48 protein-coding genes are annotated in these 44970 nt (G+C 43.5%); 32 read left to right on the plus strand and 16 right to left on the minus strand.

Annotated elements, in window-relative coordinates; all coding sequences use genetic code 11:
• Positions 1 to 421 precede the first annotated feature (421 nt).
• The 5 genes from RCH61_RS07255 (at position 422) to RCH61_RS07275 (ending at position 3109) form a co-directional block, all read left to right on the plus strand.
• The gene (locus tag RCH61_RS07255) at positions 422 to 622 is read left to right on the plus strand and encodes a cold-shock protein (protein WP_178006775.1); all 201 of its coding nucleotides are present in this window, start codon (positions 422 to 424) and stop codon (positions 620 to 622) included.
• A gap of 20 nt (positions 623 to 642) precedes the next feature.
• The gene (locus tag RCH61_RS07260; protein WP_178006773.1) at positions 643 to 1239 is read left to right on the plus strand and encodes a hypothetical protein; all 597 of its coding nucleotides are present in this window, start codon (positions 643 to 645) and stop codon (positions 1237 to 1239) included.
• A 19-nt stretch (positions 1240 to 1258) separates the two neighbouring features.
• Positions 1259 to 1921, plus strand: a complete 663-nt coding sequence (locus tag RCH61_RS07265; RefSeq protein ID WP_178006771.1) for a hypothetical protein — start codon at positions 1259 to 1261, stop codon at positions 1919 to 1921.
• Positions 1922 to 2036: 115 nt separating this feature from the next.
• A complete protein-coding gene (locus RCH61_RS07270; protein ID WP_178006770.1) occupies positions 2037 to 2969 on the plus strand; it encodes a sigma-70 family RNA polymerase sigma factor in 933 nt (310 codons plus the stop codon).
• Positions 2966 to 3109, plus strand: coding sequence for a hypothetical protein (locus RCH61_RS07275; RefSeq protein WP_178006768.1), 144 nt, complete (start codon positions 2966 to 2968; stop codon positions 3107 to 3109). Before RCH61_RS07270 ends, RCH61_RS07275 begins: the two co-directional genes overlap by 4 nt.
• A gap of 334 nt (positions 3110 to 3443) precedes the next feature.
• Here the strand turns inward: RCH61_RS07275 and RCH61_RS07280 are convergent, their stop codons facing one another.
• From RCH61_RS07280 to RCH61_RS07290, 3 genes are all read right to left on the minus strand, one after another.
• Positions 3444 to 4100, minus strand: coding sequence for a YoaK family protein (locus RCH61_RS07280; RefSeq protein WP_178006766.1), 657 nt, complete (start codon positions 4098 to 4100; stop codon positions 3444 to 3446).
• Between the two features lie 69 nt (positions 4101 to 4169).
• On the minus strand, positions 4170 to 5519 hold the full coding sequence (locus RCH61_RS07285; RefSeq protein ID WP_178006764.1) for an MATE family efflux transporter: 1350 nt from the start codon (positions 5517 to 5519) through the stop codon (positions 4170 to 4172).
• A gap of 73 nt (positions 5520 to 5592) precedes the next feature.
• Complete coding sequence (locus tag RCH61_RS07290; RefSeq protein WP_178006762.1) at positions 5593 to 6153, minus strand: manganese efflux pump MntP; 561 nt, start codon at positions 6151 to 6153, stop codon at positions 5593 to 5595.
• Between the two features lie 375 nt (positions 6154 to 6528).
• Between RCH61_RS07290 and RCH61_RS07295 the strand changes: the two genes are divergently transcribed.
• From RCH61_RS07295 to RCH61_RS07335, 9 genes are all read left to right on the plus strand, one after another.
• Complete coding sequence (locus RCH61_RS07295) at positions 6529 to 7206, plus strand: response regulator transcription factor (RefSeq protein WP_178006760.1); 678 nt, start codon at positions 6529 to 6531, stop codon at positions 7204 to 7206.
• A gap of 16 nt (positions 7207 to 7222) precedes the next feature.
• Entirely contained in the window at positions 7223 to 8704 is a 1482-nt protein-coding gene (locus RCH61_RS07300; RefSeq protein ID WP_178006758.1) for a HAMP domain-containing sensor histidine kinase, read from the plus strand.
• Between the two features lie 185 nt (positions 8705 to 8889).
• A complete protein-coding gene (locus tag RCH61_RS07305) occupies positions 8890 to 10290 on the plus strand; it encodes an alanine/glycine:cation symporter family protein (protein ID WP_178006756.1) in 1401 nt (466 codons plus the stop codon).
• 47 nt (positions 10291 to 10337) lie between these two features.
• Entirely contained in the window at positions 10338 to 10943 is a 606-nt protein-coding gene (gene hisH, locus RCH61_RS07310) for an imidazole glycerol phosphate synthase subunit HisH (protein WP_178006754.1), read from the plus strand.
• A 10-nt stretch (positions 10944 to 10953) separates the two neighbouring features.
• Positions 10954 to 11715 (plus strand): imidazole glycerol phosphate synthase subunit HisF, encoded by a 762-nt coding sequence (hisF, locus tag RCH61_RS07315; protein WP_306480318.1) that lies wholly within the window; start codon positions 10954 to 10956, stop codon positions 11713 to 11715.
• Between the two features lie 92 nt (positions 11716 to 11807).
• Complete coding sequence (locus RCH61_RS07320) at positions 11808 to 12476, plus strand: uracil-DNA glycosylase (RefSeq protein WP_306480319.1); 669 nt, start codon at positions 11808 to 11810, stop codon at positions 12474 to 12476.
• A 211-nt stretch (positions 12477 to 12687) separates the two neighbouring features.
• The gene (locus tag RCH61_RS07325; RefSeq protein WP_442920449.1) at positions 12688 to 13446 is read left to right on the plus strand and encodes an ABC transporter ATP-binding protein; all 759 of its coding nucleotides are present in this window, start codon (positions 12688 to 12690) and stop codon (positions 13444 to 13446) included.
• The gene (locus RCH61_RS07330; protein ID WP_306480320.1) at positions 13433 to 15040 is read left to right on the plus strand and encodes a COG1361 S-layer family protein; all 1608 of its coding nucleotides are present in this window, start codon (positions 13433 to 13435) and stop codon (positions 15038 to 15040) included. The genes RCH61_RS07325 and RCH61_RS07330 overlap by 14 nt, the downstream gene beginning before the upstream one ends.
• Positions 15006 to 16427 carry an ABC transporter permease gene (locus tag RCH61_RS07335; RefSeq protein ID WP_178007024.1) on the plus strand — a complete coding sequence of 474 codons (1422 nt, stop codon included), beginning with the start codon at positions 15006 to 15008 and terminating at the stop codon, positions 16425 to 16427. The genes RCH61_RS07330 and RCH61_RS07335 overlap by 35 nt, the downstream gene beginning before the upstream one ends.
• Before the next feature lie 45 nt (positions 16428 to 16472).
• On the opposite strand, the gene RCH61_RS07340 is transcribed toward RCH61_RS07335, so the two are convergent.
• Positions 16473 to 16736: a hypothetical protein gene (locus RCH61_RS07340; protein WP_178007022.1), complete on the minus strand. Its 264-nt coding sequence runs from the start codon at positions 16734 to 16736 to the stop codon at positions 16473 to 16475.
• A 192-nt stretch (positions 16737 to 16928) separates the two neighbouring features.
• On the opposite strand from RCH61_RS07340, the gene RCH61_RS07345 reads away from it, so the two are divergent.
• The 7 genes from RCH61_RS07345 (at position 16929) to hflX (ending at position 23513) form a co-directional block, all read left to right on the plus strand.
• On the plus strand, positions 16929 to 17393 hold the full coding sequence (locus RCH61_RS07345; RefSeq protein WP_306480321.1) for a hypothetical protein: 465 nt from the start codon (positions 16929 to 16931) through the stop codon (positions 17391 to 17393).
• Complete coding sequence (locus tag RCH61_RS07350) at positions 17390 to 18445, plus strand: PTS transporter subunit IIC (RefSeq protein WP_178006777.1); 1056 nt, start codon at positions 17390 to 17392, stop codon at positions 18443 to 18445. Before RCH61_RS07345 ends, RCH61_RS07350 begins: the two co-directional genes overlap by 4 nt.
• A 90-nt stretch (positions 18446 to 18535) precedes the next feature.
• Positions 18536 to 19252 carry a GTP pyrophosphokinase gene (locus RCH61_RS07355; RefSeq protein ID WP_178006779.1) on the plus strand — a complete coding sequence of 239 codons (717 nt, stop codon included), beginning with the start codon at positions 18536 to 18538 and terminating at the stop codon, positions 19250 to 19252.
• Between the two features lie 102 nt (positions 19253 to 19354).
• Complete coding sequence (locus RCH61_RS07360) at positions 19355 to 19717, plus strand: ArsR/SmtB family transcription factor (protein ID WP_178006781.1); 363 nt, start codon at positions 19355 to 19357, stop codon at positions 19715 to 19717.
• A 96-nt stretch (positions 19718 to 19813) separates the two neighbouring features.
• Entirely contained in the window at positions 19814 to 21676 is a 1863-nt protein-coding gene (locus tag RCH61_RS07365; protein WP_178006783.1) for a heavy metal translocating P-type ATPase, read from the plus strand.
• A gap of 6 nt (positions 21677 to 21682) precedes the next feature.
• Positions 21683 to 22240 (plus strand): tetratricopeptide repeat protein, encoded by a 558-nt coding sequence (locus RCH61_RS07370; protein WP_178006785.1) that lies wholly within the window; start codon positions 21683 to 21685, stop codon positions 22238 to 22240.
• A gap of 37 nt (positions 22241 to 22277) precedes the next feature.
• Positions 22278 to 23513 carry a GTPase HflX gene (gene hflX, locus RCH61_RS07375; RefSeq protein WP_178006787.1) on the plus strand — a complete coding sequence of 412 codons (1236 nt, stop codon included), beginning with the start codon at positions 22278 to 22280 and terminating at the stop codon, positions 23511 to 23513.
• Between the two features lie 55 nt (positions 23514 to 23568).
• On the opposite strand, the gene ymfI is transcribed toward hflX, so the two are convergent.
• Positions 23569 to 24300, minus strand: a complete 732-nt coding sequence (gene ymfI, locus RCH61_RS07380; RefSeq protein WP_178006789.1) for an elongation factor P 5-aminopentanone reductase — start codon at positions 24298 to 24300, stop codon at positions 23569 to 23571.
• Between the two features lie 167 nt (positions 24301 to 24467).
• Here ymfI and RCH61_RS07385 point away from each other — a divergent pair, with 167 nt between their 5' ends.
• The 4 genes from RCH61_RS07385 to RCH61_RS07400 all read left to right on the plus strand — a co-directional run bounded on the left by RCH61_RS07385 (position 24468) and on the right by RCH61_RS07400 (position 29387).
• A complete protein-coding gene (locus RCH61_RS07385) occupies positions 24468 to 25046 on the plus strand; it encodes an HD domain-containing protein (protein WP_178006791.1) in 579 nt (192 codons plus the stop codon).
• Between the two features lie 395 nt (positions 25047 to 25441).
• On the plus strand, positions 25442 to 26350 hold the full coding sequence (gene pfkB / locus RCH61_RS07390; protein WP_178006793.1) for a 1-phosphofructokinase: 909 nt from the start codon (positions 25442 to 25444) through the stop codon (positions 26348 to 26350).
• Between the two features lie 181 nt (positions 26351 to 26531).
• Positions 26532 to 28445 carry a PTS fructose transporter subunit IIABC gene (locus RCH61_RS07395; RefSeq protein WP_178006795.1) on the plus strand — a complete coding sequence of 638 codons (1914 nt, stop codon included), beginning with the start codon at positions 26532 to 26534 and terminating at the stop codon, positions 28443 to 28445.
• A gap of 186 nt (positions 28446 to 28631) precedes the next feature.
• Entirely contained in the window at positions 28632 to 29387 is a 756-nt protein-coding gene (locus tag RCH61_RS07400; RefSeq protein ID WP_178006797.1) for a DeoR/GlpR family DNA-binding transcription regulator, read from the plus strand.
• 92 nt (positions 29388 to 29479) lie between these two features.
• Here the strand turns inward: RCH61_RS07400 and trhA are convergent, their stop codons facing one another.
• The 4 genes from trhA to RCH61_RS07420 all read right to left on the minus strand — a co-directional run bounded on the left by trhA (position 29480) and on the right by RCH61_RS07420 (position 33555).
• Positions 29480 to 30289 (minus strand): PAQR family membrane homeostasis protein TrhA, encoded by an 810-nt coding sequence (gene trhA / locus RCH61_RS07405; protein WP_178006799.1) that lies wholly within the window; start codon positions 30287 to 30289, stop codon positions 29480 to 29482.
• 212 nt (positions 30290 to 30501) lie between these two features.
• Entirely contained in the window at positions 30502 to 31431 is a 930-nt protein-coding gene (gene arcC, locus RCH61_RS07410) for a carbamate kinase (RefSeq protein ID WP_178006802.1), read from the minus strand.
• 125 nt (positions 31432 to 31556) lie between these two features.
• Positions 31557 to 33131: a DUF975 family protein gene (locus RCH61_RS07415; RefSeq protein WP_178006803.1), complete on the minus strand. Its 1575-nt coding sequence runs from the start codon at positions 33129 to 33131 to the stop codon at positions 31557 to 31559.
• A gap of 49 nt (positions 33132 to 33180) precedes the next feature.
• Positions 33181 to 33555 carry a DUF3783 domain-containing protein gene (locus RCH61_RS07420; RefSeq protein WP_178006805.1) on the minus strand — a complete coding sequence of 125 codons (375 nt, stop codon included), beginning with the start codon at positions 33553 to 33555 and terminating at the stop codon, positions 33181 to 33183.
• Between the two features lie 144 nt (positions 33556 to 33699).
• Here RCH61_RS07420 and RCH61_RS07425 point away from each other — a divergent pair, with 144 nt between their 5' ends.
• From RCH61_RS07425 to truA, 3 genes are all read left to right on the plus strand, one after another.
• Positions 33700 to 33954 carry a PRC-barrel domain-containing protein gene (locus RCH61_RS07425; protein WP_178006811.1) on the plus strand — a complete coding sequence of 85 codons (255 nt, stop codon included), beginning with the start codon at positions 33700 to 33702 and terminating at the stop codon, positions 33952 to 33954.
• A gap of 84 nt (positions 33955 to 34038) precedes the next feature.
• Entirely contained in the window at positions 34039 to 34488 is a 450-nt protein-coding gene (gene nrdR / locus RCH61_RS07430) for a transcriptional regulator NrdR (protein WP_178006807.1), read from the plus strand.
• 8 nt (positions 34489 to 34496) lie between these two features.
• On the plus strand, positions 34497 to 35276 hold the full coding sequence (gene truA, locus RCH61_RS07435; RefSeq protein WP_178006809.1) for a tRNA pseudouridine(38-40) synthase TruA: 780 nt from the start codon (positions 34497 to 34499) through the stop codon (positions 35274 to 35276).
• A 151-nt stretch (positions 35277 to 35427) separates the two neighbouring features.
• Here truA and RCH61_RS07440 read toward each other — a convergent pair whose 3' ends face one another.
• The 7 genes from RCH61_RS07440 to RCH61_RS07470 all read right to left on the minus strand — a co-directional run bounded on the left by RCH61_RS07440 (position 35428) and on the right by RCH61_RS07470 (position 41676).
• Positions 35428 to 35904: a hypothetical protein gene (locus RCH61_RS07440; protein WP_306480322.1), complete on the minus strand. Its 477-nt coding sequence runs from the start codon at positions 35902 to 35904 to the stop codon at positions 35428 to 35430.
• A 528-nt stretch (positions 35905 to 36432) separates the two neighbouring features.
• Positions 36433 to 37626, minus strand: a complete 1194-nt coding sequence (locus tag RCH61_RS07445) for a site-specific integrase (protein ID WP_306480323.1) — start codon at positions 37624 to 37626, stop codon at positions 36433 to 36435.
• Positions 37627 to 37705: 79 nt separating this feature from the next.
• Positions 37706 to 37909, minus strand: a complete 204-nt coding sequence (locus RCH61_RS07450; protein WP_009905235.1) for an excisionase — start codon at positions 37907 to 37909, stop codon at positions 37706 to 37708.
• Between the two features lie 418 nt (positions 37910 to 38327).
• Positions 38328 to 38585, minus strand: a complete 258-nt coding sequence (locus tag RCH61_RS07455) for a helix-turn-helix domain-containing protein (protein WP_006858660.1) — start codon at positions 38583 to 38585, stop codon at positions 38328 to 38330.
• Positions 38566 to 39006 (minus strand): RNA polymerase sigma factor, encoded by a 441-nt coding sequence (locus tag RCH61_RS07460; protein ID WP_306480324.1) that lies wholly within the window; start codon positions 39004 to 39006, stop codon positions 38566 to 38568. Before RCH61_RS07460 ends, RCH61_RS07455 begins: the two co-directional genes overlap by 20 nt.
• Positions 39007 to 39482: 476 nt before the next feature.
• On the minus strand, positions 39483 to 40823 hold the full coding sequence (locus tag RCH61_RS07465) for an MATE family efflux transporter (RefSeq protein WP_306480325.1): 1341 nt from the start codon (positions 40821 to 40823) through the stop codon (positions 39483 to 39485).
• The gene (locus RCH61_RS07470) at positions 40816 to 41676 is read right to left on the minus strand and encodes a helix-turn-helix domain-containing protein (RefSeq protein ID WP_306480326.1); all 861 of its coding nucleotides are present in this window, start codon (positions 41674 to 41676) and stop codon (positions 40816 to 40818) included. Before RCH61_RS07470 ends, RCH61_RS07465 begins: the two co-directional genes overlap by 8 nt.
• A gap of 231 nt (positions 41677 to 41907) precedes the next feature.
• On the opposite strand from RCH61_RS07470, the gene RCH61_RS07475 reads away from it, so the two are divergent.
• The 4 genes from RCH61_RS07475 (at position 41908) to RCH61_RS09945 (ending at position 44818) form a co-directional block, all read left to right on the plus strand.
• Positions 41908 to 42267, plus strand: a complete 360-nt coding sequence (locus RCH61_RS07475; protein ID WP_442920450.1) for a helix-turn-helix domain-containing protein — start codon at positions 41908 to 41910, stop codon at positions 42265 to 42267.
• Between the two features lie 242 nt (positions 42268 to 42509).
• Positions 42510 to 42839, plus strand: coding sequence for a plasmid mobilization protein (locus tag RCH61_RS07480; protein ID WP_025578758.1), 330 nt, complete (start codon positions 42510 to 42512; stop codon positions 42837 to 42839).
• Positions 42800 to 44149, plus strand: coding sequence for a relaxase/mobilization nuclease domain-containing protein (locus RCH61_RS07485; protein WP_306480328.1), 1350 nt, complete (start codon positions 42800 to 42802; stop codon positions 44147 to 44149). The genes RCH61_RS07480 and RCH61_RS07485 overlap by 40 nt, the downstream gene beginning before the upstream one ends.
• A gap of 60 nt (positions 44150 to 44209) precedes the next feature.
• Complete coding sequence (locus RCH61_RS09945; RefSeq protein ID WP_442920451.1) at positions 44210 to 44818, plus strand: helix-turn-helix domain-containing protein; 609 nt, start codon at positions 44210 to 44212, stop codon at positions 44816 to 44818.
• Positions 44819 to 44970 lie beyond the last annotated feature (152 nt).

Here is a 44970-nt window from a genome sequence, read left to right on the forward strand (position 1 = left end):
GTATAGCATACAGTCCTTGGAGAGGGACTATAAACACTACTACTTTATAATACGAAGGATATGAATATCCGGTGATCGGACATATGGTTGGATTAAATGGAAAGATACAGGGGGAGAGAAAACGACTGTTGTACATGGCTGGATATTAAATTGGGACAAAACATGCTATTTCAACAAAAAGATAAATCAAAAAGAAAGTTGCCAACGATTACTTGACAGTAACCAAATGAGAATAGTTAAAAGAACGGATGGAAAATATTTGGAGGACATGGTATAATTGCAATAAGTAAATAATTAAAGTACCCCAACGGAAGTTGGAAGCCATAAGGCGTGGGAATGACTTACAGACAAGAGTGTCTAAGAGTTGATCTTACGCCTTTTTTGCTTGCGTGGGAAGAGGTAAGAAAGGAGTAGTGCAAGTATGCAGCATGGAGTGGTGAAGTGGTTTGATCCAGTCAAGGGGTACGGCTTTATTGCCGGAGACGCTGGGGCGGATATCTTCGTACATCAGAGCGATATTCTGATGAAAGGATTCCGCAATTTGGAAGTTGGCCAGAGAGTCAGCTATCAGGTTGAACCGACGGACAAAGGCAACAAGGCAATCAATGTAGTAGTGGAGTAATTGAAAAGGAGAGATAAAAAATGGGACAAAGCAAATATAGAAAACAGTTGAATAAAGTACTGGTAAATTATGTTGACAGAGCGCAGCCATTGCTTGAAAAGTACGAAGAGCAATATAGTGGGCCTAAAAATAATTATCAGCAGGAACAGGCGAAAAAACTCATGGAGAAGATTGAGGATTCAAAAGGATTGGCTTTGGAGGAATTGGAAGAGGTGTATCATTCGTATCTTGAGAGATTGGATAAGAAAGCGAAATCAATTACCGGGGCGGATATTGACAAGTCGGATATTATTTTGCTTGAAAGTGAGTTATACACCTTGAATCAAGAGGAATTTGATGTTTTGCAGGATAAATATGAAGGTAACAGATCTATGGAGCGTATACTTTCTGGATATGCAAGCAAGAGGGGGAAAGCAGACAGCGAAAATTCAACAGATCCGCTCGGAAAAATATTGGTTTGCCGTTTTATGAGCGATGAAGAAAAAAGAAGGCTTGCCAGCAAATTGTATAAAGAATGTAAAAGCTGGATCGCTAATGATAATGGTTTTGGAATTGCTGACTATGTGCTTAGTATGGCGGGCGATATGTTCGGCGCAGCAGATAAGTTGAGAGAGTAAAAGGAGAAAGGACAATAGTATGAGTAAGATTAACACAAAGGCAGTAAGAGAACAGGCGGTTAATATGATGGGAGATTTAAAGAATCTTGTATCACTTTATATGGAAAATGACCAAGAAGTAGCAGGAATAGAGGGGAATATTATTTGGTCAAGAGAGCATAAGGACGCTCAGATCAAGGGGATTAAGGAACGATTGGCGGCAAGTGCAAGGAAAGAATTTGATAATCTGCAGGGGCATTTCGAGGCTATGGTGAAAGTTATGCGGGAGAATGATAATATCTATGATTTCTCTGATCCGGAATTCTCTTCCTGTATTGCTTTATTATCTGCAGCAGAAAATCAGTTGCCTTATGAGACAATCGTAGGAATTGCTGGGAAATTTCTTGGAAATCGCCAGGCACTTCTTGCACTTGTAGAGGTGGCAAAGGGAGCTAATAAGGACACCTTGAATGAAATGGTGTTCAACACAGAAACAGAGGCAGAAAGACTGCAGAATAGACTAATAGCATTAGATATCAATTTTCCGGAGAGTATTCTAATGATTCCAGAGTTTAAAGGCGATATTCTTAAAATCGCAGAAGCCTGCGGCGAAGAGCTGACAGAATCAGATAAGGATCTCGGAGCAAGTTACCAAGAAATCGTAACGATGCAGGTGCGGGCAGCGATGGGATTGCAAAACTAATTTCGTTATAGAAATGATGGCAGCGCGATAAGGCGTAGTCTAATAATTTGATAAAGATACCCCGGGCGATTTTTCCCTTGCGTCTGGGGTGTTTTTTGGTAAAGGCGGTGTGGACATGGAAGAGAACAGCAAAACAAACGAAACACTTGTGAACCTGATTCGATCGGGCACAGATCGGGCGGAAAATCTTCTGCAGCTTTGGAAACAGAATAAAGCTTTTATAGCAACACTTGCCCGGAAGTATTCCGGCGGGGCAGAGATGGAGGACTTGGAGCAAGAGGGATTTCTAGGTCTGTATGAAGCGATTCCACACTATGACGAGGGGCGCGGGATGTCATTTATTGGTTATGCAGCATTTTACATACAGAAGAATTTGCGGGCATGTGTGGAGAATAACCGCCCGGTGAAGTTGTCACGATCGGCAGCAGATGAAGCGCTACAATACAAGAAACTTGTCCGAGAATACACGAAGTACCACGGCTGTTCCCCTTCTGATCGCGAGCTGTGCGCGTTTTTACATGTTGATCAAGATAAACTAGCCTTGATAAGAAAAGCAACGGAAACAGGCCACATCAGAAGTTTGAGCGAGGAGCTGACGGGAATGGATGGAGATATCTGTCTAGGTGATACCATTGCATCAGATGAGGACTTAGAGAGGGATGCGATCCGGCGTATAGATCACGAACGCATGAGGCGTGAACTGTGGCTTGCCGTGGATCAGCTCCCGGATAGGTTACCTGCTGCCATTCGTTTAAGATATGAGAGCGGGTTGACTTATAAGGAAATGGGGGAACGCTTGGGCGTCGATATGAATCAGGCGCGGAGTCTGGAGCAAAAAGCTTTTAAGAAGTTGCGCATACCGTCCAGAGCGAAGAGATTTAGAGCATATCATGAGGAATACCTGAGCGCGTCACAGATCCATCATGTAGGTGTACGGTGGTTCAATGAGACATGGACGAGTGAAGTGGAAAGAGATGCTATTAGATGGACGGAAAAAGAAAGGGGAGTGTTAAAATGGATAGAGGAAGAAAAGGCGGCAATGAGATGAAGAATCATGAAGGGCATTACGATCCGACAGCGGGAAAGGCGATCAGGCGGGCGGCTCGTCATAAAAGAAGCGGCGCAAAATTGAACCGCTTGACCTACCGGATCGGGGAAGTTCAGGTTTTTTCGGTGATACTGAAATGATACTGAAAATGTGTATACAAAGCAAAAATGTGATATACTATGCAAAATTTCAAGTGTAGAAATAGTGAAAAACCGGATATATAATAGATAAAAACAGACGTACTAACTCCTGTCATCCGCAGTCATAAGGTCGCAATTCTTGATAAATCAGGGATTGCGGCTTTTTTATATGAAATAGAACCTCCTGTGCCATTATAAAAGCAGATTTATAAAACTACAGATAATTAGCACAGGAGGTCATGATAATGGGTGGAAATAGTTTAATTCATGCGATTGGAGTCAGTGTTCTTATAAATAAGTCATTAGAGTTAAAAAGGGTGCGTTGTTTTAAAAATTATTTATGTTCTCTGTTGACAAACATCATAAGGAATGCGGCAAATAAAAGTGCTGAGCATACGAGGATCGCTTTCTCATGGAAAAATTTGATCACGAAGTTTCCGAGGACGGCTCCTGTTATAAAGCAGAGGATAATGCCGTAGAACAGGAATGTTCCGTATAATGACTTCCGGTCATGGGTGCGGAGGAAACGGTGGAGATTCTCAGTTCCGCTTCGCAGGTTTCCGATACACATCGTTGTAGCGACGCCTCTTCCTCGGATCTTCCTGAAACTTTCGACTTGAATGCCGCAGGCGAAGGAAGTGAGTGTGTTTGCCAAAAGATTCATAGAGTGGGGAAAGAATGCAACGCTTATTAAGATTATGGCTTCAAACAGGACAGAAAGCTGTCTCCAGTGAAGGTGGGTATTAAGACAGCGCACTGTATCTGCAAGGAAAATACCGAGTGCAAAGGCAAGTACAGGGAAAAGATAATTCAGCATGGCAGAATAATTCCCTTCTGCGAGATTTACGCCAAAGAGAAGCATATTTCCGGTTTGGGCGTTGGCAAATACGTTTCCTCGCTCGATATAAGAATAGGCATCCATAAACCCGCCGGATAAGGCAAGAACGATACCTATACGGATTGTTTCAGACATTTGCAAAGAGTGTTTCATGGGAGACTCTCCTTTCAGTAAATGAAATGTTTTGTGAAGGGATGTTGATTATATAAACGGAGCATTCCGTCAAAAAGGCGAGAATGCTCCGTTTTGGTATTTCTTTAATAAGAAGAATGCGGCAATCGAGGCGCACAGTTCTCCGACGGGAAATGCGATCCATACTCCTGCGGGACCGAGAAAACGGGAGAGGAGAAAACTGAGTGGGATCGTCACGGCAAATTGGCGGAGAAGGGAGATGATCAGAGAATTGCGTCCATTTCCCATTGCTTCAAATACGCCGGAATAGATCAGTCCGATCGAAGAGATCAAAAATCCAAGACTGATGATGCGAAGCGCAGTGATTCCGGCAGTCATTAAAGCAGTATCCGCGTCAAACAGGGCAAGGATCTGCTTTGGAAGGACTAAGGCGAGAACAGTTCCTATGAGCATCAGTCCGGCAGCGGTAAGAAGGCTGTATCGAATGGTTGATTTTACACGGGAATTTTCGCCGGCGCCATAATTATAGCCGATGATCGGACGCATTCCCTGAACGATTCCGTTTGCGGGCATATAGATGAAAGTCTGAAGTTTGAAGTAAACGCCCAAAACTGCAACATAAACATCAGAAAATGCGGTCAGAATACTGTTTAATATGCTGATCAGAATCGAGGGGAGGAGCATCATGACAGTGGATGGAACTCCTACGCTGTAAATTTGCCGGATGATCGCTTTGTCAAATACAAGGTATCGTGGATGAATGTGTACGGCGTAGCTCTTTCTCTTATAGACAATGATATATAAAAGAAAAGCGCTGATCTGTCCGATGACTGTGGCAATCGCGGCTCCGGCAACTCCGAGAGCCGGAAAACCAAGTAACCCGAAGATCAGAATCGGATCAAGGATGATGTTGATGACACATCCTGCGATAAGAAGGTACATTGTGATTTTCATTTCTCCGATTCCCTGAAAAATCTTTTCGAATGCAATTTGAAAAAGCGAACCGAAGGACAGACAAAGTACGATACGGGTATACGCCGATGCATCGGTCAATATTTTCGGATTATGTGTGAAAAGTTTTAAAAACGGTTCGGAGATTGTCAGTCCTGCAATAATAAAAAAGATGCAGTGAAAGAAGGTGAGCGCAATTCCGAGGGTTGCCGCCCGATCTGCTTTCTCGTGATTTCCGGCTCCCAAATGAATGGAGATGGCAGAGCTGATGCCGACGCCGATTCCGACTGCCGCAGATAAGATCGCGTTTTGAAGCGGGTAGGCGAGTGAGACAGCTGTCAGAGCGTCTGTGCCGAGTCGGGAAACGTAGATACTGTCTACAATATTATAAAGAGACTGAATGAGCATGGACAGCATCATAGGCACAGACATGGAGATTAGAAGTGAAAAGACAGGTTTTGTCTGCATAAATGTATTTTTCTTTTCCATAATAATATATTTCTCCCTGATGTGACGATTTTTGTAGTATCGCGTGATGAGATCTGGATCTTCTGATACCGGATTAAAAGAAGCCGAGATGTTCAAGCAGGATTTTTACTCCGAGAAGGATCAGGATGATGCCGCCTGCGATCTCGGCTTTTGATTTGTATTTTGTTCCGAATATGTTTCCGATTTTTACGCCTGCTGCTGCAATAACGAACGTCACTATTCCGATAAATGAAACCGCTGCCATGATATGTACATTTAAAAAGGCAAACGTGATTCCTACGGCCAGAGCATCGATGCTTGTTGCCACAGCTAAAGGAAGCATTGTCTTGAAATCCAGCAGATCATTGGAAGAGTCTTCGTCATCGGAGAACGCCTCCCGGATCATATTGATTCCGATTAAGGAAAGTAAAATGAAGGCGATCCAGTGATCGACAGCGGTAATACTGTCCTTGAACCGGATGCCGAGAAAATAGCCGGCGGCAGGCATCAGCGCTTGAAATCCCCCGAACCACAGTCCGACAACGGCGATTTTTTTCGGGGTGATTTTCGACATTGCGAGTCCTTTACAGACAGCGACCGCGAATGCGTCCATTGAAAGGCCGACAGCTAAGAGAAACAGTTCTGTAAGTCCCATGTCAAAATCTCCTTAAAGTAAAAATATTGTATTTATTTCGCATAAAATGTCCTTTTTACAAACTTTAAAAATAATAGCACTAAAAGGTATGTTTTTCAAGTGAAACGTAAGGGAAAACCGGCAGTTATGTGTAAGGGGAAATTGGCAGTTATGCATAAGAGGAAAACAAAAGGCGCACAGGGGAAAAGGAAGGCGGGAAAGGGGGAATATTGGAAAAAAAGAGGGAAATTCACAAGATTGACATATTTCTGTGATAGTCTGAAAGTACCCGAAATGCAGCGTGTTTTTCAGAGAGAGGATTTTTGGAAAAAGGATTGCATTTTTTGGGAAAAGCAGGAAATGTTTTGAGAAATGTTATTATGAGAGGTGTGTATTGTGGAAAATATAAAAGTGCTTGTTGTAGATGATGAGAGCAGGATGCGCAAGCTTGTGAAAGATTTTCTTGCACGGGAAGGGTATGTTGTACTTGAGGCAGGGGACGGTATGGAAGCAATGGACGTTTTTTATGCAGATAAGGACATTGCTCTTGTGATACTGGATGTAATGATGCCCAAAATGGACGGATGGCAGGTGTGCAGAGAGATCAGAGAAACTTCGAAAGTACCGATCATTATGCTGACGGCAAGATCAGAAGAGCGGGATGAACTGCAAGGCTTTCAACTTGGTGTGGACGAGTATATATCCAAACCTTTCAGTCCGAAGATCCTTGTGGCGAGGGTCAACGCGATCTTAAGAAGAACACTGGGAGGCACGGCAGACGATATCGTAGCTGCAGGTGATATTACAATCGATAAGGCGGCGCATATCGTGAAGATAAACGATAAGGTGATCGATTTAAGTTATAAGGAGTTTGAACTGCTGTCATATTTTGTGGAAAATCAGGGGATTGCCCTTTCAAGAGAAAAAATATTGAACAATGTGTGGAACTATGATTATTTTGGTGACGCAAGAACGATCGATACCCATGTGAAAAAACTTCGCAGTAAATTAGGCGATAAAGGAGAGTATATTAAGACGATATGGGGAATGGGATATAAGTTTGAAGTTGGCTGACCGGAGGAATGCAGATATGATAAAATATTCGATCAGACGTCAGATGGCGGCAATTTTCATCGGATTGTTCAGCCTTATTTTAGGGTTGGTCCTTATTATAAATAATGCATTTTTGGGGAACTATTATCTTTCTCATAAAGCGGATGATCTGATCCGCACCTATAATGACGTCAATACAAAATTAGAATCCGGAAGCTTGGAAGATTCCGATGCGGTCAGAGATATTCTGACGCGGATCGAGAGAGCAAACGTTGATCTTGTTGTGGTGGATGCAGGAGGAAATGCGATTCTTGCCACACTTGGAGATGACGATCCCCGTTTGAAAGAAATGTTCAGCGGTCTGTTCGGAATGGAGGGCGTTAATAACGCCAATGTGCTCAGGAGAACGGAAAATTATACAATTTACAGAGACAGAAACAGTAAAGTACAAAAAGATGTCGAATATCTGAAGATGTGGGGAAGATTTTCGGACGGTTCATGGTTTATCATGCAGTGTCCGTATGCAAGTATTACGGAAAGCGCGTCTCTTGCCAATCGTTTCTTGATTTATCTGGGATGTATTGGAATGCTGCTTGGAGGTCTGCTCGTCTGGATGCTTTCGCGCAGCATTACAAAACCGATCATGGAACTTACATGTCTGTCGCAAGAGATGGCAAATCTGAATTTTGACGCCAAATATACAGGCGGCGGTCAGGATGAGATCGGCGTTCTTGGAAATAACTTCAATAAAATGTCGGAGCGATTGGAAAAAACAGTATCTGAACTGAAACAGGCCAATAATCGGCTTCAGAAAGATATTGAACAGAAGGAGAAGATCGAGGATATGAGAAATGAGTTCCTCGGCAATGTTTCTCATGAATTAAAGACTCCGATCGCGCTTATTCAGGGATATGCGGAAGGCTTAAAAGAAGGGATCAACGACGATTCGGAAAGTCGTGAATTTTACTGCGATGTGATTATGGACGAGGCGGCAAAAATGAATCTTATGGTGAAAAACCTTCTGACGTTGAATCAACTGGAGTTTGGGGCTGATGAAGTACAGTTTGAGCGGTTTGATATTGTCCGGCTTGTGAAAGGTGTTATTGCAAGCTGTGAGATTCTCGTTCAGCAGGCAGGGGCAACGGTAGATTTTATTTCGGACGAAAGTATCTGCGTCTGGGCAGATGAGTTTAAGACCGAGCAGGTAGTGCGGAATTATCTTACGAACGCGATCCATCATGCGGGCAATGAGAAGAGGATTGAGGTGCGGATCGCCGATATGGATGGAAAAGTTCGTATAACGGTGTTTAACAGCGGAAATCCGATTCCGGAAGAAGATATTCCGAAGTTGTGGGATAAGTTCTATAAAGTAGATAAAGCGCATACAAGAGAATATGGCGGTAATGGGATCGGTCTTTCTATTGTGAAAGCGATCATGGAATCTTTCCATCAAAATTATGGCGTAGAAAACTTTGATAACGGGGTTGCTTTTTGGTTTGAATTAGATGCAAAAGCATAAAATTGATATGGAATCCTGTAAGTTCAATGCTTTACGTTAGCGCGTAAATGTGCTAAAATGCAACTAATAGTTCAGGAATGGTTGCGTTAGAGGGCATACGGCATGCCGGCTGTCAGCGGTCGGCATATCGTATGCCCTTTTCGCAGAGAAAAACAGTGGGAAAGAGAGAAGAGGAGGAGCCGGATATGTATGATAGGATCTACGGGGTGATTCAGTCAGTAGATGATTTTGTGTGGGGCTGGGGAATGATCGCGCTTTTGTTGGGAACACATTTATTCCTTACCGTACGGACAGGATTTATTCAGAGGAAGACGATCACAAAAGGAATTCCGCTTTCGGTAGCAAAAGAAGAAGGGGCGGATGGAGAAGTCAGCCAGTTCGGGGCGCTTACAACGGCGCTTGCATCGACGATCGGGACTGGCAATATTATCGGTGTTGGAACAGCGATTGCCTTAGGCGGTCCGGGAGCGGTATTTTGGTGCTGGATCACAGGCGTTTTTGGGATTGCAACGAAATATGCAGAATCGCTTATAGCAGTAAAATACAGAGTGAAAACAGAAGACGGACGAATGCAGGGCGGTGCAATGTATGCTTTGGAGCGGGGGCTGAATATGAGATGGCTCGGTTTAGTGTTTGCGTTTTTAGCAGGATTTGCTTCCTTTGGAATCGGTTGTGCCACTCAGGTAAATGCAATCGCGGAAGTATGCAATAAGAATCTGGGGATCGATCCGCTTGTTGTGGGCGTGATCGTAGCAGGAATGACAGCCGTTGTTATTTTCGGAGGAATTAAAAGTATTGCAAAAGTATGTGAGAAACTTGTTCCGTTCATGGCGGCCTTTTATGTGATCGGATGTGTGATCATATTGCTTATCAATTACGATTATATCATTCCGGCAGTTACAACGATCTGTCGGCTTGCTTTTACAAAAGGTGCGGCAGCAGGCGGACTGGTTGGCGGCGGAATCCGGTACGCAATCCAGTACGGAGTCGCAAGAGGACTTTTCTCAAACGAATCGGGCTTAGGTTCGGCACCGATTGCAGCGGCAGCGGCAAAGACAAAGAATCCGGTTCGTCAGGCGCTTGTCTCTTCTACAGGAACTTTTTGGGATACGGTTGTTGTCTGCCTGATGACAGGACTTGTGCTTGTGACAACAATTATGAAAAATCCGGCGATCAATGTAGATGAAGCTGTAAACGGAGGAGAGCTGACGACGATGGCGTTCGGTCAGATCCCGTTTTTCGGCTCTTTGATCCTTGTTGTCGGGATCATATCATTTGCCTATTCTACAATCTTAGGCTGGGCATATTACGGGGAAAGATGTGTGGAATATTTCGCGGGAAAGGCAGGTCTTCTGCCGTATCGGATCCTTTATGTGGCGGTGCTGCTTGCAGCTCCGGTGCTTGCTCTTGATCTTGTGTGGAAGGTTGCTGATATTTTAAACGCGCTGATGGCGATCCCGAACCTGATCGCAGTGCTGCTTCTCTCTCCGATGATCGTAAAGGAGACAAAGAAATATATTAAGGATCTGGACGCGGCAGATCATACACCGGTTCCTGTTGTAAAAACAGGAAAGCAAAAATCATAGAAATGAACGTAGAATAAAAGAAAAGAGCAGAGTAGGAGAAAAAGACAATGATCGCAATTATCGATTATGATGCAGGAAATATTAAAAGTGTGGAAAAAGCGCTCTTAAGTCTTGGGCAGGATGTAACGGTTACCTCTGACAGGGAAGTGATATTAGGAGCGGATAAGATTGTTTTGCCCGGTGTGGGAGCTTTTGGAGATGCAATGGAAAATTTAAGAAAAAGAGAGCTTGATCGGGTAATCCGTGAGGCGGTAAAGCTTCAGATCCCGTTTCTAGGGATCTGTCTTGGTCTTCAAGTTTTATTTGAAAAAAGCGAAGAAGCGCCGGGAGTGGAAGGTCTTGGTATTTTGAAAGGGAAAATATGCAGGATTCCGAAAACAGAAGGATTGAAGATTCCTCATATGGGATGGAATTCATTGCACCTGGAAAACGAGGGAAGGCTCTTTAAGGGGATCTCAGAGAATCCGTATGTTTATTTTGTGCATTCTTATTATTTAATGGCAGAAGATGAAAAGATCGTGAGAGCTTCTGCAGAATATGGAACGCATATTCATGCGTCGGTGGAGCAGGGCAATGTGTTTGCGTGTCAGTTCCATCCTGAAAAGAGCAGTAAAGTAGGGCTTCAGATACTGAAAAATTTCGTGGAATTATAAGGAGAATGAGATGTTTACAAAGAGAATTATTCCTTGTTTGGATGTGAAAGACGGACGAGTTGTAAAAGGGGTCAACTTTGTAGATCTGAAAGATGCCGGAGATCCGGTGGAGATCGCGAAAGCTTACGATGCGGCGGGAGCGGATGAACTTGTATTTCTTGATATTACGGCGTCCTCTGATCAGAGGGGGACGGTGGTTGATATGGTGCGGAAAGTAGCGGAATGTGTGTTTATCCCGTTTACTGTCGGCGGAGGCATCCGTACGGTAGACGATTTTCGGGCGCTGTTAAGGGAAGGCGCGGATAAGATCTCGATTAATTCTTCGGCGATTAATACGCCGGAACTGATTCGTGACGCCGCGGATAAATTCGGCAGTCAATGTGTTGTCGTGGCAATCGATGCGAAGAAGCGACAGGACGGATCGGGGTGGAATATTTATAAAAACGGCGGGCGCGTCGATGTGGGAATCGACGCCGTAGAATGGGCGCAGAAAGTGGAACGTCTTGGAGCGGGAGAAATTCTACTTACGAGTATGGACTGTGACGGAACGAAGGCTGGTTATGATCTGGAGTTGACAAAGGCAATCGCAGAAAGTGTGTCAATCCCGGTTATCGCGTCAGGAGGAGCCGGAAAACTGGAACATTTTAAGGATGCCCTTACAGAAGGAAAGGCGGATGCGGCTCTGGCGGCATCATTGTTTCACTATAAAGAGCTGGAGATCAGGCAGGTAAAAGAATATCTTGCTGGAGAGGGCGTTTCTGTAAGACTTTGATCTTAGGGAAGATTTAGAGAAAGATAAAAAAGACATTAGAAAAACTGTATCAAAAAGCAGGAAAGATAAGAACGGCAGAAAGGGTGAAGAAAATGTCAGGCATAAGCGGGGACTGGTATGAAGCACTGAAAGGCGAGTTTGCAAAACCGTATTACAGGAAATTATTTCAGACGGTAAATGAAGAATACAGAACACAATTAATTTTTCCGCCTGCGGAGGATTTATTTAATGCATTTCATCTGACTCCGTTAAAGTCGGTGAAAGTAGTAATACTCGGACAAGATCCTTATCATAATAACGGACAGGCGCATGGACTTTGTTTTTCGGTGAAAAAAGGGGTGGATGTCCCTCCTTCTCTTGTTAATATTTATAAGGAACTGCACGATGATCTCGGCTGTGCTGTTCCGAATCACGGGTGTCTTACAAAGTGGGCGCAGCAAGGAGTTCTTATGCTCAATACTGTGCTGACTGTCCGGGCGCATCAGGCAAATTCGCACAGAGGAATTGGCTGGGAAGAGTTTACAGATGCGGCGATCATGGCGTTAAATACGCAGAACCGTCCGATTGTATTTATTCTTTGGGGCGCTCCGGCACAGAGAAAAAAGTCAATGCTGAATAATCCGCAGCATTTGATATTGACAGCGCCGCACCCGAGTCCTTTGTCGGCGTACCGCGGATTTTTCGGAAGCAGACCTTTTAGCAAGACAAATGAATTTTTAAAGTCACACGGTGAAACGCCGATTGACTGGCAGATTGAATAGAGACCTGAAAGAAAGATCGGAGAACGTTTCCGGTCTTTTTTTGCAATGACGACGAGCCAAAAGCCGGGATTGACCGAGACCTGGGTGACCGCTTACAATCCCGAAATGAGCCTTTTGGCACTTCCGGTAATTGCAGGAGTGTGATTTTAAGAAATTATTCATAAAATACATAGCGAAATCTAACAAAACATATGATACGATACAAACAACAATGCAGTATTGCTTGAAAGAAACAAACAGACAGAAGGAGGAGACTGTGAGGGAGATTATCAGGGTGAAAAATCTGTATAAACTGTACCGCGTCGGGGATTCCGTTGTCCGCGCGCTGGACGGTGTGGATTTTTCGATATGTGAAGGGGAGTTTTGCGCGATCGTCGGAACGTCCGGTTCCGGGAAGTCAACGCTTCTTAATATGCTTGCAGGATTGGAAAAACCGACACGGGGAGAAGTGATCGTGGCAGGTCAGCATATCGAGCAGATGAAAGAAAATGAACTTGTAAAGTTTCGCAGGGAAAATGTTGGATTTATTTTCCAGTCTTTCCATTTGATGGGGACGATGAATGCGTTGGAAAATGTGGCGCTTCCTCTTACGTTTCGGGGAGAACCGCGGAAGGAACGTATGAAAAAGGCGGACCGTATGCTGGATCTTGTAAGTTTGGAAAAACATAAAAAGCATCTGCCTAATCAGTTATCAGGCGGGCAGCAGCAAAGAGTCAGCGTGGCAAGGGCGCTTGTGAATGATCCGAAAATTATTTTTGCCGACGAACCTACCGGAGCGCTGGATTCGCATACTTCTGAAGATGTGATGAGGCTGATGCAAAAGCTTGTAAGAGAGCAGAAAAGAACGCTTGTTATGGTTACTCATGACCGGAGTCAGGCAGAATATGCAGACCGTGTCTTGGAGATTATTGACGGGAAGATCGTACATATTACAGAAAACAGGAGGAAACAGGAAGATGAGAAGTCATAGAGGGATGATTTTAAAACGGATCGGCATCGGAATTTTATGTATGGTGTTTGTGTTATCGATGCTTGCGCCGCTTGTGGCATTTGCGGAGGAAAATTCTGCCGGGGCGAAGAAAGAATTTGCCTATATACAGATCAGTATAGGAGATGAGCAGGAGGCGCCTGTGTTTAAGGCAGGACAAAAGGTATCTGAGCTGAGGATCAATGTGAAAAACAGCGGAAACGTAGACGCGCAGAACGTTCGGATCGAGCCGAATATCGAGAATGCGTCTGATTGGCCGTTTGAGATGGATCAGTTGAATTATTTGAAAAATCTGTCTGTGATCAAGAGCGGAGAGCAGACTGCGGCAGTATGGGGAAGTAAGGAAAAACCGCTTGTTGTAAGAGAAGATGTGACCGGAAAGTCCTATAAGCTGGAATTTAAGATCACCTACGACGACGGAGAAAAATTATATGAGACAGAGAAATATGTATTCGTAAAGACAACTGCGAAAGAGAAGCCGTCAGAAGGAACAGGCAGCAACGGGGACAATGGCGGAAACGGATCGTTGACAGGCGGTAATGGGACAGATACAAACCCGTCAGGCGGAGACGCCGGGGCGGATGTTTTCGGCGGAGTATACACAAGCGATCCGGTTATGACAGGCGGTTCATCAGGTGGTGCAGATGCGGGGAGCAGTTCAGTTCCAAGAGTGATCGTAACCGGATTTGAGACAGAACCGGCGGAAGTTCATGCAGGAAGTAATTTTAAACTGATCGTTCATTTGAAGAATACTTCATCCAGAACGGCTGTCTCAAATATGCTTTTTGATATGCAGGCGCCGTCTTCAGGATCGGAAGGCGCGGCGGAAGCTCCGGCATTTCTTCCGGCGTCAGGGTCAAGTTCTATTTATCTTGACGGGATTGCGGCAGGAGGAACAAGCGATATATCGATCGATCTGAATGCTCGAGCAGATCTTGTGAAGAAGCCGTACAGTATCAGTATGTCTATGAAATACGAAGACAGCAGCGCGGCGCAGTATGAAGCACAGTCGAGTCTCGCGATTCCGGTAGTACAGGAAGCGCGGTTTGAGTTCAGCAAGATTGAGATTGCACCGGAAGCGGTTGCAGTCGGCGAGGAAGCGAATATTTCCTGCAGTCTGTATAATCTTGGAAGAGTAAAGATGTACAATGTGAAAGCCCGGTTTGAAGGAGAGATGATCGAATCAGACGAACAGTTTATCGGCAATCTTGATTCCGGCGCTACAGGAATGATCGACGCCATTGTGACGGCAGTGAATGAGACAACGGATAATACGGAATGTAAATTGATTTTGACTTATGAAGATGACGCGGGCAATGTATCGACAGCTGAGGAGAAGTTTGAACTGATCGTTATGCCGATGTCAGATTCCGGCGATATGGATGCTATGATGAATATTCCGGAAGAACAGGGCGGACTTTCAATCGGCTGGATCTTAGCTGCTGCGGTTATTGTGATTATTGCTGCGGCTGTGGCGGTGACCTTTATTATGAAGCGGAAAAAGGCAAAACGACTGGAAGCAGAAGAGGAGGAATTGTTTGATGAGGTGGAGCGATCTGCTGAGGATGAGCATTAGCAGTCTGCGGCGCAGAAAATTAAGGACGTTTCTTACGATCCTCGGCGTTGTGATCGGAACGGCATCCATCGTAGTTATGATCTCGCTCGGTTTGGGACTTCAGCAGTCGATGTACGAGGAAGTGGAGCAAAGCGGAGGAACGACAAGTATTACAGTGACAGGGAAAGATTCCGGAGGAATGATGTACGGATATTCGGGAATGTCTTCTGATGAGGAGTCGCAGAAATATATTACCGATGATGTGATCAAAGAGCTGAAAAACATAGATCATGTAAAGAGTGCGGAGCCGGTTTTGAGTGTCTCGGCGATCGCGCTTAAAGGAAAGTATGAAGGCTATCTTGAACTGACAGGAATGACTCCCGAAGGTCTGAAGGCTCTGAATCTGGAATTGGAAGAAGGCGGGAAACTGCCGGATCCGAACAGCGCGCAGTTAGAACTTGTGTATGGCAATACGGTTATTACGAATTTTTATGATAAAGCATCGGGCAGCGGATATTGGGATTCAGGAGAACTTCCTGATATTGATCTGAACAAAGACTCGGTTTTTCTGATCCTCGATCAGGACGGATATTATCAGTCGCAAGGCGCTGCCGCTGATTTTGGAGGCGGAGATGTGCAAAGCGGAGGGGAAGGCGGAACCGCGTCGGCAAAAACGCCTCCGAAAAAACATGTTGTGTCTGCCAGCGGTGTATTAAAAGGCGGACCGGATACATATACGGTTAATTCGTATATGACATTTTGTGATATCGATAAGCTGAGAACGTATCTTGAAAAGGAATTTCGGGGAAGGGCAATCCCGGGACAGCCGACGACAAAGAGCGGAAAGCCTTACAGTAAGTTTGTTTATTCGTCGGCAAGGGTACAGGCGGACGATATGGAAAACGTAGAACTCGTTTCGGATATGATTCGTGCAATGGGATATAATGTGTCGTCGAATATCGAATATATTGACAGTATGAAAAAACAGTTTGCAATGGTACAGGCGGTACTTGGAGGAATCGGTGCAGTTTCCCTTTTCGTTGCGGCAATCGGAATCGCAAATACGATGATGATGTCTATTTATGAGCGGACGAAGGAGATCGGCGTTATGAAAGTAATCGGATGCAGTCTTGGGAATATCCGCCAGATGTTCCTTTTGGAAGCGGCATTTATCGGGCTTGCAGGCGGTGTGATCGGCAATCTTTTGAGTTTTCTTATGTCGGCAGCCATTAATGTACTTGTGCAGGGAAGTGAAATGGGGATGTTGGCAGGAAGGATCTCGTATATTCCGCCGTGGCTGGTTTTGATCTCACTTGGATTTGCGATGCTTGTCGGAACGGCAGCAGGATATTTCCCTGCGAGAAGGGCGATGAAGTTAAGTCCTCTTGCGGCAATCAGAAATGAGTAAGAATCGGTGAAGGGGAGCTGTTTATAAAATGGAGGTGATCGGGGATTATTCCTCGATCACCTCTATTTCTAAATAATCAAAATCAATGCTGTCTACAAAATTATCCTGATAAAACCGCGCCTTTGCATGACGCTTAAAATCTGCGATCGTTGTGTCAAGCCAAATCGGCTTGCTCAGATCAAATTCATAACAGATTTCATCTAATGCGTTGAAGATCTTGTGTGTGCGTGTGTCTTCTGTCTCATCACAGATGACGGTATCGCGCAGCAGTCGGTTTTCTTTGAATTCTTTTCCCCATAAACGAAACATAAAGAAGCTCCTTTCAAAGTTTATGATGTTTATCATACAAAAATCCCGTTGCTTGTGCAAGTCCTTTTTGATATATTAGTATCAGTTCAGCCGTACGGAAAGCGGGGAGAGAAAAGGACTCCTTTGTGCAGCGTAGGAGGAACGGGAAAAAGTAAGAGTTGTATATTTTAATTTTTGTAAAGGAGTAAGAAGATGATCAGAGTATGTACAATAAACGATAAAGAACTGCTGGCAAAATATTTGCAGGAAGAACCGTATGGGAAAGCTGTTTTTTCTGCGATCGAACAATTTGGATTTGATGAGAAATTTCAGACAGTGTATCTTGATGCGGAAAAACATCCTTCTGATTCTGCGGAAGAGAAAGCGGAAGAAGAAACTGTAAAAGGTGTTTACTTATGGTTTCATAGGAATTTGATTTTATACAGCAAAGATAACACGGTGGATATTGATTTCCTTGAACAGATGATTTTTATGGCGGCGCCGGATTGCGTTGCCGGAAGAAAAGATAATGTTAATATCGTGAGCTGGCTTTTGACAGATTATGCGTTCGAACAGTCAGACGGAATCCCGGAACTGACCGATCAAGACGGCGTTTTGGCAGAATGTTTTGCTCCGTGTGAAGCGTATGAAGGCGAGTGGGGGTATCTTAAAAAATGAAAAAACTTTTAGATCGAATCTTTATTGACGGCTTAGGCGGAATGGCGCAGGGGCTGTTTGCCACGTTGATCATCGGAACGATCATACAGCAGATCGGGCTGTTTATGGGCGGCGGTGCAGGCGATCTTATCTATCAGATAGGAAAGGTTGCGGCGGGACTGACCGGAGCCGGGATCGGAGTCGGTGTGGCGCGGAAACTGGAAGCAGGACATTTAGTGATCGTTTCGTCCGCGGTCGTGGGAATGGTTGGTGCGTTTGCAGGAAAACTTTTGGCAGGACAGCTGCTGATAGACGGCAATCTTGTTCTTGCAGGACCAGGAGAACCGTTAGGGGCATTTATTGCAGCATATCTGGCGATTGAGATCGGAATTTTGATCTCAGGGAAAACGAAACTGGATATTATACTGACGCCTCTTGTATGTATCGGAACGGGATCGGCAGTTGGTTTATTTGTCGGTCCTCCGATCTCTGAATTTATGGCGTGGCTTGGTTCTTTGATTAACTGGGGAACAGAACAGCAGCCGTTTTTAATGGGGATCATCGTGTCGGTCTTAATGGGAATGATTTTAACACTTCCGATCAGTTCTGCGGCGCTGGGCGTTATTTTGAATCTTTCGGGACTGGCGGCAGGCGCGGCGACGATCGGATGCTGCTGTAATATGATCGGTTTTGCAGTAGCCAGCTGGAGAGAAAATAAGTTCAGCGGATTTCTTGCGCAGGGAATCGGAACGTCGATGCTGCAAGTTCCTAATATTGTAAGACACCCGCTCATTTGGCTTCCGGCTATTTTGTCAAGCGCTGTTTTAGGTCCGATCGGGACAATGGTTCTGCATATGACAAATAATGCGACCGGTTCCGGTATGGGAACAGCAGGGCTTGTCGGACCGCTTATGACTTGGCAGGTGATGACACAAAGTGAAGCAGGAGTGATCGTACTTGGGAAGATCATTTTGATCCAGTTTGTCCTTCCGGCAGTCGTGACACTTCTTATTTCTGAATTTATGCGGAAGAAGAAATGGATCCATCAGGGCGATATGAAGCTTGAGCTGTAAATGAAGTCTTAAAAATCCGTGAAATCTGTGACATGCCATAGGAATTATGGTAGAATAAAAAGGTAAAATAACGAGCGGAGGCTGTCTGAAATGACGAGTGAACAACAAGTGGAAGCAGCGCTGAAAAGCTATGAAGATGTTGATAGCTGGAAGACCATTATTTTTCTGTATAATGCGGCGCTGAAGGAAGTAGGAACAAAGCTGGAGATTTTGAATGATGAATTTCAGCATGTCCATCAATACAATCCGATCGAGCACATAAAAACACGGATCAAGACACCGGAAAGCATTGTAAAAAAATTGAGAAGATACGGTCATGAAACGTCCATTGAGAATATGGTGCGTTATATCAATGACATCGCAGGAGTGCGCCTTATCTGTTCCTTTACGTCCGATATTTACCGCTTAGCGGAGATGATCGGCAATCAAAGTGATCTGAAAGTTCTTTCAATCAAAGATTATATTAAAAATCCAAAGGAGAGCGGCTATAAGAGTTATCATATGCTCGTATCTGTGCCGATCTTTCTTTCCGACAGCGTAGTAGATACGAAGGTGGAGATTCAGATTCGAACGATCGCGATGGATTTTTGGGCGAGTCTGGAGCATAAAATTTATTATAAATTTGAGGGGAACGCGCCGGATTACATAAGCAGAGATTTAAAAGAATGTGCGAAAATGGTGTCAGAACTGGATGATAAGATGCTTTCTCTGAACGAAGCGATTCAGACATGTATGATTAACAGTTCAAGAAAAGAAAATATGGAAGATGTGTTTAACAATGTGATTGGAGACAGAAGAAAACAGTAGCGGAAAATCTTAAGGAATCTTAAGTTTTGAGCTTTAGAGGCAAAAGATATTGATGCTTTTGCCTCTTTTCGTTATACTGTATATTTGGAGGGCAAGAATAAGATGGAGGAGAAAATAGAAGTAGAACACTGTGATTTTATACATGTGCATGAAGAAGTAGTAAAAAAGATGAAAAGCCAGATCCCTGAGGACAGAGAATTGAACGATCTTGCAGGATTTTTCAAGGTGTTTGGCGATGTAACGCGGCTGAAGCTGCTAAGTGTGTTATTCTATTCCGAGATGTGCGTGTGTGATCTGGCAAAGACTCTGAATATGACACAGTCTGCAATCTCCCATCAGCTTCGGATTTTAAAACAGATGAAACTGGTGAAAAACAGGCGGGAAGGGAAGACGGTATTTTATTCTCTTGCAGACGGACATATAAAGACGATCATCAATCAGGGAATGGAACATATACGCGAATAAAGCGAAGAGAAAAAAGGATGTGCGGACGGGGGGATATTTCGCACATGGCTGTAATAAGTTATAAAGGAAAAAGTTGACGGAAAAGGAAAAAAAGGAATGGCGAGAGAAACGAAGAAAAGAGAATTTGAGATCGGTATTGGACTTGGTTTGTACTTGCTTTCACTTGTTCTGAGCGCGCAGATAAAAATGAATCCGCGTGTGGAACAGGTTTTGTTTTTGCTGCCTTATATCGTAGTATCGATCAGTATATACAGGGAACAGATAGAAAAATTTTTGAAAAAGCAGTTTTTAGACGAAAATCTGCTGATGATCATAGCGACCGCAGGGGCGTTTCTTGTAGGACGGCATAAAGAAGCTGTCGCGGCAATGCTTTTTTATCAGGTCGGAAAACTTGTAGAAGAGATCTCTTTAAATAAGACAAAGAAATCAATCGCAAAGTTTATCGATATCCGGCCGGAATATGCGAATCTGAAGGTCGGAAAAACGGAGAAGATCGTTCCTCCGCAGGAATTGGAAGTGAGACAGACGATCGTTCTGCATCCCGGGGATAAGATTCCGGTAGATGCAGTCGTGACAAGCGGAACCGGAACAGTTGATATGAAGGCGCTGACAGGAGAATCGGATCCGGTGACTGTCCGCATTGGGGATAAGCTGTTCAGCGGGGGCATTAATCTGAACAGCGTATTGGAAGCCCGGGTTGTAAAGCTGTACAACGATTCCACTGCAGCAAAGATTATGCGGCTCGTGGAAAATGCAAATGAAAAGAAAGCGGAGAGCGTTCATTTTGCAGACAAATTTACAAAGTATTATACGCCGATCGTGATCTTGATTGCTCTGCTGACCGTGATCCTTCCTCCTATGATGTTTGTAGAAGCAAAGGAAGAGTGGATTTACAGAGGATTGATTATTCTTGTGGCTGCGTGTCCGTGCGGATTAATGGTATCGATACCGCTTGCTTTTCTGGGCGGGATCGGTTCGGCATCAAAGCAGGGCGTTCTGATCAAGAGCGGTACGGTTTTGGAGGATTTGATCCAGGCAGATACATATGTATTTGATAAAACGGGAACACTGACAGAAGGTGTGTTCCATGTAAAGGAGATCGTTCCTTATAAATTCGAAAAAGAGAGGCTTTTGGAGATCGCGGCTTTGGCGGAAAGCTATTCGAAGCATCCGGTTGCCCTGTCTCTTATGGAGGCGTACGGAAACGAGCCGGACAGTACGCGGATCAAAGATATCGAGGAAGAGCCGGGATATGGAGTTCATGCTTTTGTTGACGGGATGGAAGTATATGCCGGAAACACAAGACTGATGAATCGGGAAGGAATTTTCTATCAGCAGACAGAGGAAGAAGGAACTGCTGTTCATGTGGCGGTTGACGGAAACTATGCAGGATATATCCTGATCGCAGACAGAGTCCGCAGTGATGCCGGAAAACTGATGCGCTGGATGAGAAAGAAGAGTCTTGCGACGGTCATGTTTACAGGTGACAGTGAACGGGCGGCAGAGCAGGTGGCAGCAGAACTGAAAATCGACAGTGTCTATTCAGAATTGCTGCCGGAAGATAAGGTACGGCTTCTGGAAGAGTTTCGCGACGATCAGATGGAAAATGAGAAATTAGTGTTTGTAGGCGATGGAATGAATGATGCTCCGGTTTTGGCGCTTGCGGACGTCGGAATTGCTATGGGAGGTTTGGGCGCAGATGCAGCACTTGAGGCGGCAGACGTGATCCTTATGGAAGATGAACCGTCGAAGATTATTAATGCCGTGCGGATTGCAAAAGGAACAATTCGTTCTGTGCGGGAAAATATGCTGTTTGCGATCGGCATGAAAGTATTTTTGATTATACTTGCATTTTTCGGACTTGTGACAATGCAAAGCGCGATTGCGGCAGATATGGTTGTAATGATAATTAATATTTTGAATTCATTTTGGATGATGCAGTATCCTGAATGGGGGTGAGAAACAGTGGAGATTAGAAAAGGGATTGCAGCTGCGGTTTTCTGTCTTGCCTTTCCGGTAATGGTGTCCGGCTGTGCGAACAGCGCTAAGGCCGGAACGGAAGCGCTGGAAAAAGGAGATTACAAGGAAGCTCAGGCGCAATTTGAAAAAGTGACGGAAAATAAAGATGCAAAGAAAGCAGCAGAAGGTTATCGGGGACTTGGAATGACGTATTATGAGCAGGAAGAGTATGACTCAGCCCTTGACGCATTTCAAAAGGCTGTGGACGGAGGCGCAGCGCAGACAACTCAGATTTATAATCTGATGGGGATCTGTGCCATGCAGACAGAAGATTATGAAGCGGCGCTTGAATATATTCAGACAGGACTTGCAATGTCTGATACAGCCGATGGAGAACAAAAAGATTCTGCCGAACTGATTCGGGAGATGAAATATAATGAAGTTGTTTGTCTTGAAAATCTGGCGGATTGGGAAAGTGCGAAGGAAAAAGCGGATGAGTATTTGTCAAAATATCCTGATGATGAGGCGATGGAACGAGAAGCAGAATTTTTAAAGACACGATAGCGGGACAAACCGATCAATGTAAATTCGGAGAAAGAATATGTATGAAATGGAACAGATTGACGAGAGAGTCGTTCTCGTCGGAGTCGATACAGGAGATGAAGAAGCGGCGAATCGGTCGCTTGATGAGCTTGCAGAATTGGCAAAAACTGCGAAAGCAGTCGTTGTCGGCAGATTGATCCAGCCAAGAGAGAGCGCTCATCCCGGAACATATATAGGAAAAGGAAAACTGATGGAACTCAAAGATCTTATTTGGGAGACGGATGCAACGGGAATTATCTGTGATGATGAGCTTACAAGTGCACAGTTGGGAAATCTGGAAGAAGAACTCTCATGTAAGATCATAGACAGAACGCTGTTGATTCTTGATATTTTTGCAGCCCGGGCTGTGTCTGGAGAAGGAAAGATCCAGGTGGAACTGGCACAGCTTCGATACAGGGCATCGCGATTATCAGGGCTGGGAAGATCGCTGTCGCGTCTTGGCGGAGGAATTGGTACAAGAGGACCCGGAGAAAAGAAGCTGGAGATGGACCGGCGCTTGATCAGGGAGCGGATCAGCAGATTAAAAAAAGAGCTGAAAGAGGTAGAGAAGCATCGGGAATTAATCAGGACGCAGAGAAAACAGTCAGGATTGAAAGTGGCGGCTTTGGTAGGATATACATCGGCAGGGAAGAGCAGTATTGAAAATGCGCTGACAAATGCCGGAATAATGGAAGACGCTATGTTGTTCTCTACGTTGGATACAACGACTCGTTCCCTTGTTCTTGACAATACACAGGAAATTTTGGTTACAGATACAGTTGGGTTTATTAAAAAACTTCCGCATCATCTGGTAGAAGCATTTAAAAGTACTTTGGAAGAAGCAAAATATGCAGACATTATCATCCATGTAGTGGACGCGTCAAATCCGCAGATGGACGAACAGATGCATGTAGTCTATGAGACGCTGCGTCAGCTTGGCGCTTCCGATCATCCGGTGATCACGCTTTTTAATAAGCAGGATCTGGTGGAAACAACGGAACGGCAGAGAGATTTTCAGGCGGAATATTCCATTCCGACTTCGGCAAAAACAGGAGAGGGACTTGAGGAATTAAAAAAAGCTCTTCTTGAGATCGTCCGAAGAGATCAGATTTATGTAGAAAGGCTGTATGATTTTTCGGAAGCGTCAAAAATCCAGCTTATTCGAAGCCGTGGACAGCTTTTGTCCGAAAATTATGTTCCGGAAGGCATCGAAGTGAAAGCATATGTTCCGAAAGATGTGTACGGAAAATTATAAAAGTATAAAGTCAAAGCAAAAAGTTCGCTCTGGTTGAAAATCAGAGCGAACTTTTTTATAAAAAGCCTCCGTCGATCCCGATAATCTGTGCGGTGAGATAGGAAGGGCTTTCGGCGAGGGTTAAGGCTAATTTTGCCACTTCTTCACAAGTCCCAAACCGTCCGGCCGGGATCTCGTCACAAAGCATTTCCCGTTCTTCTTCGCTTAAGCGGGCGTTCATGACTGTATCGATGACGCCGCAGGCGATAGCGTTTACTGTGATATTACTTGGGGCGAGCTCTTTGGCAAGCGCTTTTGTCAGACCGTGAAGTCCTGATTTGGAGGCAGAATAAGCCACTTCGCAGGAAGCGCCTGCTGTGCCCCACATAGAAGAGATATTGATGATCCGGCCTGATTTTTCAGATACCATATGGGGGATTGCTTCCCGGCAGCAGTAAAAGGCAGAAGACAGATTTGTATCGATCAAATGTCTCCATTCGTTGTCAGAAAGATCGCTTAATAATCCGAAATGGGCAATTCCGGCGTTATTGATAAGAACGTCAATCCCACCGCAGATTTCCCGGATTTTGCAGAAAATATCGCGTACAACGTCAGGGTCGCTCACATCGCCGGGAAGAGAGGTGCAGGAACCTCCGAGAGAAAGGATCTCCTGTTTTGTTTCTGTTAGCTGTTCAACAGAGCTTTTACAGTTTATAAATACGTGGTAACCGTTCTTTGCAAAGGCAGCGGCGCAGGCGCGTCCGATTCCTCTGGAAGAACCGGTAATAAGGGCATATTTTTTCTTCATAAAATTCAGTCTCTTTTCAAAATAGATTGTTTTGGGTTTCTTTTTGTTGTCTAGTATATCAGGGAAATTCAAAGGATGCAATTCTCTCGTTGTACTTACAATAGGATTGTGTTAAAATTTATCCGTAAATATTAAATTGTGTGAAAATAAGAGTACGGGGGTTTAGTATGATAAGCGAGGCAATCGAATTTGCGGAAAAGGCACACGAGGGACAGTTGAGGAAAGGAACGAAGCGGCCGTATATCGTCCATCCGATCGAAGTATCAGAGATCGTATCAGAGATGACGGATGATGAGGAAGTGATCTGTGCGGCTGTACTGCATGATACGATTGAAGATTGCAGAGGAATTACGAAGGATGTATTGAAACTTCGTTTCGGAAACCGCGTTGCACAGCTTGTTGCACAGGAAAGCGAAGACAAGTCTCTTAGCTGGAAAGAGAGAAAGAGCGCGACGATTGCCAGATTAAAAGATGCGCCGAGAGAGGTGCAGATCATCGGCCTTGCTGATAAACTTTCGAATATGCGGGATATAGACCGTGATTATCCGGTTGTCGGAGAAGCGTTGTGGGAACGGTTTCGAATGAAAAGCAAAGGGGCGCTGGAATGGTATTATAAAGGAGTCCGTGATGCGCTGAAAGCAGATTTTGCGGAAGAGAAAGCCTACAAAGAATACTGTAGTTTGATTGAGAAGAATTTCGGACCGGGACCGGCGGATCTGTCGTGGGATCAGGCGGAATCCTGCTGACGAAATTATAGAACCGAAGAGAAAAGACTGAACAGGATGACAGATGAAAAATCTGCATTTTGTTTAGTCTTTTTAATTATATGAGCAGGAGAATTATTTGGCGGTCATGCCCGGTGAGGCAAAGGCGCGATCTGTTTACAGGTCATTACAGCGTGAAGGATTATGAAATCCATTTTTGTTGAAAAATGGATATAAATGTGACATCGATCAAAATCAGTCTTAAAGTACAGCGTAAAAAGTCAAAATAAATAATATTTGTGCAAATTAGACCAAAATAAAAAAGAAATTATGTGAAATATTATGATTGAATTTGACTGAATATGATTGTATAATGATATCACAAAAACAAAACAGCAATAAATAAAAGGAAAATAAAAAGAAAAGGGGGAATTGGAATGATCTATACAGTGACATTTAACCCATCTTTGGATTATATCGTTTCTGTGAATGATTTTCAGCTCGGTCTTACGAACCGGACAGATTCGGAATTGATCCTTCCGGGTGGAAAAGGAATCAATGTATCGACAATTCTTATGAATCTTGGAATCGATAATACAGCGCTTGGATTTGCTGCCGGATTCACAGGAGAAGAGATCATTCGGGAAGTAGAAGCAATGGGGATCCATTCTGATTTTATTAAGATCGACAGCGGAATTTCACGGATCAATCTGAAGCTGAAAAATATTGACGGCACAGAGATTAACGGAACAGGACCGGTGATCAGTGAAGAGAAAATTGAGGAACTTTTGGAGAAACTTGATGTTCTCGAAGAGGGAGATATTCTCGTTCTTGCAGGAAGCATTCCTGCATCTATGCCGGATGATATGTACAGCAGGATTATGGAACGTCTTCAAGATAAAAATGTTACATTTATTGTAGATGCAACGAAAGAACTGCTGGTCAACGTATTGAAGTATCATCCGTTTTTGATCAAGCCGAATAATCACGAATTGGGCGATCTGTTCAATGTGAAACTGACGACGAGAGAAGAAGTTATTCCGTATGGCAAGAAGCTTCAGGAGCAGGGCGCAAGAAACGTTCTGATCTCTATGGCAGGAGAAGGAGCGGTGCTTGTGGCGGAAGACGGAAGCGTATATGAGGCTCCGGCGCCGAAAGGAACGCTGGTAAATGCAGTAGGAGCAGGAGACTCGATGGTTGCAGGATTTACTGCCGGCTGGATCGAAAAGAAAGATTATAGACATGCATTTTATATGGGTGTGTCGGCAGGCAGCGCAAGCGCGTTTTCCGAATATTTGGCAACAAAAGAAGAGATCATGGATCTGTATGAAAAAGTTGCAAAATAAACAGAAGAACAGAGCGGGTAAGTTCATTGAGGGAAATTACCGAAAATCCTGTGGTTGGCAGGATGAAAATCAAAATTGAGGGAATTTAACGGGAGATAGTAAGAAAGAACGCTTTAGAACGAGAAAAGAAACGCCTGAAAAAAGCGGATGAAAGGGCGAATAAAAGAAGGAGGTTTAGAGAATGAGGATCACAGATTTACTTGACAAAAGGAGTATTTCTCTTACAGAGGCTCCAAAGACGAAAAGCGAAGCGCTTGACCGGATTATTGATCTTATGGTTGAAAGCGGAAAAATCAATGATCGTGAAGCGTACAGGGAGCAGGTATACGCGAGAGAGGAAGAAAGCACTACAGGAATCGGAGAAGGAATTGCTATTCCTCACGGAAAATGCGATGCAGTGACAAAACCGGGACTTGCGGCGATGGTAGTAAAAGACGGAGTGGAATTTGATGCGTTAGACGGACAGCCGGTTACATTGATGTTTTTGATCGCGGCGCCGAACACGAAAGATAATGTACATTTGGATGTGCTGAGCAAGCTGTCAGTGCTGATGATGGATGAGCAGTTTGCAGATGCGCTGAGACATGCGAAGAGCGCTGATGAATTCCTTGAGATCATTGACCGGGCAGACTCCGAGCAGGGCGACATTGATGAGCGTCTTGCAGATATGAACGAAGGGGCGGCGAGCGGATTTAAAATCCTTGCGGTTACTTCTTGCCCGACCGGAATCGCGCATACTTATATGGCGGCTGAAGGGATTGAAAAAGCGGCAAAGGCGAAGGATTGTTTCGTAAAGATCGAGACAAGAGGTTCGGGCGGAGCAAAAAATGTTCTCACCGAGAAGGAGATCAATGAAGCGGACTGCATCATTGTAGCGGCTGACGCGCAGGTTCCGATGGATCGCTTTGACGGAAAGAAAGTCATTATCTGTCAGGTGTCCGATGGCATCAGCAAAGCTGCGCAGCTTATTGATCAGGCAATGTCAGGCAATGTTCCGGTATATCACAGCGGAAACGAAACAACATCTCCGGCGGCGTCTTCATCAGGAAAATCGGGAGGAATCGGACATAAGATTTATACACAGCTTATGAACGGAGTTTCTCATATGCTTCCGTTTGTAGTTGGCGGAGGAATCTTGATCGCGATCGCATTTTTGATCGATGGTTTGAGTATTGATCTTAGTTCTCTTCCGGCAGATGAAAGAGCGGCGTTTGGTACGATCACTCCGGCGGCGGCTTTGTTTAAACAGATCGGCGGCGTTGCGTTTGGATTTATGCTTCCGGTACTTGCAGGATATATCGCAATGGCGATCGGAGATCGTCCGGCGCTTGCAGTTGGATTTGTAGGCGGAATGATCGCGGCAGGCGGAAAATCCGGATTTTTAGGAGCGCTTGTAGCAGGATTTGCAGCAGGATATATTATTTTAGGTCTGAAGAAAGTGTGCAGTAAGCTTCCGGAGGCAGTCGAGAAAATCTCACCTGTACTATTGTATCCGGTATTTGGTATCCTGATTATGGGATTGTTGATGACATTTGCGGTTGAACCGGTTATGGGCGGAATCAATACAGCTTTGAACGCAGGACTTTCCAGCATGAGTGGAACAAGTAAGATCCTTCTTGGAATGATCGTCGGAGGAATGATGTCGATCGATATGGGTGGTCCATTTAATAAGGCGGCATATGTATTTGGTACTGCATCTATTGCGGCAGGAAATTATGACATCATGGCGGCAGTTATGGTCGGCGGAATGACAGCGCCGTGTGCGATCGCACTTGCGACAATGCTCTTTAAAAACAAGTTTACGAAGGAGCAAAGGGATGCAGGTCCGACAAACTTTATCATGGGTCTTGCCTTTATCACAGAAGGAGCGATCCCGTTCGCGGCATCTGATCCGCTGCATGTGCTTCCGGCTTGTATCGCAGGCTCGGCTGTTGCAGGAGCGCTTTCGATGGCATTTAACTGTACGCTGATGGCTCCGCACGGCGGAATCTTCGTATTCCCGGTTGTAGGAAATCCGCTTCAGTATTTGATCGCACTTGTAGCAGGAACAGTTGTATCGGCGCTGCTTCTCGGAATATTGAAAAAGAAAGTTTGAAAAAGCAGCAGGAAAAGCAGGAAAAATAAAATATTTGAAGCATATAAAGTAAAAAGATGATAGAATAGTGTCATATGGTAAATGAATGCGAGGGCCATCAAGAGATATAGATTGAAAGATGACCCTCGTATTAGAAAAAAGAGAAAGAACATATAGTATCAGTTTATTATATGCAAAGAGGGTATTATGTTAACAGAGCAAAGGTTTGAACGGATATTGGAACGCCTGAAAGCCAAAAAGAGTATTACGGTAGCTGAAATTACAGAAAGCCTCGGAGTCTCGGAATCGACTGCAAGACGGGACATTACAGCGCTGGATAAGGCGGGAAAGCTGACGAAGGTATTCGGAGGAGCGGTTGCTGTAGATCATACCTATGAGATGAGAGAACCGACAGTGGCACAAAAAGTGAACGTCAAAAAAGAAGAGAAGATTCGGATCGCACAATATGCAGCAGATCTGATCGAAGATGATGATTTTGTCTATCTTGATGCAGGGACATCCGTCGGTTATATGGTAGAATTTTTGGCGGGGAAGAAAGCGTCATTTGTGACGAATGCAGTGGCTCATGCGCAAAAACTTGCGTCGCAGGGAAATCATGTTTTGCTTATAGGGGGCGAATTGAAAAGCTCCACAGAAGCAGTGATCGGAGCGCAGGCAATGGAGATGCTGCAGAAATATCATTTTACAAAAGGATTTTTCGGAACGAACGGCATTACGAGAAAAGAAGGATTTACGACGCCTGATGCCGGAGAAGCGCAAGTGAAGCGCGCGGCGGTAAAGCAGTGCCGGCAGGCGTACATCCTTGCGGACAGTACAAAATTCGGAAACATAAGTGCAGTAACATTCGCATCCTTTTGTGAGGGCGTGATACTTACGGAGGAAACGTTGGAAGGATATAAAGAAGGTGAAAAGCTGATTGTGTGCAGGGAAAAACCTGTTTAGCGCCGTTTAGTAAGAAAAAGAAAATCAACAGACATCGAAGCAAAAATGAGAAGATGTCTGTTGATTTTTTTGTATGGCGATGAAGTTAGTTTCTACGGCAGCAGGTATCCGTACATTACGATAAAATGACAGATGCTTCCGCCCATAACGAAGAGATGAAAGATCTCATGGCTTCCGAAGTTTTTATGCCTGTTATTGAAAATCGGTACTTTCAATGCGTAAATAATGCCGCCGACTGTGTAAACAATGCCGCCTGCGAGCAGCCAACCGAAAGCTGCAGGAGCCAAATTGTTGAAAATCTGTGCAAATGCGAGGACACATGTCCAGCCCATACCGATATAAAGAACGGAAGAAACCCATTTCGGGCAAAACACCCAAAAAGCTTTGATCAGAATTCCTGTCAGTGCAAGAGTCCAGACAACAGCAAGCAAAATGATCCGCATCCGACCTTCCAAAACGAGTAAGCAGACCGGAGTATAACTTCCGGCGATGAGGACAGAGATCATCATATGGTCGATCTTTTTTAAAACTGTGTTCCCTTTTTCCGAAACGTTAAATGTGTGGTATGTTGTGCTTGCCGCGTAGAGCAAGATCAAACTTGCAGCATAAACGGACATAGAGATCAGATAAACAGGATCCGGCTGCTGAGCCGCTTTGATAAGCAGCGGAAAGGATGCGATCAATGCCATGACCATCCCGATAAAGTGGGTGATGGCGCTTCCGGGTTCTTTGATAGAAAATTTCCCGCAGAGATTTTCTGCATTGGCAGATTTCCCGGAAGGATAGCCGGTAACTGTATAATTAGCGGAAGAATAATTTTTTCCTGTATAATTCTGTGCGCGGAATGTATGGCGGTTATTTGTAAAGACTGATTTTTTAGTAATAGCATGAGTGTTTCCCATGATAATATACACCTCCGAATTATTATAATACGACATGTAGTTTTCAAAACTACATCTAATATATGCATATATTACACCATTGATACACGGAAATCAACATGAAATTAAAAAAATTTAGACGGTCTTATCTGTAATGGGAAGAGTGGAAAATAAAGAATGATAAAAAATAAAAAACAGCCTGATCTGTTTTAAATTGATCAGGCTGTTTTTTGTTAAAAAATTTTTGTTCCGGTTTTTCCTTTCAGCGCGTCTTTTATCTTATCAAAAGAAGTAATGTAAGCGCATCGACCTTCGCGCTGTTCGATAAAATCTACAGCCGCGCGGAATTTCGGGAGCATATTATAGATGCCGAAATGTCCTTCTTCCATATAATTCTTTGCTTGTTCGGTTGTGATCTCAGAAAGAGGAAGTTCATTATCCTGTCCGTGGTTGATACATACTTGATCAACATTCGTAAGGATAATTAAAAGATCTGCGTCGATTCCTTCTGCCAGTTTTCCGGCGGCAAGGTCTTTCTCGATAACGGCGCTTGCTCCTTTTAAATGATTATCCTGTTCTAAGACCGGAATTCCGCCGCCGCCGGCGGCGATTACAATCTGGTCGGCGTCAAGCAGAGCGTTGACAGCGTCCAGTTCTACGATTTTGACCGGATTCGGAGCAGATACGACACGGCGAAATCCTTTTCCAGGTTCTTCGATCACATAGTTTCCTTTCTTGCGCTCTTCGTTCGCTTCCTCTGCGTTCATGCATCGTCCGAGCACTTTTGTCGGGGTGTAAAATGCTTCGTCATAAGGATCGACGATCACCTGTGTAAGGATTGTACTGACTGTGCGGTAAATACCGCGGTTTAGTAATTCTTCCCGGATGCCGTTCTGCAGATCATATCCGATATACCCCTGACTCATGGCAGAACATACCGACATCGGACAGGCAGTAAATTCGGGATGATTTTTTGCAAACTCATTCATGGCAGTATGGATCATGCCGACTTGTGGAGCATTGCTGTGTGTGATGGCAACCTGAAATCCTTCCTCGATCAGGTCGGCGATACATTTTGCTGTATGTTTTACAGAAAGCTGCTGTTCAGGAAGTGTAGTGCCCAAAGCGCGGTGCCCGAGAGCTATAACAACTCGTTTTTTCATAATTCATCGTCTCCATTCCGTCATCCGTTTGGATGACATACCGTTTTGTTGTGAAAAGATGCGTTCTTCTTTCAGATAAATAGTAATATCGTTTACGAAAAGTTTACTATTATTTTTTTGAAAAATCAATATGAAAGAATGATTGACAAAAGAATATCCAAAAGGAATAAAATGTTTAAAATGACACAGAAAACCGTTTGCGTTTTCTTTGATAATTTTGAAAAATGATTTGTCCAGTTTGGCGCCAGGTAATAGATGAACGCGCATCCAAGCAGAGCAAATGCGGCAGATCCGCCAAGATAGATCCTGCCGTTGAGATTAAGGAAAAATTCACTGAAGTCCCAAAGCCTGCATCCGGTAAAAAATTCCATCGTAAAGCTGAACAAATACTGCAATATTGAAAATACTGCAAAATTAAGGAAGAAAACGGAAACAGGTTTTTTGAGCAGCCGTTTCGACAGCTTAATGATAAAAAGTCCATAAATTCCGTAGAGCGGAAGCCACGGACCGAGTAATAAGCGGACGTCGGAAACTGTTCCGTCACGCATAAGGTGGATGAGCGCTTCAAGAATCCATCCGAAACAAGAAGCGGCGTGGAACAGAAAAATACATGACAAAACGTCATAATTTCGATATACGCGGGCAGAAGGCTTTACCATTTTAGGCTGGACAGAGAAAAGAAAGACGGGGTATTGCTCCGGCTCAAAATAGGAGATCTTCGTATAAGGTCCTTGCGAATCATCGTAAAGCGCTTTGCTGATGAGAAGCTCATCCTCGGAAGGAACGTGTTCCAAATAAGAATCGTTCAGCATTTCGTAGCGCTGGGAACGGGAGAGAACATAGTCTCTGCGAAGGGCTGCATAAAGTTCTGCTTTGCATCCGGTGATATATGGGTTGACAAACAGAAAATCAAGGAGGCCAAGCGTTGCAATGGACAAAAGCTTCCATCCGATAAAAGAACAATCCAGCAGGAACAGTTTCCATTTGTTTTTCTGCATGAGTTGTTTTGACAAAAAGAAAGCGTCTTTTCGGCTTATTTTCGGGTTCTCTGCTAAAATATACGGGATCATCGCATATTCGTAGTGCTTTATAATACCGCCTGCAATGGTAAAATTCCAAAGAAACTGAAAAACAGATCTGCAGAACATTACCCATACTGATGCCGAGAGGCAGCGGAGTTTATACAAGAAGAAAATCTTAGAGATAGAGGTTCTTTTATACTTCCGCGTTTCGAGGAAAAATCTCATTTCCCCTACAATCAGCACATAATTGACGAATAACTGATAGATAAAGGTCACGAGAAGTCCGATAATAAGAAATATAAGCGACGCACTGAACGGTTCAGTGAAGCAGGCGTTGATCGTTCGCAGAGCGTTGAAAAATACAGAAATACTTGCTGAACAAAGATCAATCAAAAAGGAGAACACATGGAACAGCGTATTCTGTAAAAGTTTCAGAAAAGTATTTCCACCGAAAATCAGTCCGATAGTCTCGGCAAATGCTTCCGAATTAGGAATGCTTAAAGAAAATGCGGCATCTGAGTAAGCAGGGCCGGAAAGCTTCTGCAAATTCAAAAAAGTTGTAGATATAGGGTATGCTGTTGTGAGCAAAGAAATAATGAAGCAGACGGACACCATTTTGGTATACGCCTGTTTCATATATGACTTAGAAGCTTTTTTTAAGGTTCTTTGTTTCCACATAGTTATCTCTCCCTAAAGCGGCAGAAAATGTCTGCCGTTTTTGTATTCTTTATGGATGGAGCGCTTCGTGTTCACGGCGGATTTCGCTGAAGCAGTCGAGTGCGTTCCATTTGCTGTTCGTCGGCGTTAATACCGCCTTATATGGAAACGGTCCGGCTCCGCTTTTCCGAAGGGCTGCCAGAACCTGATCCAGTCTGCCGCTGTCAAGTGAGCAGAAGAGAAACATTGTGTCCGGAAGTTCCTCCCCTTCGTAAGTTCCCTCGACCGGGGAAATCTCTTTCATGCCTGCAAGAAATCCGAGAGGCTGGTTGTATTGTTCGCGTTTAATGATCTGAATGCGGATGTGCAGAGGCAGTAAGGCTGACTGAAGTTTCAGAAGCTGTTTTTTCTCCGGCGGATGAAATAATAAAATCGTCTCTTTCATATTTAAAATCCTTTCGTATAGAAATTGTTGTCGGTGTTTCTTTACTGATGTTATTGTATCTCATAAATTGAAAAAAAGAAAGAGAAACGAAAAGACAGGTTTTTCATATAATAAATGAAGAAAATAAAAATGGCGGCGACCGGTATGCGAATCTGTGAATTAAAGGAAAAGGAAGTGATCAACGTCTGCAGCGGGAAACGTCTCGGCTGTATTGCGGATGTGGAAATAAATATATGTACCGGGGAAATCGAGGCGATCATTATACCGGGACCGGGAAAAATCTGTGGTTTTTTCGGAACAGACAGCGAATATGTGATTCCGTTTTCCTGTATAAAAAAGATCGGACCGGATATTGTACTTGTAGAAATTAAAGAAGAAAAATTTTTACAAAAATTTTAAAGCCTGTGATATAATAAACGAGTCATAAGTTGAAAAGAAAAATGATACAGAAACAGAAAAAAGAGAAAGAAAGGCGGAAAGATCATGAGATGTCCATATTGTGGAAATCCGGATACGAGAGTGATAGATTCTCGTCCCGCGGAAGATAAAAACTCGATCAGGAGAAGGCGTTCTTGTGACGAGTGCGGCAGAAGATTTACGACATATGAAAAAGTAGAGACGATTCCGCTCATTGTTATAAAAAAAGATAATAACAGAGAGCAGTATGAAAGATCTAAGATTGAACATGGCGTATTAAGCGCATGTTATAAACGTCCGGTTCCTGCGGAAGCGATCCAAAAGACGATCGATGCCATCGAACTTGAAATTTTTAACCGTGAGGAAAAAGAGATTCCGAGCAGTGAGATCGGAGAGATCGTTATGGAGAAATTAAAAGAACTGGATCCGGTGGCGTATGTGCGTTTTGCTTCTGTATACAGAGAGTTTAAAGACGCAGGTACATTTGTGGACGAGCTTAAGAAATTTCTGCAGTAGATATCGTTATGAGGACATACAAATTAACGATCGCGTATGATGGGACGAATTATCAGGGATGGCAGAGGCAGGCGAACACGGATCGGACGATACAGGGAATCTTAGAGGGAGCTTTGACGCAGTGCACAGGATATGAGGTACAGGCGGACGGCTCGGGCAGAACGGATGCGGGAGTTCATGCACTCGGTCAGACGGTAAGCATTGTTCTTTCGGGAAAAGTGCAGACTGATCTGTTTGTAAGAAAACTGAATGACTCTCTGCCGCCGGATATTCGTATTCTCAATGCGGAACTGGTGAAAAATGGATTTCATGCGCGAAAAAGCGCGACAGGGAAAGTTTACGAATATCGGATCGATACAGGGATGAAGCCGGATGTGTTTACGCGCAGATATTGTTATCATTTCCCGAGGGAACTGGATCTTGCAAGTATGAAAAAAGCGGCGGGATATTTGACCGGAATGCATTCGTTTGCAGCATATACAGACAAAAAAGACGGAAAGTCCGTCAGACGGACGGTTTATGGTATTACGATTACGGAAGAAAAAGGCAAAATACAAGGCAATGGTCAGAATCGAATCGGTATGGGAGATTATGTTGTGATTCGATATGACGGAACCGGTTTTTTGTATCATATGGTGCGAATCCTGACAGGAACTTTGCTTGAAGTCGGAGTCGGGGAGCGCACGGCAGAGAGTGTGAAAGAGGCACTTGACAGTAATGACAGGGCGAAGGCCGGATTTTTGGCGCCGGCAAGAGGACTCTTTTTAAAAGAAGTGCGTTATGAATAACAGGAAAGGGACAGGCAGTGTGCGACCGCCTGTCCCCTTTTGCATGGCGGCGAGCCAAAGTCCGGGCTTGCCAGAGATCTTGGCGACCGCCTACAATCCCCGAATGTGCCTTTTGGCATTTTCGGTGATTAAGGGTTGATTTTTGGGCTAATCAATTTTTTCTCTTTTCATTTTGTTTTAAGATAAAATCCCTGAACGTATTCGTTTCGCATTTTACGACAGACTCTGCGATTGTTTTTTTATCAAGGTCATTTATCTCGATCGTGATCGGCACGATGATATTTTTTTCAGATATGCCCAGAGCTGTAACGGCAGATGTAAAAACTTTTTTTACTATAATGACGCTGTTATTTAATGAGGACATAAAAGTTAAGTCTTGAGCGTTAAAAAGAACAGGTCTGATCGTAACTCTTTGTTGAGAAAATTCTCTTGTAAGATATAGTTTTAATATCTCAAATTCTGATGTTAAATCCGAAACAATAAAAATTTGAACCGGTTCCATAAATTGTTGAATGATAGAAAAAATCTGTAAAGATAAATATTGTAAATGTCCGTCATCAACAGGATAAGGAATGTTGTTTTCTTTTTTCCAGGTGTCAATTATTCCGGTTATACATTGTCGAACCATAAGTTTTGATGAATCGCTTTTGGAGTCAAGATAAAAATGCTTGTCAGGAATGATGCAATGGAGATTAAAGAGGCATTTTTTATAAAAATATATAATGACAGATTTAAATGCATGAGATTGTATAATGGCTGTGCCGTATTGGTCTTCAAATTGTTTGACCAGATTCTTTATTTTAGCGTTTGAAAAAACAATACTGTGAACTAAGTGAATCTCTTTTTGTGTCCATTTATCTGCAAGGATGCAGCTGTTAGTACAACAATATACTAAAAATATGTAATCATAATCATATTCAGAAAAAGTTATGTTTAACTTATTTTCAAGATGTTCCTTTAAATATTTTTTTAATTGAGAAAAATCACAAAGTAATTTTTGATTATCTTTTCAAAAGTTCTTATATGCCGGTATAGCCTATTGTTACAGGCTTTTCCGGCATTTTTCATTGTGGAAGATACTCTCAAATCTTCTTATATCCCCGTATGTTTTTGTGTTCAAAAGTAGTATGTGGAGTAGTAAATTCTCCATTTACTACTATGCAATCAGCCGCTTCATTTCGGTTATTGACGTTTCGGAAGTTGTGTGTGCGTAATAGTTCAGCGTCATATTGATGTTGGAATGTCCCATGATGTATTGCAATGCTTTAGGGTTCATTCCCGCATTTGCTAACGTGGTGCAGAATGTGTGGCGTAAGGTGTGCGGTGTCATTACCTTTGGCAATGCGACCTTTTGCGTTTTGTTGTATTTCCTTACAAGCCCCCGGAACATACTTTCATAGTTGACTGCCACTTTTGGCAAGCCGTTCCGGTTAAGGAACAGAAACTTTGTGTAGCCCTCTAAAATAACAGGCTGTACATATTTCCGTTTATTTAGCACCCGTTGAAATGCTTCCAACACTTTTTCACTCATAGGAATAACCCGGTTGCCGCTTTTCGTCTTAGGCGTTTCCACATAGTAGCCCACATCTGCAATCTTCAAAAGTTGGTGGTCTACATGGATAAGCTGTTTGTCTAAGTCAATGTCAGCTTCCGTCAGTCCGCAGAGTTCCGAAATGCGAAGCCCTGTCCCTAACAGTATGATAATCTCGTCGTAGTATTTCTGATAGACTTTATCATGCTGTACAAAGGACAGAAAAGCCGCTTCCTGCGTAGGGGATAGAGGTTCCTTTGGTTCCGTATCATCTTCAAGGACTGTGTTCAACTGGAAGTCAAATGGATTTTTACGAATACAATCGTCCTGTATGGCTGTGTAAAAGGCAGCCTTTAAGGAACGCTTGTGGTTGTTGATAGTCTTGAAGCCGTAACCTTTTTCTTTCATGCGTAACGCCCATTCCTTTGCGTCGGAGAGCTTCACATTTTCAATCCGGCAGGCTCCAAGTTTATCCTCCTGCAAAATCCGCATGAGCTGTTTTCGCCCCTGCTTTGTACCATGCCGCACATTTGCCCGGTGGCGTATCTGCTTTGCGTAGAGTTGGCAGACCGTCATTTTCTTTCCGATATGGTCGATACCGTCGTCAAGGTCTTTTTGGATTTCTTTCTCTTTTTCCCTCAACGCTATATCGTCGCGCTTTCCTGCCGGGGTTTTGTCCGTAGGCACTAACTTCCAAGAATAAACAAACTGCGGTTTCCCAAAGGTATCTATATATTTGTAGGCATATCTCCCGTCTTTTCTCTGGCTCTCTCCGGTGCGGAGAATACGATTTTTATTATCCCGTCTTTTTTCCGACATCGTTATGCTCCTTTCCATAATGGAAAGAGCCTTGATATGCTTGACTACATTGTACCACATTCAAGGCTCGATTTCACTATTAGATTGCGTCCACCGTATCAATCATTTTTTCAAACTGCTTACGCTTAATCTGAATACGGTTTCCGTTCATCATTACCCAGTCCGGGACGGGATTTTCTTCTGCCAGTTTCCGCAGCTTGCTTTCTCCGATACGGAAATATTTTGCTGCTTCTTCTATGGTAAGAGTGTACTTTTCCCAAATCGGCACGTCGTTATTGTTCAATTTGTCGTCCCCCTTTCTTAATGGGTCAAAAATCAATCTGTAACATAGGCTTTAATCGGACGGCTATTAGCGTAACCTCATGGGACTTGCACCCCTCCGGCGGTCTGCCGAAGCCCTACCCATTGCCTGCGACGCTTCTAACGCTCGGACTATGGCTATAAGGAAGTATCATTATGTATTCTGTACGTTATCGCCCGCAGGCTGCTATCTCTGCTTTACGGTGTGGTATTTCTCGCTCGCTTTTCTATTAAGAGAAAGGTCATGGCGTATCCACCGCATGGCTCGGCACAAAAGGAACGTATCCGATTTGCCTTATACTGCGTCGCCGTTCTATTGCGCCGCTTTCTTTATCAAAGAGCAGAGGGCTGTTCTGCGATATGGAACGGAAAAGGGGGAAGCATTCCAATACCGCGTTGGTTTATTCAGCCCTAAATGTGAGGATTGCCCTCATCAGTTTTGCTTGCAGCCTTTCGCGTATTTCTTCGTCTACTCCAAAATAAACATTTCCTCGCTCATCATAGAGCTTCCGCATGGAAAGACTTGCTATGTAGCCGCTGAAATGCTGCAATACAATCTTCATTGCGTCCGGGTCGCCTTTGCTCGCCGCCAAAATAACGGGATAGGGAACAAGGGCATTTTCCGGGTACTCGGTCGGTTTACCATTCAATCCATTCATCAGCGTTTTCCTCCAAATATTTTTTTAACTGCTCAAAGGAGCTTGTCCTGCGGTACTGTACCGTACTTCTTGAGATATTGAGCTGCTTTCCGATTTCCATATCAGTCAATCCCTCAAAGTAATACAACAGTACAATTTTGCGCCGTTCTTCGGGTAAAGCCCGGATAGCTTCAAGCAGCAGTTTGGGGGGTATTTCTTTTCCTGCCATTTGATAAGACGGCTCTGCTTCTTCGTCTTGAAAATACTTATCGACGGTATAAAGCTGCCGTTCCTCATGCAAGGCAAGGTTGGAAAAAGTAACCTCCCGAACTCTGCGCCGACGAATTTCCTCATGGGCGTTGCACGCTTCATTGTGCAGCACTGATTTACAGAACTTTTGAAACGCACATTGCTTTTCAAATTCCCTGCGATTAGGTGTCATGGTGTTCACCTCCTTTCTGCCGAAAGGCGGTAGTACCTCCCCTTTTCGCGGGATAATACAGGCGACTTTTTGCTTTGCCAAAAAGAGGGCAAAGTTTTTGAAAAATCTTCTGTAAAATGCGAAATGCGCCTGCCTGCAAAATGCAGACAGACGCATAGGAAATAACAGCAGTATTTAATTGATTTGACAGTTCATCTACATAGCCGGAATAACCCGTCGGTGGATAATGGCTTTTTTTGATAGTAACCCATTAGACGGGCATAAGAAAAAGGACATGGCGATACCTCCTTGATACCGCCATATCCTTATAAAAGGGCGACTTTAACACGCCCTCTGTATTCTCACTTTTGAAAAAAGAAAACAGCGGCTTTGATTGTTATTTCAAAACCGCCGTTAGGGTGCTTATATTTTGTTGGCGCATGAAAACTTTCCTGCCAAACAACGGTTTTTTTTATTTACCGTTAATTAGGTAGTTTTCACATGTAATAATAGTTTCGTTTGTTTCTTTGTAGATATACTATTGAAACAATCAGGGTTATCAATTCTGCGATTGGAACAGCTAACCATACTCCATTAACGCCCAAAATTCGGGGCAATGTAAGTAGCAATAGCGTAATTAGCCCAAATGTTCGCAAAAAGGATATGATTGCAGATATTTTTCCGTTAGAAAGAGCTGTAAAAATAGCCGAAGTAAAAATATTTATTCCACAACATAGAAAACTAAATGAAAAAATTAAAAATCCATTTTTGGCAATATTATAAACAGAGGTTCCTATCGGAGAAAAAATATTGACCAAATATGAGCCAAAAAATATTGATATTGCAAAAATCAAAATAGAAACAGTTACTATAAAGTGCAAACAAATCCTAAATACTCTTTTCAATTTTTGATGATTTTGCTCTCCATAGTTATAACTGATAACAGGAGCTATACCCATTGAAAAACCAATATACAAGGTTGTTAATAGGAATTGCGAATAAATAATAATCGTTATAGCTGCAACACCATTTTCTCCAAGTAGCTTTAACATAGTAGAATTAAAGAGAAATGTTGTAACTGCTGCTGCCGCTTGACTAATCATTTCAGAACACCCGTTAAAACAACTTTCAGATAATACGGAAAAACGAAAAACAGGTTTCTTAAATTGCATACTTCCTTTTCCAGTTAAGAAAAAAACTATACCGATTATTGTAGGAATTAAATATCCAATGCCTGTTCCTAATGCAGAGCCTTTAATTCCCATATCAAGCAATACCATAAAAATATAATCCAACAGCACATTGATTGCACCAGCACTAATTGAAAGTACCATGCCGAAACCGGGACGTCCTGCTGTAATGATTAAATTTTGAAATAGTACCTGTAACATACTGGCAGGAGTAAAAAGTAATAATACAAATAAATAGTCTTTGCAATAAGGAAACAATATTTCACTCGCGCCTAAAAAATAAATAATATCATCAAGAAATAGATTTCCAATAATGGCAATCAGTATTCCAAGTATAGCTCCGGAAAATACAATCAAAGTAAAATCCTGTGAAGCGTCTTTTAATTTTTTCTCTCCCATTTTACGGGCAATGATAGCACTTCCTCCCGTTGCAAGCATTGTACCAAGCCCAACAATCAGATTTATAACAGGTGTTACAATGTTGATTGCAGATAAAGCGTCTGTATTTACAAATCGTGATACAAATATCGTATCTCCTATGGTATATAGTCCCATAAAAACCATAGTCAACATAGTAGGGAATGCAAATTTTAGTAAAGATTTAATCGTAAAGTCCTGTGCCAAAGGATTATCCAACATATTATTCATTAGCTGTTTCCTCCCAATTTTCTTTTTGTAGGACAAAACGTTGTGTTGGATAACCAAATTCAACTAATAATTCGGCTTCCGCAAATCCAAGATTTTTGAAAATATTACGGTAGCCTGTATCAGCTTTATCTCCCTCCCGAAAAGTTGTAACGGAAATTTCATCACTTGTTATAAGTAAAGAAATCGCTTTCTTCAAAAAAGCCTGTGTAATTCCTTGTTTTCTGTATTGAGGGTGTATTCCCAAAAAATCAATACTTCCAGTAGCAATAGTTATACCCATAATACCTATGGCAATATCCTTATCTTTCAAAATCAATGCCTGTTTCTTTTGAATACAGTCTTTTAGCTGTTCCACATATTGCTTTTCATCTAGGCAAGGAAATCCGTCCACCACAAGCCTAACTAATTCAATCCATTTAGGAATATCCTCCATAGATGCAAATTGAATTTCTTTTTCTAAATCAATTTTTTCGTCTAATACCATAGGATTTTTATTCAAGATATATCTTAGCTGTAATGGATAAAATTCTTCATCGTTCCTATATTGTCCGGGGGACTTTTTATACATCAATTTGAATATATCGCTAAAAGCCTGTTGACTTTCATATCCCGCAATAAAAGCAATTTCAATAATCGGCTTATCTGAAAAAACCAGTAACTTAGCTGCTTCTGTTAGTTGTCTGCGTTTGACATAATCATGTACTGTCAAGCCTACTGTTTTTGTAAAAATACGATGTAAGTAGTATTTGGAATAGTGAACAGCTTCCGCAACAAGTTCTAAATCGACTTTATCAGATAAATGATTTTCGATATAGTCAATCGCAGCGATAACCTTTTCAATATTGTTTTTCATTACAGCTTCCTCCTTTCTCCCATAGTATATCAAGATGTTATTTTGGTGTTTTCATTATTCTTGCAGTTTTTGTTTCTACCTATTGTCATGTATTGTAAATTAAAACAAATGCAGAACAACTTGTCAATCGCACAAGCAAAATAATATGCTCTATTCAGGTCAACACTATGCTATGTGTAATCATATCTTGAAAGAAAGATGAAATATACAATGTAGTTGGGTGAAATGACTATGAAGCAGAACAAAGAAAAATTTGATTTTAAGGCTTTCGGACAAGCCATTAAAGTAGCAAGAAAAGCAAAGGGAATATCACGCAATCAGTTAGCCGACACGCTGAATATTGCGCCCCGATATATCGCGTCCATTGAGAACAGCGGGCAGCACCCAAGTTTACAGATTTTGTATGAGCTTGTAACCCTGCTTGACGTATCAGTAGACCAGTTCTTTTTCCCGGAGCGGGAACAGGAGAAGTCCACACGCCGCCGTCAGCTCGATACCATGCTTGACACTATGAGCGAAACGGACTTAAAAATCATGTCTGCTACCGCAAAAGGCATAGAGGAAGCCAACAACGATAAGACGGGGGAATAAAGTTCCCTCGTTTTTATCTGCATAAAGTGATTGAAGCGTCGCAGGATTGCGGCGTTTTCTTTTGCGCTTTTTTGGCATACTGGAAGTTTCGTTGTAGTGGTAAGTAAGGAAAAAACTTTCTTAGCAAGCATAGGAAAAGAGTACCCTTTTCCGTATTTTCGCCCTCTTGCCCTGCGGTGCGTCGGTTGAAAATTGCTTGTTGGGAAGTGTCCCAAACCCTCGGAACGGAAAGGAGCGATTGCATGAACGGACGCAAAAGAAAAGTACAAATCAAATTCTATGTAACAGAGGAAGAACGGGCGTTGATTGAGCAGAAAATGAAGCTCGTCCCTACCCAAAACATGGCGGCGTATCTTCGCAAGATTGCCATTGACGGGTATATCATTCAGACAGACCATAGCGATATAAAAGCCATGACAGCGGAGATACAGAAAATCGGGGTCAACATCAATCAGATTGCAAAGCGTGTCAATGCGACAGGCAGCGTCTACCAAGAGGACATAGAGGAAATAAAGGGGGTGCTTGCGGAGATATGGCGGTTACAAAGATTAAGCCTATTAAAAGCACGTTGAGCAAAGCCCTTGACTATATCCAAAACCCGGATAAGACAGACGGGAAAACGCTTGTGTCCTCCTTTGGGTGCAGCTATGAAACGGCAGATATTGAGTTTGAATATACTTTGTCGCAGGCTCGGCAGAAAGGGAACAACTTAGCCTTTCATCTGATACAATCGTTTGAACCGGGAGAGGTGGACTGTGAGAAAGCCCATGCAATCGGAAAGCAGCTTGCCGACGCAACAACAAAGGGACAGCACGAATACGTCCTAACTACCCACATAGACAAGGGGCATATCCATAACCACATCATTTTTTGCGCGGTCAACTTTGTTGACTACCATAAGTACAATTCCAATAAGCGCAGCTACTACGGCATACGGAATATGAGCGATAAGCTGTGTCGGGAAAACGGGCTGTCCGTCGTCGTTCCGGGCAAAGGCAGCAAGGGAAAGAGCTATGCGGAATATCAAGCGGAAAAGACGGGAACAAGTTGGAAAGGCAAGCTGAAAATTGCCGTTGATACGCTTATTCCCCAAGTAGCAAGTTTTGAAGAATTGTTGCAGCGGTTACAGGCAGCGGGCTATGAGATAAAGACGGGAAAATATATCTCCTGCCGCGCTCCCGGACAGGAACGGTTTACCCGCTTAAAAACCCTCGGTGCAGACTATACAGAGGAAGCAATCAAAGAACGGATTGCAGGCAAGCGCACAAAGGCGGCGAAAGCTCCCAAAGAGCAGCGCGGCGTATCGCTGCTTATCGACATTGAAAACAGTATCAAGGCACAAGAGAGCCGGGGCTATGAACAGTGGGCGAAAATCCATAATCTGAAACTGGCTGCAAAGACTATGAATTTCTTGACGGAACATAAGATTGAGCAGTATGCAGATTTAGTCAGTCGGATTGAGGACGTAAATGCGGAAAATGAAAAGACAGCAGACGCATTAAAGGGTGTGGAGAAGCGTCTTGCAGATATGGCGGTGCTGATGAAGCACGTTACCACCTACCAAAAAACAAAAAACGTCTATGAAGCATACCGCAGGGCAAAGGATAAGGACACATACCGGGCAAAGCAGGAAAGCAGTCTGATACTCCATGAAGCGGCGGCAAAGGCATTGAAAGCGGCGGGCGTTACCAAGCTCCCCAATCTTGCCGCCATGCAGGAAGAATACGGGAAACTCCAAGCGCAGAAAGAAGCTCTTTACGCTGATTATGGCAAACTGAAAAAACAGGTCAAGGAATACGACGTTATCAAACAGAACATAGACAGTATTTTAAGACTGGAAAAAGAACCGGAACGGGGCAGGGAAACCGAACGCTTACAGTAGAAATATCTATAAAAGCGTGGTAGGATAAAGGTATTCCAATATAGACAGGAGCGTGAAAACATGGCAGACCAAACGATACCCGATTATGAAACCATACGCGCCGCCGTTACCGGAGAAACATGGGCGGTGGAAAAGGTGCTTATGTGCTACAAGGACGAAATCGACAGGCAGGCAACTGTAAAGAAACGTCAACCGGACGGAACATTCAAACTGGAAATTGATGAAGATATGCGCCAGTATATCACAATGAAGCTGATAGAAGCCCTCCCCAATTTCCCCTTGAAGAAATGGAAAGAGAGGAAAAAAGAAATCGGGACAAAAAATCATAAAAAGGTAGACGGGAAGCTGCTGCGGACAGATAAGCAGTTCCGACATTTGAAACAACGGCAAAAAGAAACTATCAGTACATGGCTTTATGAAGAATACCGCCGCCTTTGGATAGAAAAGGGACAGGAGCCGCATAAACGCAACAACCGGGAAATCGTTGCCGCTGTTATGGAACGGATAGAAGCTGCGGGGATATGGCTGCCGGAACAGGAAGTAACAAAATATTTTTACCGCAGGAAAACCCATTACCGGAACCGGATAGAAAAAGAATTACAGCCGAAGCCGGAAATGCAGGATAAAGACAGTCAGACACAAAAAGAACAGGGCGTAGGAAGCCAGTAATGACCTCCCGCACCCTGTTCTTTTATAGGTACTGATTTTAAATTGTTACGCAGTAGAACCCTGATTTCAAGGGAAAAGGTATTCTGTATCGCCTATGCCAGTTTCACGCCGTTTATGCCCTGTAAATCAAGGCTTTTTTCGCCCTTATTGCG

It is taken from the genome of Mediterraneibacter sp., from assembly GCF_030825015.1.
GTDB lineage: Bacteria > Bacillota > Clostridia > Lachnospirales > Lachnospiraceae > Mediterraneibacter.

Bases quoted from the DNA above. Each gene is read 5' to 3' on its own strand.
- RCH61_RS07260 (WP_178006773.1), top strand. From the start codon at position 643: ATGGGACAAAGCAAATATAGAAAACAGTTGAATAAAGTACTGGTAAAT.
- RCH61_RS07420 (WP_178006805.1), bottom strand. From the start codon at position 33,555: ATGAAAGAGACGATTTTATTATTTCATCCGCCGGAGAAAAAACAGCTT.
- nrdR (WP_178006807.1), top strand. From the start codon at position 34,039: ATGAGATGTCCATATTGTGGAAATCCGGATACGAGAGTGATAGATTCT.
- RCH61_RS07325 (WP_442920449.1), top strand. From the start codon at position 12,688: ATGCAGTATTGCTTGAAAGAAACAAACAGACAGAAGGAGGAGACTGTG.
- RCH61_RS07455 (WP_006858660.1), bottom strand. From the start codon at position 38,585: ATGAATGGATTGAATGGTAAACCGACCGAGTACCCGGAAAATGCCCTT.
- RCH61_RS07300 (WP_178006758.1), top strand. From the start codon at position 7,223: ATGATAAAATATTCGATCAGACGTCAGATGGCGGCAATTTTCATCGGA.
- RCH61_RS07335 (WP_178007024.1), top strand. From the start codon at position 15,006: ATGAGGTGGAGCGATCTGCTGAGGATGAGCATTAGCAGTCTGCGGCGC.
- pfkB (WP_178006793.1), top strand. From the start codon at position 25,442: ATGATCTATACAGTGACATTTAACCCATCTTTGGATTATATCGTTTCT.
- hisH (WP_178006754.1), top strand. From the start codon at position 10,338: ATGATCGCAATTATCGATTATGATGCAGGAAATATTAAAAGTGTGGAA.
- trhA (WP_178006799.1), bottom strand. From the start codon at position 30,289: ATGGGAAACACTCATGCTATTACTAAAAAATCAGTCTTTACAAATAAC.
- RCH61_RS07345 (WP_306480321.1), top strand. From the start codon at position 16,929: ATGATCAGAGTATGTACAATAAACGATAAAGAACTGCTGGCAAAATAT.
- arcC (WP_178006802.1), bottom strand. From the start codon at position 31,431: ATGAAAAAACGAGTTGTTATAGCTCTCGGGCACCGCGCTTTGGGCACT.
- RCH61_RS07465 (WP_306480325.1), bottom strand. From the start codon at position 40,823: ATGAATAATATGTTGGATAATCCTTTGGCACAGGACTTTACGATTAAA.
- RCH61_RS07445 (WP_306480323.1), bottom strand. From the start codon at position 37,626: ATGTCGGAAAAAAGACGGGATAATAAAAATCGTATTCTCCGCACCGGA.
- RCH61_RS07475 (WP_442920450.1), top strand. From the start codon at position 41,908: ATGAAGCAGAACAAAGAAAAATTTGATTTTAAGGCTTTCGGACAAGCC.
- hflX (WP_178006787.1), top strand. From the start codon at position 22,278: ATGTATGAAATGGAACAGATTGACGAGAGAGTCGTTCTCGTCGGAGTC.
- RCH61_RS07425 (WP_178006811.1), top strand. From the start codon at position 33,700: ATGCGAATCTGTGAATTAAAGGAAAAGGAAGTGATCAACGTCTGCAGC.
- RCH61_RS07400 (WP_178006797.1), top strand. From the start codon at position 28,632: ATGTTAACAGAGCAAAGGTTTGAACGGATATTGGAACGCCTGAAAGCC.
- RCH61_RS07485 (WP_306480328.1), top strand. From the start codon at position 42,800: ATGGCGGTTACAAAGATTAAGCCTATTAAAAGCACGTTGAGCAAAGCC.
- RCH61_RS07415 (WP_178006803.1), bottom strand. From the start codon at position 33,131: ATGTGGAAACAAAGAACCTTAAAAAAAGCTTCTAAGTCATATATGAAA.
- RCH61_RS07330 (WP_306480320.1), top strand. From the start codon at position 13,433: ATGAGAAGTCATAGAGGGATGATTTTAAAACGGATCGGCATCGGAATT.
- RCH61_RS07440 (WP_306480322.1), bottom strand. From the start codon at position 35,904: ATGGTTCGACAATGTATAACCGGAATAATTGACACCTGGAAAAAAGAA.
- RCH61_RS07275 (WP_178006768.1), top strand. From the start codon at position 2,966: ATGAAGAATCATGAAGGGCATTACGATCCGACAGCGGGAAAGGCGATC.
- RCH61_RS07480 (WP_025578758.1), top strand. From the start codon at position 42,510: ATGAACGGACGCAAAAGAAAAGTACAAATCAAATTCTATGTAACAGAG.
- RCH61_RS07355 (WP_178006779.1), top strand. From the start codon at position 18,536: ATGACGAGTGAACAACAAGTGGAAGCAGCGCTGAAAAGCTATGAAGAT.
- RCH61_RS07285 (WP_178006764.1), bottom strand. From the start codon at position 5,519: ATGGAAAAGAAAAATACATTTATGCAGACAAAACCTGTCTTTTCACTT.
- RCH61_RS07360 (WP_178006781.1), top strand. From the start codon at position 19,355: ATGGAGGAGAAAATAGAAGTAGAACACTGTGATTTTATACATGTGCAT.
- RCH61_RS07340 (WP_178007022.1), bottom strand. From the start codon at position 16,736: ATGTTTCGTTTATGGGGAAAAGAATTCAAAGAAAACCGACTGCTGCGC.
- RCH61_RS07385 (WP_178006791.1), top strand. From the start codon at position 24,468: ATGATAAGCGAGGCAATCGAATTTGCGGAAAAGGCACACGAGGGACAG.
- hisF (WP_306480318.1), top strand. From the start codon at position 10,954: ATGTTTACAAAGAGAATTATTCCTTGTTTGGATGTGAAAGACGGACGA.
- RCH61_RS07395 (WP_178006795.1), top strand. From the start codon at position 26,532: ATGAGGATCACAGATTTACTTGACAAAAGGAGTATTTCTCTTACAGAG.
- RCH61_RS07365 (WP_178006783.1), top strand. From the start codon at position 19,814: ATGGCGAGAGAAACGAAGAAAAGAGAATTTGAGATCGGTATTGGACTT.
- RCH61_RS07280 (WP_178006766.1), bottom strand. From the start codon at position 4,100: ATGAAACACTCTTTGCAAATGTCTGAAACAATCCGTATAGGTATCGTT.
- RCH61_RS07305 (WP_178006756.1), top strand. From the start codon at position 8,890: ATGTATGATAGGATCTACGGGGTGATTCAGTCAGTAGATGATTTTGTG.
- ymfI (WP_178006789.1), bottom strand. From the start codon at position 24,300: ATGAAGAAAAAATATGCCCTTATTACCGGTTCTTCCAGAGGAATCGGA.
- RCH61_RS07270 (WP_178006770.1), top strand. From the start codon at position 2,037: ATGGAAGAGAACAGCAAAACAAACGAAACACTTGTGAACCTGATTCGA.
- RCH61_RS07290 (WP_178006762.1), bottom strand. From the start codon at position 6,153: ATGGGACTTACAGAACTGTTTCTCTTAGCTGTCGGCCTTTCAATGGAC.
- RCH61_RS07350 (WP_178006777.1), top strand. From the start codon at position 17,390: ATGAAAAAACTTTTAGATCGAATCTTTATTGACGGCTTAGGCGGAATG.
- RCH61_RS07460 (WP_306480324.1), bottom strand. From the start codon at position 39,006: ATGACACCTAATCGCAGGGAATTTGAAAAGCAATGTGCGTTTCAAAAG.
- RCH61_RS07470 (WP_306480326.1), bottom strand. From the start codon at position 41,676: ATGAAAAACAATATTGAAAAGGTTATCGCTGCGATTGACTATATCGAA.
- RCH61_RS07265 (WP_178006771.1), top strand. From the start codon at position 1,259: ATGAGTAAGATTAACACAAAGGCAGTAAGAGAACAGGCGGTTAATATG.
- RCH61_RS07255 (WP_178006775.1), top strand. From the start codon at position 422: ATGCAGCATGGAGTGGTGAAGTGGTTTGATCCAGTCAAGGGGTACGGC.
- RCH61_RS09945 (WP_442920451.1), top strand. From the start codon at position 44,210: ATGGCAGACCAAACGATACCCGATTATGAAACCATACGCGCCGCCGTT.
- truA (WP_178006809.1), top strand. From the start codon at position 34,497: ATGAGGACATACAAATTAACGATCGCGTATGATGGGACGAATTATCAG.
- RCH61_RS07320 (WP_306480319.1), top strand. From the start codon at position 11,808: ATGTCAGGCATAAGCGGGGACTGGTATGAAGCACTGAAAGGCGAGTTT.